Origin of the sequence: Shewanella frigidimarina (assembly GCF_003797125.1) — a bacterium.
Taxonomy (GTDB): Bacteria; Pseudomonadota; Gammaproteobacteria; order Enterobacterales; family Shewanellaceae; genus Shewanella; species Shewanella frigidimarina.
This window is the reverse complement of record NZ_RKKE01000005.1, coordinates 1-57671: the sequence shown is the minus strand read 5'-3', so window position 1 is coordinate 57671 and position 57671 is coordinate 1. Positions and strand designations below refer to the sequence as shown.

45 protein-coding genes, 2 tRNA genes and 1 rRNA gene (1 of these 48 running past the window's edge) are annotated in these 57671 nt (G+C 43.2%); 33 read left to right on the top strand and 15 right to left on the bottom strand.

The annotated features are described in order from the left end of the window. From EGC86_RS15220 to EGC86_RS15205, 4 genes are all read right to left on the bottom strand, one after another. On the bottom strand, positions 1-631 hold the 5' portion of the coding sequence (locus EGC86_RS15220; protein ID WP_123778107.1) for a winged helix-turn-helix domain-containing protein. The gene continues 578 nt to the left of window position 1, outside the view; only the first 631 of its 1209 coding nucleotides appear in the window; the start codon lies at positions 629-631; the stop codon falls past the left edge of the window. Between the two features lie 386 nt (positions 632-1017). Next, positions 1018-3030 (bottom strand): CocE/NonD family hydrolase, encoded by a 2013-nt coding sequence (locus EGC86_RS15215; protein ID WP_123778106.1) that lies wholly within the window; start codon positions 3028-3030, stop codon positions 1018-1020. 31 nt (positions 3031-3061) lie between these two features. Further along, positions 3062-4348, bottom strand: coding sequence for an ATP-grasp domain-containing protein (locus EGC86_RS15210; RefSeq protein ID WP_123778105.1), 1287 nt, complete (start codon positions 4346-4348; stop codon positions 3062-3064). Positions 4349-4733: 385 nt separating this feature from the next. Further along, a complete protein-coding gene (locus tag EGC86_RS15205) occupies positions 4734-5597 on the bottom strand; it encodes a YicC/YloC family endoribonuclease (protein ID WP_123778104.1) in 864 nt (287 codons plus the stop codon). 177 nt (positions 5598-5774) lie between these two features. Here EGC86_RS15205 and rph point away from each other — a divergent pair, with 177 nt between their 5' ends. Then, positions 5775-6488: a ribonuclease PH gene (gene rph / locus EGC86_RS15200; protein WP_011639245.1), complete on the top strand. Its 714-nt coding sequence runs from the start codon at positions 5775-5777 to the stop codon at positions 6486-6488. Between the two features lie 72 nt (positions 6489-6560). Continuing rightward, positions 6561-7202: an orotate phosphoribosyltransferase gene (gene pyrE / locus EGC86_RS15195; protein ID WP_123778103.1), complete on the top strand. Its 642-nt coding sequence runs from the start codon at positions 6561-6563 to the stop codon at positions 7200-7202. Between the two features lie 83 nt (positions 7203-7285). Here the strand turns inward: pyrE and folE are convergent, their stop codons facing one another. The 6 genes from folE to coaBC form a co-directional block, all read right to left on the bottom strand. Beyond that, on the bottom strand, positions 7286-7936 hold the full coding sequence (gene folE / locus EGC86_RS15190; protein WP_011639243.1) for a GTP cyclohydrolase I FolE: 651 nt from the start codon (positions 7934-7936) through the stop codon (positions 7286-7288). Between the two features lie 178 nt (positions 7937-8114). Continuing rightward, on the bottom strand, positions 8115-10040 hold the full coding sequence (locus tag EGC86_RS15185) for an alpha/beta hydrolase family protein (protein WP_123778102.1): 1926 nt from the start codon (positions 10038-10040) through the stop codon (positions 8115-8117). 280 nt (positions 10041-10320) lie between these two features. Then, on the bottom strand, positions 10321-12273 hold the full coding sequence (locus EGC86_RS15180) for an alpha/beta hydrolase family protein (protein WP_244262889.1): 1953 nt from the start codon (positions 12271-12273) through the stop codon (positions 10321-10323). A gap of 168 nt (positions 12274-12441) precedes the next feature. Beyond that, complete coding sequence (gene slmA, locus EGC86_RS15175) at positions 12442-13035, bottom strand: nucleoid occlusion factor SlmA (protein ID WP_011639240.1); 594 nt, start codon at positions 13033-13035, stop codon at positions 12442-12444. Positions 13036-13070: 35 nt separating this feature from the next. Then, positions 13071-13529 (bottom strand): dUTP diphosphatase, encoded by a 459-nt coding sequence (gene dut / locus EGC86_RS15170; protein ID WP_011639239.1) that lies wholly within the window; start codon positions 13527-13529, stop codon positions 13071-13073. Further along, positions 13526-14728, bottom strand: a complete 1203-nt coding sequence (gene coaBC, locus EGC86_RS15165; protein ID WP_207893049.1) for a bifunctional phosphopantothenoylcysteine decarboxylase/phosphopantothenate--cysteine ligase CoaBC — start codon at positions 14726-14728, stop codon at positions 13526-13528. Before coaBC ends, dut begins: the two co-directional genes overlap by 4 nt. 229 nt (positions 14729-14957) lie before the next feature. Here coaBC and radC point away from each other — a divergent pair, with 229 nt between their 5' ends. From radC to argA, 4 genes are all read left to right on the top strand, one after another. Continuing rightward, positions 14958-15635, top strand: coding sequence for a RadC family protein (radC, locus tag EGC86_RS15160; protein ID WP_059746834.1), 678 nt, complete (start codon positions 14958-14960; stop codon positions 15633-15635). Between the two features lie 121 nt (positions 15636-15756). Further along, a complete protein-coding gene (gene rpmB / locus EGC86_RS15155) occupies positions 15757-15993 on the top strand; it encodes a 50S ribosomal protein L28 (protein ID WP_011639236.1) in 237 nt (78 codons plus the stop codon). A gap of 6 nt (positions 15994-15999) precedes the next feature. Next, a complete protein-coding gene (gene rpmG, locus EGC86_RS15150; RefSeq protein ID WP_011494790.1) occupies positions 16000-16173 on the top strand; it encodes a 50S ribosomal protein L33 in 174 nt (57 codons plus the stop codon). A 476-nt stretch (positions 16174-16649) separates the two neighbouring features. Beyond that, positions 16650-17969, top strand: a complete 1320-nt coding sequence (gene argA / locus EGC86_RS15145) for an amino-acid N-acetyltransferase (RefSeq protein WP_123778100.1) — start codon at positions 16650-16652, stop codon at positions 17967-17969. 116 nt (positions 17970-18085) lie between these two features. Here the strand turns inward: argA and rarD are convergent, their stop codons facing one another. After that, positions 18086-18994: an EamA family transporter RarD gene (gene rarD, locus EGC86_RS15140; protein ID WP_123778099.1), complete on the bottom strand. Its 909-nt coding sequence runs from the start codon at positions 18992-18994 to the stop codon at positions 18086-18088. A gap of 124 nt (positions 18995-19118) precedes the next feature. Then, entirely contained in the window at positions 19119-19583 is a 465-nt protein-coding gene (locus EGC86_RS15135; protein ID WP_011639233.1) for a thioesterase family protein, read from the bottom strand. Between the two features lie 201 nt (positions 19584-19784). Between EGC86_RS15135 and recQ the strand changes: the two genes are divergently transcribed. Continuing rightward, the gene (recQ, locus tag EGC86_RS15130) at positions 19785-21632 is read left to right on the top strand and encodes a DNA helicase RecQ (RefSeq protein WP_165872436.1); all 1848 of its coding nucleotides are present in this window, start codon (positions 19785-19787) and stop codon (positions 21630-21632) included. 4 nt (positions 21633-21636) lie between these two features. Here recQ and EGC86_RS15125 read toward each other — a convergent pair whose 3' ends face one another. Continuing rightward, complete coding sequence (locus EGC86_RS15125; protein WP_123778098.1) at positions 21637-23484, bottom strand: hypothetical protein; 1848 nt, start codon at positions 23482-23484, stop codon at positions 21637-21639. 520 nt (positions 23485-24004) lie between these two features. On the opposite strand from EGC86_RS15125, the gene leuA reads away from it, so the two are divergent. The 6 genes from leuA (at position 24005) to glpK (ending at position 32224) form a co-directional block, all read left to right on the top strand. Then, positions 24005-25573 (top strand): 2-isopropylmalate synthase, encoded by a 1569-nt coding sequence (leuA, locus tag EGC86_RS15120; RefSeq protein ID WP_123778097.1) that lies wholly within the window; start codon positions 24005-24007, stop codon positions 25571-25573. Continuing rightward, positions 25570-26664 (top strand): 3-isopropylmalate dehydrogenase, encoded by a 1095-nt coding sequence (gene leuB / locus EGC86_RS15115; protein ID WP_059746829.1) that lies wholly within the window; start codon positions 25570-25572, stop codon positions 26662-26664. Before leuA ends, leuB begins: the two co-directional genes overlap by 4 nt. Beyond that, a complete protein-coding gene (gene leuC, locus EGC86_RS15110; protein WP_123778096.1) occupies positions 26664-28076 on the top strand; it encodes a 3-isopropylmalate dehydratase large subunit in 1413 nt (470 codons plus the stop codon). Before leuB ends, leuC begins: the two co-directional genes overlap by 1 nt. Before the next feature lie 19 nt (positions 28077-28095). Further along, complete coding sequence (gene leuD, locus EGC86_RS15105; protein WP_123778095.1) at positions 28096-28701, top strand: 3-isopropylmalate dehydratase small subunit; 606 nt, start codon at positions 28096-28098, stop codon at positions 28699-28701. Positions 28702-29179: 478 nt separating this feature from the next. Continuing rightward, on the top strand, positions 29180-30532 hold the full coding sequence (locus EGC86_RS15100) for an outer membrane protein transport protein (protein ID WP_123778094.1): 1353 nt from the start codon (positions 29180-29182) through the stop codon (positions 30530-30532). 198 nt (positions 30533-30730) lie between these two features. Beyond that, positions 30731-32224, top strand: a complete 1494-nt coding sequence (glpK, locus tag EGC86_RS15095) for a glycerol kinase GlpK (RefSeq protein WP_123778221.1) — start codon at positions 30731-30733, stop codon at positions 32222-32224. A 12-nt stretch (positions 32225-32236) separates the two neighbouring features. On the opposite strand, the gene EGC86_RS15090 is transcribed toward glpK, so the two are convergent. Further along, positions 32237-32557 carry a hypothetical protein gene (locus tag EGC86_RS15090; protein WP_123778093.1) on the bottom strand — a complete coding sequence of 107 codons (321 nt, stop codon included), beginning with the start codon at positions 32555-32557 and terminating at the stop codon, positions 32237-32239. A gap of 1141 nt (positions 32558-33698) precedes the next feature. On the opposite strand from EGC86_RS15090, the gene mraZ reads away from it, so the two are divergent. The 15 genes from mraZ (at position 33699) to lpxC (ending at position 50717) form a co-directional block, all read left to right on the top strand. Continuing rightward, entirely contained in the window at positions 33699-34157 is a 459-nt protein-coding gene (gene mraZ, locus EGC86_RS15085) for a division/cell wall cluster transcriptional repressor MraZ (protein WP_123778092.1), read from the top strand. 25 nt (positions 34158-34182) lie between these two features. Beyond that, positions 34183-35124, top strand: coding sequence for a 16S rRNA (cytosine(1402)-N(4))-methyltransferase RsmH (gene rsmH / locus EGC86_RS15080; RefSeq protein WP_011639222.1), 942 nt, complete (start codon positions 34183-34185; stop codon positions 35122-35124). A 14-nt stretch (positions 35125-35138) separates the two neighbouring features. After that, a complete protein-coding gene (ftsL, locus tag EGC86_RS15075) occupies positions 35139-35453 on the top strand; it encodes a cell division protein FtsL (RefSeq protein ID WP_059746824.1) in 315 nt (104 codons plus the stop codon). 11 nt (positions 35454-35464) lie between these two features. After that, positions 35465-37213, top strand: a complete 1749-nt coding sequence (locus EGC86_RS15070) for a penicillin-binding transpeptidase domain-containing protein (protein WP_102037112.1) — start codon at positions 35465-35467, stop codon at positions 37211-37213. Continuing rightward, positions 37197-38690, top strand: a complete 1494-nt coding sequence (gene murE / locus EGC86_RS15065) for a UDP-N-acetylmuramoyl-L-alanyl-D-glutamate--2,6-diaminopimelate ligase (RefSeq protein ID WP_165872435.1) — start codon at positions 37197-37199, stop codon at positions 38688-38690. The genes EGC86_RS15070 and murE overlap by 17 nt, the downstream gene beginning before the upstream one ends. Further along, the gene (locus EGC86_RS15060) at positions 38687-40075 is read left to right on the top strand and encodes a UDP-N-acetylmuramoyl-tripeptide--D-alanyl-D-alanine ligase (protein WP_123778091.1); all 1389 of its coding nucleotides are present in this window, start codon (positions 38687-38689) and stop codon (positions 40073-40075) included. The genes murE and EGC86_RS15060 overlap by 4 nt, the downstream gene beginning before the upstream one ends. Next, the gene (gene mraY, locus EGC86_RS15055) at positions 40076-41158 is read left to right on the top strand and encodes a phospho-N-acetylmuramoyl-pentapeptide-transferase (protein ID WP_011639217.1); all 1083 of its coding nucleotides are present in this window, start codon (positions 40076-40078) and stop codon (positions 41156-41158) included. Between the two features lie 22 nt (positions 41159-41180). Then, on the top strand, positions 41181-42503 hold the full coding sequence (murD, locus tag EGC86_RS15050; protein WP_059746819.1) for a UDP-N-acetylmuramoyl-L-alanine--D-glutamate ligase: 1323 nt from the start codon (positions 41181-41183) through the stop codon (positions 42501-42503). Further along, a complete protein-coding gene (ftsW, locus tag EGC86_RS15045) occupies positions 42493-43707 on the top strand; it encodes a cell division protein FtsW (RefSeq protein ID WP_011639215.1) in 1215 nt (404 codons plus the stop codon). The genes murD and ftsW overlap by 11 nt, the downstream gene beginning before the upstream one ends. Further along, complete coding sequence (murG, locus tag EGC86_RS15040; RefSeq protein WP_011639214.1) at positions 43707-44810, top strand: undecaprenyldiphospho-muramoylpentapeptide beta-N-acetylglucosaminyltransferase; 1104 nt, start codon at positions 43707-43709, stop codon at positions 44808-44810. The genes ftsW and murG overlap by 1 nt, the downstream gene beginning before the upstream one ends. Position 44811: 1 nt before the next feature. Next, positions 44812-46269, top strand: coding sequence for a UDP-N-acetylmuramate--L-alanine ligase (murC, locus tag EGC86_RS15035; RefSeq protein ID WP_011639213.1), 1458 nt, complete (start codon positions 44812-44814; stop codon positions 46267-46269). Between the two features lie 121 nt (positions 46270-46390). After that, positions 46391-47161, top strand: coding sequence for a cell division protein FtsQ/DivIB (locus EGC86_RS15030; RefSeq protein WP_123778090.1), 771 nt, complete (start codon positions 46391-46393; stop codon positions 47159-47161). After that, positions 47158-48393, top strand: a complete 1236-nt coding sequence (ftsA, locus tag EGC86_RS15025; protein WP_011639211.1) for a cell division protein FtsA — start codon at positions 47158-47160, stop codon at positions 48391-48393. Before EGC86_RS15030 ends, ftsA begins: the two co-directional genes overlap by 4 nt. 26 nt (positions 48394-48419) lie before the next feature. Continuing rightward, positions 48420-49586, top strand: coding sequence for a cell division protein FtsZ (gene ftsZ / locus EGC86_RS15020; RefSeq protein ID WP_011639210.1), 1167 nt, complete (start codon positions 48420-48422; stop codon positions 49584-49586). Positions 49587-49796: 210 nt separating this feature from the next. After that, positions 49797-50717: a UDP-3-O-acyl-N-acetylglucosamine deacetylase gene (gene lpxC, locus EGC86_RS15015; protein WP_011639209.1), complete on the top strand. Its 921-nt coding sequence runs from the start codon at positions 49797-49799 to the stop codon at positions 50715-50717. A 4-nt stretch (positions 50718-50721) separates the two neighbouring features. Here lpxC and EGC86_RS15010 read toward each other — a convergent pair whose 3' ends face one another. Then, positions 50722-51174 carry a DUF721 domain-containing protein gene (locus tag EGC86_RS15010; RefSeq protein WP_123778089.1) on the bottom strand — a complete coding sequence of 151 codons (453 nt, stop codon included), beginning with the start codon at positions 51172-51174 and terminating at the stop codon, positions 50722-50724. 27 nt (positions 51175-51201) lie between these two features. Here EGC86_RS15010 and EGC86_RS15005 point away from each other — a divergent pair, with 27 nt between their 5' ends. From EGC86_RS15005 to EGC86_RS14985, 5 genes are all read left to right on the top strand, one after another. Further along, positions 51202-52101: a M23 family metallopeptidase gene (locus EGC86_RS15005; RefSeq protein WP_101088496.1), complete on the top strand. Its 900-nt coding sequence runs from the start codon at positions 51202-51204 to the stop codon at positions 52099-52101. Positions 52102-52159: 58 nt separating this feature from the next. Beyond that, positions 52160-54880 carry a preprotein translocase subunit SecA gene (gene secA, locus EGC86_RS15000; protein ID WP_123778088.1) on the top strand — a complete coding sequence of 907 codons (2721 nt, stop codon included), beginning with the start codon at positions 52160-52162 and terminating at the stop codon, positions 54878-54880. Between the two features lie 603 nt (positions 54881-55483). Continuing rightward, positions 55484-57026, top strand: a 16S ribosomal RNA gene (locus EGC86_RS14995). An 88-nt stretch (positions 57027-57114) separates the two neighbouring features. Beyond that, a tRNA-Ile gene (locus EGC86_RS14990) sits at positions 57115-57191 on the top strand. Between the two features lie 145 nt (positions 57192-57336). Then, positions 57337-57412 (top strand) — tRNA-Ala (locus EGC86_RS14985). Positions 57413-57671 lie beyond the last annotated feature (259 nt).

Here is a 57671-nt window from a genome sequence, read left to right as displayed (position 1 = left end):
CAAAACCATGCGCCGATAAATAACGCTGAATCAAGTGTTGGGCAAATTCTGTATCGCTAGGTGCTGTGGTGTCGATGTGCTTTGGGAGTACTCGCTCTGTTAAGTCGTACACCTTTTGAAACTTGTCGCGCTTAGCAACCATTAACTCGCCTTGCATAAACAACTGCTCAAGCGCTTTTTTAGCTGGTGTCCAATCCCACCAAGTGCCATTTTTAGTGTCTGACTCATGGGTGAACTGACTGGCTTTTAATGGACCTTCGGCGCGAATACGGGCTTTAACTTCACGCATGACTTTATGTTCTGGTTCAAACCAATGCTTACCACCTTGTTGTAATTGCTGTTTGCGATACAGGCTAAAACGGTAATCTTCAATAGGTAGATAAGCAGCCGCATGGGACCAGTACTCAAACACGGTTTTATCGCCCATTGCTGAATCTAGCATGGTGGCAGAATATTCGGGCAGGCGACTGTGTAATACATGATGATGCGCGCGTTCAACCACATTAATAGAGTCAATTTGCACATAACTTAATTGCTGGATAAGCTTTGGCAATGACGTCAAAGGCTGTAATAAACCTTGCTGCTGCATATTGAGTTGGAGCCACTGTTTAGCTGAGTAGGGATTGGTCATTAAAGGCCTTTGCTGTAAGTGCTAATGCGTATAGATGCACAAGTGATGCATGGCATTGTAGACTGAAATTTACCACAGAGTACACAAGCAGTTGGTGATAAGGCTGGTTGATGCTGGCGCGGATAGATAAAAATTTTTTTAGTCTGTTTTAGCATTTTCAAACGGCTTAATTTGGTATTCCCTGTCTTTAATCATTTCCCCGCAGTTGGTTGCATATCGGTGTACTGATATGCAGCCCAAATAGGTTAAGTTTGTTTCTGTACTTGTTTTGTCCTTAATGCCTTTAGTACATCGTTCTGGGTTGTGTGTAGTGGCAACGTGATGGTGAATAATACGAGGATCTATTGAGGCGATACAGAATACCGGCCTAAATACCCACTTCAGTATCAAACCAAGTTACGATGAATACGAAGGTTCCAGTTTTGCGAATAAACGCGCTTGTCTCCTTCATAAGCGTCTAGTTCTGCATCCAGATAAAAATAAAACTCATCGCAGTGCAGTAAGGTTCGAGTGACGGTCTCTACAGCCCAGTCACCTCGCTTAAATCCCCATCGCCAGAGAGTTTTACCCTGTGCTGATTGAAAGTCATCACGCTGGTAGGAGTACCACTCATTCGCTTCGCGATTCACAATCAAGTCGATATCTTCGAGGAGGTAAGTACCGTTGTCGTTAATGACTTCTAAAGTAGACAAATCCTTGTCCAGTTCGCGGATTACTCGCCAGTTATGATGTCCTTCTATAAGTTGCTGCTTGGCACCACTTACGGAAGCCTCAGGATCAAGGAAAGTTATCGTTTCTTCTCGTGGGATTCGACTCGGCAATATCACCCGACTGCAACCAGTGTAAATCTTGAGTTGTGTCGACTCTGCTGGAGGCCAAGCTAGCGGAAAATAAGAGGAGGAAATTGCAATTCGGATCCGGTGGCCCTTAGGGAAGGTCTGTGCGATACCGTTAAGCTGAAGCTTTACCCAATAGCGCTTATTTGGTTGCAGTGGAGTCGGATTTTCATGGCTATCTCTATGGGTCAGGTTCAGCAGGCCGTATGTTACCCTCGAGCTTTTGTTGTCTGGATGCACATCAGATAGACGCACAGCGATCATTGCCATTGGCTTACTGGCCGATATTTCTAGCTCGATTACCACCGCGCCCATGATCTCAAGCGTGGTGTCCAGAGCCTCACTTGTGAAAACTAACGCGCCGCCTTCTTCTTCACGCTGATCATGGGGAAGATCTGGTGTTGTGCTATATGAACACCATTTACCCGCAAACAGACCGTTACTTAATGGCGACTGCAAGCACAGCTCTTCCTCCGCAACTTCTGCAAATTCATCTACCAATCGATATTTATCAAGCTTGAAGGCAAGTGTACCAATATTGGATGATGGCCAAGATGGTTCGCTGACCCAGCGGCCAAAGCGTTGATGGTAAGACGTTGACGGAGGCATACTGTCCAGCATCCATGCCCGCAGCATGGGCTCGTCCATAATGCCGGTCTCAATACCTTTCAACCATTTATCCCACCACCGCAGACATTCCTGCAAAAAACCAATTGCAGGGCCGGGCACGCCAATATGCGGGTATTTATGGCTCCAGGGGCCAATTAATCCTTGTCTCGGACCAGGCAAGTTGGTGAGCAGCCGAAAAACTGCATTACTGTAGCCATCGGCCCAGCCGCTGACAGCCATGACCGGGATCTGTACTTTAGAAAAATCTTCGCAAATTGAGCCATGTTGCCAATATTTGTCACGGTGTTGATGATTAAGCCAAGTATCGAGCCATAAGCCACTGCCTTTAAGGCGTTCAAACCACATGTCGCGCCACTTGTTACCGACAATTTGTGGATCCGGTGGTAAAGAGTTGTAAGCAAACATCGTCGAGGCCCAAGAAAGATTATCACCGAGCAGGCAGCCTCCCATATAGTGCACATCATCGGCGTAGCGATCATCAGTAGAGCAAACGCTGACGATAGCTTTAAGTTGCGGTGGTTGCATTGCCGCAATTTGCAAGCCATTGAATCCCCCCCATGAGATCCCATACATGCCAATATTGCCGTCGCACCATGGTTGCTTCTCAAGCCACTCAATAACAGTGATACCATCGTCGAGTTCCTGCTGCAGATATTCGTCCGTCAGCACACCTTCAGAGTCGCCACTACCACGGATATCCACACGGATACAGGCATAGCCGTGTCCGGCAAAATATGGATGCATGGTTTCGTCACGTAATCTGACGCCATCACGTTTACGATAAGGAATAAACTCGAAAATAGCCGGCACAGGCTTAGCTTCAGCATTTTCTGGCATCCAGATGCGGGCTGAAAGACGAATGCCATCGGCCATCGGGATCCAGCAATGTTCGATATGGCGGATTTTGTATGCGCAGTGCTTGGCAGCCGTCATATTTCCTCCTTATGATTATCGCACAAGTCATTTAAAGCAGTGGTACAAGTTCCAGCGGTAATGCCTGTTGTACATCATGATATTTCTGCAACAGTTCCTGTTCGCTACCACCACCGATAAATACCGTCGCGATCTCATAGCTGTAACTGTCTTGATAATTAAGATCACACAGGCGCATTCCCTCACGGACATGCAGCTGAATATCAGTGCCCGCGATACGCTGGGTAATGGCCTGTATTTCTTGCTCTGTGGGTATCCGTTTTACCAGTGCATCAGCATGTGTACGCCACATAAACTTGGCCGAATATTTATATAAACCTTTACGATGGGGAAATACAGGTTGTTTACCTAAGGCCAAATCCAGCATTACTTGGTGATGTGACTTACCATCGACGTTGCGAAATAATGGCGAATGGGACTTGGAAATACGGGTATTAATTTCCAGCAACCAGATATGGTCACTCTCCTTGTCCCAGTAATACTCGATATTGAATGGACCATTATCAAAATCGATAGCGGTAAGGAAGCCGTCGGTGACGGCGATCATTTTGTCCTGAACCGTCTGTGGGATTGATGATGGATATTGATAGCGAGAAAAGCTGGAACCATGCTCACCTTCACGTATTGAGTCAACTGCTCCATAGACGCACAGTTTGCCATCAAAAACATAGCCTTCAAGCGTACATTGCTGACCATGGGAGATTATTCCTTCGGCGATGCAGTGATAGCCATCAACAGCGGCAATTTCATCTGGCAGGTCAGCAAATTGAAGTAAGTAGTTGAACGGCTTGGCAAAGCAGTAGATTTTTTTGCGGGTCTCCATAATCGCCATTTCGAGTTCACTATCATTACGCACCATAAACCCAAGGTGTGATAAAACCGCTTTTACCGGCTTAAGCCAGAAAGGATAATCGAGGGTGATTTGCTGCTTATAATCATCTTTAAAAGGATCAACCGAGCAAAAGTTTGGGATGTATTCTGGGATGACTCGGCGCTGTTCCAACCGGCTCCAGTATTTATGCTCGCATTTGAGTACTGCTTCAAAGCTGGGAGAGGGTAAGCCTAAAGATTGGCACAATAGAGGGAGCATGGTGCTAACGGGGAAATCCAAATAGCCAACAATGGCATCTACGGAGCCAGGATAGCTATTCAATCGCGCTAAAGCGCCTTCATACAAGGTTTCGACCGGAAATTCTTTTCCTGTCTTTACCTCTGAATATTGATAAAGCTCATGAAAACAATATTCATGGGCAGAATCGAGCGAACGCATTAGGGAAAGGTTGAATTCGTCCGCACCAAAAACAAAAATATTTTTCATTTTTCGGCCCCCAGCTTTGTTATCCCTTCATTGCCATTAATAACTGTTCTTAACGAGATACTGTTTATTTTAACGGCATATATGAGGGTAGTTGATGGCGATCTGCTTGTCTATTAAATGGGGCGGAATTGGCCTGACTTAATTGCTCAATGCCTTATGTGCTTTGGGCTCTAGCACATTGATGCATAATTGACATTGATATGTATTAGCTTAAGTTCAAATGAATAACTAGATTTTTTAACCGTTATGACGAATCAAATTAGTCACCATTTTAGTCCTACTTTTTCACTCAATAGGAAACCGTCACACAAAGCGCTAAAAACAAAAAATCCGTAATAACATTTGTCATTACGGATTTTTTAGCATTTGAGAGCAGGGAGAAACGTTATTCAACGTTTTGGATCTGCTCGCGCATTTGCTCAATCAATACTTTTAGCTCAACTGCAGCTGAAGTGATTTCTGCGCTGATTGATTTTGAGGCTAGGGTATTTGATTCGCGGTTAAATTCTTGCATCATAAAGTCTAGACGGCGGCCTTCGCTGCCACCTTTTTTTAGAATGCGGCGAGCTTCAGCTACGTGAGCTTCAAGGCGGTCCATTTCTTCGGCGACATCTTGCTTTTGCGCCAATAACACCATTTCTTGTTCGATACGGGCAGGGTCTAATTCACCAGCAATATCGGCTAAGCGGTTAGTTAATTTGTCGCGTTGATACTGCATTACAGTTGGCATGTGTTCACGCACAACGTTGACTTGTTCCATTACACCATCTAAACGGGTAAGTAGCATGTCTTTAATAGCCTCACCTTCACGGCCGCGAGCTTCGATAAACTGATCGATAGCACTGTCGAACGCGATCATTAAATCGGCACCTACGTTATCCATATCTTGCTCTGCTGCCGATAGCACGCCAGGCCAACGCAGTACATCTGTCAGGCTGAGTTCGCCTTGTCCGGCTTCTTGTTTTAACCAGTTTGCTGCACTGAGTAACTGCTTGGCTAAATCTTGATTTAGTTGTAATTCATTACTGCTGTTGTCGGCGAGTTCATAACGTAAATTAACTTCGATTTTTCCGCGATTAAGGCGTTTACGTAAGCGGTCGCGTAAGACAGGTTCAAAGCTGCGAAACTGCTCAGGTAGGCGCAGGTAGGTTTCTAAGTAGCGCTGGTTGACTGAACGGATTTCCCATGAGGCAGTGCCCCATTGTGCTTTGTGCTCGATACGAGCGTAGGCTGTCATGCTTTGGATCATGAAGTGTCCTGTTATGTTATTTACGCGAATGTGAGTTGATTATAGCCGTTTTCGCGGATGGGATTAAAGGATTAGTCGATAGATTTGTGGCTTATCGCTGCTTACCATGGCATCTAACGGCGTGAAGCTCTATAATATGGGCTCAAATATGATATGAATTCGACTACAGGACTTTTCATGCGCCCAAGTAACCGTACACCAGCTCAAACTCGCCCTATCACTATTACGCGTTCTTTTACTGCACATGCTGAAGGCTCTGTTTTAGTTGAGTTTGGCGACACAAAAGTATTATGTACAGCAAGTTTCACTGAAGGCGTGCCGCGCTTTCTTAAAGGCCAAGGCCAAGGTTGGGTAACCGCTGAATACGGTATGTTACCGCGTTCAACTCACAGCCGCATGGACCGTGAAGCGGCTCGTGGTAAGCAGTCTGGCCGTACCCAAGAAATTCAACGTTTAATTGGTCGTGCATTACGTGCAGCTGTAGACATGAAGTTGTTAGGTGAAAACACTATCGTTATCGATTGTGATGTTATTCAAGCTGATGGCGGTACGCGTACTGCGGCTATTACTGGTGCTTGTGTGGCGTTAGTTGATGCGCTTAACTGGGCTCGTGGTAAAGGCATTATTAAAGCTAACCCACTTAAGTTTTTAATTGCAGCTGTTAGTGTTGGTATTTACAAAGGCGAAGCGATCAGTGATTTAGAATACATTGAAGACAGTGCTGCTGAAACTGACATGAACGTTGTGATGACAGAAACCGGTAAGATTATTGAAATTCAAGGTACTGCAGAAGGCGAGCCATTTAGCCATGAAGAGTTACTTGAGTTGTTAGTGTTAGCTAAAAACAGTATTCGCGAAATTGTCGATGTGCAAAAAGCCGCATTAAGTTAATATGCTGTTGAAAAATGAGGACCGATTACGGTCCTTTTTTTTAATCTAAAATTTGATGAAAGAGGAATAACCGTGAAAGCCTATCAGCGCGAATTTATTGAGTTTGCTTTAGCCCGCCAAGTATTACGTTTTGGTGAGTTTACCCTTAAATCTGGCCGTACGAGTCCGTACTTTTTTAATGCAGGATTGTTTAATACGGGTAAAGACTTAGCGCGTTTAGGTCGCTTTTATGCTGCGGCGTTAATGGACTCGGGTATTGAGTTCGATTTGTTATTTGGCCCAGCGTATAAAGGTATTCCGATAGCGACAACCACAGCTGTAGCGTTATGCGATCATCACAATGTGGATATTCCTTACTGCTTTAACCGTAAAGAAGCCAAAAAACACGGCGAAGGTGGCAGTTTGGTGGGCAGCGAGTTAAAAGGTAAAGTAATGCTGGTGGACGATGTGATCACCGCCGGTACGGCTATTCGCGAATCGATGGAAATTATTCATGCCCACAATGCCCAACTTGCTGGTGTGTTGATTGCACTTGATCGTCAAGAAAAAGGTAAGGGCGAGCTGTCGGCGATTCAAGAAGTTGAACGCGATTTTGGTTGTCAGATTGTGTCGATTATTAAGCTTGTTGATTTAATCTGTTACTTGTCTGAAAAGCCGGGTATGGAAGCAGAACTTGCTTCAGTTAGCGCGTATCGTGAGCAATACGGCATTTAATCTTATTCAAATTTAAAACAAAAACGCAGCTCCTAGATGACAACATCGGTGGCTGCGTTTTTATTTGCGTGTTATTTACCACATTATTTTACTTGGTGTAAAAACTCGGCACGGGTCGCCGGATTTGATTTAAAAATACCGCCAAGCGCTGTAGTGGTAGTAGAGCTAGTTGAGTCCATGACGCCGCGAGATTTAACGCAGTAATGTACCGCATCCATTTTTACCGCAACGTCTTTGGTTTCAAGTAGGGTTTGCAATGCCACTAACACTTGTTGGGTTAGGCGCTCTTGTACTTGTGGGCGTTGGGAAAAGAAGCGCACGATACGATTGATTTTAGACAAGCCAATAATTTTTGTGCGTGGCAAATAGGCCACCGTTGCGAAGCCATCTATGGTCACTAAATGGTGTTCGCAGGTGCTGGTAAGACTGATGTCTTGTACACGCACCATTTCATCAACACCCATTTTGTTTTCGATAACAGTGATCTTAGGGAAGTTTTCGTAATCAAGCCCAGAGAATATTTCGTCGACATACATTTTTGCTATACGACGAGGAGTATCAACTAAGCTGTCGTCGGTTAGGTCGAGTGACATTAAGGTCAAGATTTCACGCATATGGTGTTCAATTTTGACTTTACGTTCTTCAGGCGTGGAAGTTTTTGGCAGCATTGGGGTTTCTAACCCACGGTCTTTTAGCGCTGCTTGTACTTTTATTGCGGCTTCACTGAGTGCCATATATCCTCCAACGACTCGATATCACTGTTTGTATGAGTGTAGATTAACACCCACTTGGCTGCCCCATAGGGGAAAAGGAGAATAGCGCGATTTGCTGTAAATTAATACTGTAGGTAACAAAAAAGCCGACCCCGTTAGTCGGGTATCGGCTTTTGGTTGTTATACGCTTAAGCGATATCTACTTTACATTTAAGTTCTCTTTGATGAACTTAAGCATGATTTCATAATATTTTGTACGGTTTTCGGCATTAAAGAAGCCATGACCTTCTTTTCTCCAAATCTCTTTCTGAAATGGATAGTTAGCTTGTTCTAAGGCTTTTTCCATTGCTTCAAACTGTTCGATTGGCGCGCGTTCGTCTTCTTCGCCATGAATTAATAGCACTTTAGATTTAAGTTTGTTGACGTTATGTGTTGGTGACATCGCACGTAGTTGTTGGATATCTGTACCCAATACGTCTTTTAAGTATGCCTCACCACCATAAGAGTCTGGTACATCGCCCGTTTTATACATTTGCTCTAAATCATAAACACCGGCAACACCAACGGCACATTTAAACATGTCTGGCGCTAACATCGGGCTCATCAATGCTGAGTATCCGCCAAAGCTGCCACCAGAAATACACACTCTATCTTTGTCGGCATAACCTTGATCGATGACATATTGAGTTGCGTCGATAATATCGTATTGAATTTTGCTGCCCCAAGCGAGGTAACCAGACTCTTCAAACGCTTTACCATATCCACCAGAACCACGGAAGTTAACTTGTAACACGGCGATGCCATTTTGCGCTAATAGTTGGTTTTCTGGGTTAAATACCCATAAGTCGCGCGGGCCATGTGGTCCACCATGTGGATTAACCACGAGAGGCATATTTTTATGCTCTTTAAGGCCGCTAGGTAGGGTTAAATAGCCATGAATAGTGACGCCATCACGGTTAGTAAAACTGATTGGACGCACTTCTGACATTTCACTAGGATCTAGCGCAGCATTTTCAGCAAACAAGAATTTTAATTTGAGCTTTTTACGGTCAAATAAATAGTAGTCACCAGAGTTTTTGTCATTCATTGCAACAACGATAAGTGTATTGCCGTCGATGGTTTCACTGACAATACGAATACGATGGTCTGGAATAGCAGTCATTAGCTGTTGTAATGCTTTGGCTTTAGCACTTTCAGTATCGACAAAGCGATACTCAGGATAACCATTTTCAAACTCTACTGCGTAGAGGGTATTTGTTTGGTCACTCACCCATGTCATGAATGGATCGACAACATCATGTTGGATGATTTTTTTATGTTTAGCCGTTGCGAGTTCGACTTCGTAAATAGCGCGAGTAGCGCCTTCACCATTGGCGATAGCATAAATTGATTTGTTGTCTTCTGTGAACGAAATAGGGTAGAAATCGGTTAGTCCGCCTTTAATTCTTTCTGCATCAACCCATTCACCATTCTCATAGTAGAACAGTTGATCATCGTTTTTCTTATCTCTTGCAAAGCTAAAGCGAACGTCTTCTTTATTATCAACAAGGAAACCTGCATTTGCGATAGGTGAAGTGGTAAGGCGTTTGCGTTTACCTGAGTAGACGTTAACGCGATATACAAGGGTATATGCGTAGTTCATCCCATTCCAAGGATAGGCCATAACGTAAATGTATTTGTCATCATCTTTTAAAGTATCTAAAACAAATGCACTTGCGCGGATAGCTTCATTATTTGAAATACTCGTTCCTGTCGAGCCGCCGCCATTATAACCAAACAGGTATTTAGATTTGCTGCCATCATAATTTACAGCGAGTAACTCACCATAATAATCTGACACTTCACGCTGGGCATGCTTATAGAGTTTTTGTAATACAATCCGCTCGTCATTGACCCAATAATAACGGCCCACTTCTTCATCACCATTGAATTTGACCGCGTAAGTCGGCTTCATGGATTCAAGGTTGAGGATGAGCAAGGTGCGCTTTTCATCTTCAATGAGAATAACCGCGAGGTGCTCACCATCGGGAGATATTTTGACTTCAGAAAACTCTGAATCGGCACTGAAGTCTTTAATTTGAGGAGCCGCAAAGTGTGGGTGGTAAATAGAACGAGCAAACAACATGTGAGGTATAAAATGCGCAGCATAAATACAGTCCGTGTAATTAATGTTAAAAATGTAACGTTATTGTATTTAATTCAAGTGGTCGGAGCAATACGTACTCACTATTTATTCATTGAGATGAGGTGGAATATGAACATATATTACGACTTTTAATTGATGTTAATACCTGTTTTCTTGGCCTATTTGCGCGATAGAATTTGCTTAGAAGCATAACGCAGGTACAAAAAAGCCGACCCCGTTTGCCGGGTATCGGCCTGTTGATATAATGCTTATTAGCTCATTACGATTTAATGTCTAGGTTCTTTTTAAGGAATAGGAGCATTTTTTCATAATATTGGGCACGATTGTCATCATTGTAGAAACCATGGCCTTCATCATCCATCACCAGTTTTTCATAGGGATAATCACGTGCTTTAAGGGCTTTTTCTAATGATTCTAGTTGTTCAATGGGCGCTCGTTCATCGTCACCGCCATGTACTAGAAGCAAGTTTGCTTTAAGCTTATCTACATTTTCTGAGGGAGACATAGCCCTTAGTACTTCACTATTTTGACCTAAAACATTTTTAAGGTAACTAGTACCCGAAGCACTATTTGCAATATCTCCTTCATCGAACATCAGTTCTAAATTATAAATCCCTGCAAAACCGATAGCGCATTTGAACAGATCGGGTTCAAGTATTGCGCTTTGCAATGCACTATAGCCACCAAAACTACCACCAGAAATACAGATGCGGTTTTTATCTACATAACCTTGATCAATGACGTAATGAGTGGCGTCGAGAATGTCATATTGTACTTCTGAACCCCATTTTTGGAATCCAGCTTGTTCAAAATTTTGTCCAAAACCACCTGAACCACGGAAATTGACTTGTAATACTGCCATCCCTTGATTTGCTAGCATTTGGTTTTGAGTATTAAACCCCCATTCATCTCTTATTCCATGTGGACCACCATGGGGATTGACTACAAGAGGGAGGTTTTTCGCTTCTTTACCATAAGGTAATGTTAAATAACCGCTAATTATTTTACCGTCTCGGCTGGTAAAGCTAATTGGCTTCACTTCTGACATTTGCGCTGGGTCGAGCCATTTCTTGGCAGAGGCTAAGTGTTGGAGTGTGAGCGCCTTGGTGTCAAATATATAATAATCACCAGGATTTCGATCGTTAAATGCCACCACGATGAGTTTTTCTGAATGACGAGTTTCGCTAACAATACGAACTTGATGGCCAGGTAATGATGCGAGCAACTGCTTTAGCAATTTTGAATGACTGTCTTCTGGATTGACGAAAGCGTAAGACGGATAACCATTTTCAAATTCAACTGCATAGAGTTTTTTGGTCGTTTGGTTTATCCAGTAATTACTGGGATCACTTTTGTCATCTTTAATAATTTGCGTTTTTTCACCTGTTTCTAGATTGATTTCATAAATCCCTAAGGTTTCGCCTTTTACCCGAGCCGCAGCATAAATACTATTTTTATTTTCGGCAAAAGATATTGGGTAGAAATCATCCAAATTGAGTTTGAGGTTATCGGTGTTAAGCCATTCGCGGTCTTGACGATAAAATACTTTTGTTATGTTGTTTTCGTCTTCGCCTGCAACAAAGCGTACTTCACCATCGTGATCGGTTAGAAATCGAGAGTAACCTATAGGCGAAGTGGTGACTTTTCTGCGGAACCCTTTGTATAAATCTACACGGTATACAGTTTGTGATAATTCATAGTTTAAAGAATTAGACTCATTCCATGGGATTGCATTGACGAGCATATAGCGGTCGTCATCGGGAAGGGGATCTAAAATAAATGCCGTTGCTCTTATGGGGGTATTTTTCTTCAGATGTGAACCAGTTTGTTGCTCGCCGCTATTAAAACCAAAAAGGTAAGTTGCTCTTGACCCATCGGCATTAACAGCCATTAGCTCACCATAATACAGCGGTACGTCACTCCAACCTTTTAAGTATTCTTTTTGCAAGACGATTCGTTCATTATTTACCCAAGCGTAATCACCCACTTGGGCATTGCTAGGGAAAAATATCGCATGATGTATTTGTTTTGTTTTTGCATTTAATATTAGTAGCTTGTCTTTACCATTATGTTTGGTTATTGCACTAATATAATCGCCTGTTGGAGATATTTTTACATTGCTAAATTCAGCCCCTCGGCTAAATAGTCGTGCAGTAGAAAGGCTTTCTGCTGCAAATGCATGGGTGAATAGGCCACCACAGACAAGTAACATAATGGTTAGGTATTTGGTGAAAATCATGAGACATCCTTGTTTAATCGTTCGTTCTTACTTCGTTTTTATGTGGTATAAATATTCGATCTGATACGGTTTAAGGGTAAAGGAAGAGTAAGTAGCATTGGCAGCAAAAGGACCGAACTAGCATCCTTTATTTATGCGATATTAACTTCTTAGCAATTGCTGTTGAATAAACGTCCACTGTTCATCAAAGTGTTGTGTTGGCTTTTGTTTAAACTCACTGCGGACAAACTGTGAAATACGTCCTTCTGCAAAAGCTAACAGCAAGTTGGCGAGAATGGCTTCATCGATATTAAAGCCTACTCCTTCACGCAAAGTTTTTTCACGTAGAATTTGTTTGATGTGTGTTTCTATTTTGGCAAATAGCACGTCGATCCTACTGCGTAGACGTTCATTTTCACCTAGCAGAGCATCACCATTAAGTACCCTTGAAATACCTGGATTACGTTCAGAAAATACTAATAGCAGGTGTAGTACCAACTGGCAGCGGGTCATGGTGTCTTTTTCTTCGTCCATGATGATGTTTAAGCGTGATAAAATCGCATCTTCAATAAATTCGATTAAGCCTTCAAACATCCGCGCTTTACTGGGGAAGTGTCTATATAGTGCGGCTTCTGACACGCCAACTTCGGCGGCGAGCTTTGCTGTTGTTATACGTTGACCTGGGCTGGTTTCGAGCATTTGCGCCAAGCATTGTAAAATATGCTCACGACGATTTATTTTAGGGCTTTCAGCCATTATCTGTTCCTTGGCTCAGTGACTACTTGAAAAGGTTATTTGGTGCCTGAATGACCAAAGCCGCCTTCTCCACGATCTGAGCTATTAAACTCATCCACTACGGCAAATGTTGCCTGTATAACGGGTACAAACATCAATTGTGCTAATCGATCGCCTATTTCGAGTGTGAATGGTTTATCACTTCTGTTCCAACATGACACCATTAACTGTCCTTGGTAATCGGAGTCAATTAAGCCCACTAAATTACCCAAAACAATGCCATGTTTATGACCCATGCCTGAGCGCGGTAAAATCACCGCTGCAAGGCTTGGGTCTGCCACATGAATGGCGATACCTGTTGGAATTAATACGGTTTGACTTGGCTCAATGACCATCGCGGTGTCGATCATTGCACGTAAATCCATGCCTGCGCTACCGGGTGTCGCATAAGCTGGCAAAGGAAATTCATTGCCGATGCGTGAGTCGATAATTTTTAGTTCAATGGGTGTTTTCATGATTTTTTTAATTGTTGTTCTATCAATGTAAGTAATTGGCGCGCCAGTGTCAGTTTGTCTGTGGCGGGCAGTTGTTGGCTGCCGTCTTGCCAAAATACCTGTAGTGCATTGCTATCGGCATTAAAGCCTAAGCCTTGAATAGAGACATCATTGGCGGCAATCATATCAAGCTTTTTGCGTTGCAGTTTACCTCGGGCGTATTGCTCTACATCGTTGGTTTCTGCTGCAAAACCTACTGTGAATGGACGAGTCGTGTGCTGAGCTACCGTGGCTAAGATATCAGGATTCCGCACTAGCGCAAGTTGCATTTGTTCAGTCGATTTTTTGATTTTTTGATCCGCAACGTCAGCTATTCGATAATCGGCTACTGCGGCGCAGCCAATAAAAATATCATGTTGTTCAACCTGCCCCATCACTGCATCAAGCATTTGTTGTGCTGAGCTCACATCAATACGTGTGACACCTGCTGGTGTGGCTAGATTAACCGGACCTGAGATTAATGTGACGGTTGCGCCCATTTCTGCGGCTGCTTGGGCTAAAGAGAAACCCATTTTTCCTGAGCTGTGGTTGGAGATATAGCGAACGGGGTCAATTGCTTCACGCGTTGGCCCTGCGGTAATGAGCAGCTGATGGCCTTGTAATATTTTAGGGCCAAAAAATTGTATCAGTTGTTCTGCCATAACAACGGGTTCTTGCATTCTGCCAGGGCCGACTTCACCGCATGCTTGATTACCTGAGGCGGGTTGCCAAATGGTAAAACCTTTACGGGCTAAATTAGCCATGTTTTCTTGGGTAGCGATATTTTGGTACATTTGCTGGTTCATTGCAGGGCAGACAATGACGGGAGCGCTGGTCGCTAAACAGGTTGTTGTTAATAAGTCGTCTGCCATGCCGGCATTAATACGTGCGATTAAATTTGCCGTAGCAGGTGCAAGCAATACAACATCAGCCCAACGAGCGAGTTCGATATGACCCATAGCCGCCTCTGCTGCGGGATCGAGCAAATCTGAGGCTACAGGATGGCCTGAAAGCGCTTGTATGGTTAATGGAGTGATAAACTCCATCGCGCTCTGAGTCATGATGACACGCACGTCTGCGCCACGCTCTTTTAATCGACGGATTAAGTCCGCACTTTTATATGCGGCAATACCGCCACCAATTCCAAGTAATACTTTTTTATTTGTCAGCATGATGCACATTATCCGACTCAAACCTAATTGCGGCTAACAATATCACAAACCTATGACAATTTGCGCAGATCCAATCTCAAAAATATCGACCATACTGTGTAATCAATTTGAACTCTATGTTTTAAAAAGACAACAATTCGTTACTCGTTCTGTGGTTGCTCATTATGTGTTGTTTTCGTTATGTGAGTCGACTTAATGCGTGTAATGAAATCGCAAATATTGAATATAAGGGACATTCATGGGAATTAAAGATTGGCCACAAGGAGAAGGGCCGCGAGAAAAGTTATTGCTCAAAGGTGCAGGACATCTTTCGGATGCAGAATTGCTCGCGGTGATATTACGTAATGGTCTGGCAGGGCAAAATGCAGTGGATTTAGCCCGAAACATGATTAATCAGTTTGGTGGTTTGCGCAGTTTACTGAGTGCATCTAAAAGCCAAGTATGTAAATTAGCCGGTGTTGGGCCGGTAAAATACGCTCAATTACAGGCTGCAGCGGAAATTTCTAAGCGAATTGCCCATGAAAATCTACAAAGAGGGCAAATTTTGACAAATCCTGATTTAACTCGGGACTATTTAATGAGACAATTGGCAGACCGATCCTATGAAGTGTTCGCCTTACTATTGTTGGATACCCAACATAGAGTCATTCAATTTGTAGAATTATTTCGTGGCACTATCGATTCTGCTTCTGTTTATCCTCGCGAGGTTGTAAGCCTTGTTTTGGAGAAAAAAGCGGCAGCGGTAATTGTGTGTCACAATCACCCGTCTGGCATTGCAGAGCCAAGTCAGGCTGATCGGCGAATAACTGAGCGAATAAAAAATGCATTGGCAACCATCGATGTTTCTTTGTTAGATCATATGGTTGTAGGTGATCAGGAGATAGTCTCCTTTGCCGAGCGTGGGTGGATTGTATAAACACTGCTTGATCTTCTATGGTCAATCGTGTATAAAATGCGCCCTCTTTGTGCCTCGGGCGACGGCCATACGAGGCACATTAATGCTCGAGCGTTAAAAATTTGTTTTGGAGAAGATTGACATGTCAAGAGTATGCCAAGTAACTGGCAAGAAGCCAATGGTTGGTAACAACCGTTCGCACGCAAAAAATTCGACTCGTCGTCGTTTTTTACCTAACCTACAAAACCACCGTTTTTGGTTAGAAGAAGAAAAGCGTTTCGTGCAATTACGTGTATCTACTAAAGGTATCCGTATTATCGACAAGAAAGGTATTGAAGTGATTGTTAAAGAACTTCGTGCCCGTGGCGAGAAGGTATAATAGAAAATGGCTAAATCTAAAGGTAATCGTGAGAAGATCAAATTAGTATCTAGTGCTAAAACTGGTCACTTCTACACTACTGAAAAGAACAAGCGTAACATGCCTGAAAAAATGGAAATCAAGAAATTTGATCCAGTCATTCGTCAGCACGTTATGTACAAAGAAGCTAAAATCAAGTAATTGATTTTTGATTCTTAAAAAAGCCCCTTAATTGGGGCTTTTTTTATGCCTGTTTGAAAATAGTCTATACTGAATCGAACGATTAACGGATGAGTTATGACGTGTATTTAATTGCTCAATTTAGGTTATGCAGTAGCTGTTTACGTCATGAAGTACATCGCTAGTGTGATGATATTTTATTGAGGTCCCTACATTGTTATAGCGCAATTATGTTGAAATTTTGCTAAACAGATGTGATGCAAATATCATAATTAAATGCGTAAAGTATTATTAACAGCTAAAACAAGCTAACTTTTTGGCTGTAATGCTTTTTTCATAAAATATTGAGACACTGTGTTTTACTTAAAGTGAAATAAAATGCTTTAAAAGTGAATTAAAATGCAATACCATTCTTTTTTGATACAGCAAACTGTTATGTGGCATTTATTGTCATCGTCATTAATGAACATCAAACTTATACCGAGGTGAATTTGCCCGTGAGAACCACTGAATTAGTTGATGGATTTCGTCATTCTGCGCCCTATGTTAATGCTCATAGAGGTAAAACTTTTGTCGTTATGTTGGGTGGAGAAGCATTAGCGCACCCACAATTCCGCGGTATTTTAAATGATGTGGCTTTGTTGCACTCACTTGGGATTGAGGTGGTGTTAGTTTATGGAGCAAGACCACAGATTGATGAAGGTTTAAAGGCTGCTGGAATTGAACCGGCATATCATAATGGCATTCGTATCACCGATGAAGACACTCTGAAGATCATCAAGCAGGTTGCTGGTGCGACTCAGTTTGATATTACGGCTAGGTTGTCGATGAGCTTAGGCAATACGCCGATGCAAAATGCGCAAATTAACCTAGTGAGTGGTAATTTTGTTATTGCTCAACCTTTAGGTGTGGATGACGGTGTCGACTTTTGTTTAAGTGGCAAGGTGCGCCGTATCGATGCGCAAGGCTTACGCCGTCAATTAGACAATAACGGTATTGTATTGATGGGGCCAATTGCCGCTTCTGTCACAGGTGAAAGCTTTAACCTGACAGCTGAAGAAGTCGCGACCCAAGTAGCAATTAAGTTAAAGGCCGATAAAATTATTGGTTTTAGCGATACGAATGGCCTTATCGGTAAGAATGGTGAGGTAATTGCCGAGCTAATGCCGGACGATATTGAAGAAATGCTCAAGACAATGTCTGTAGATGACCATACTTCAGTTGGAACCGTTGCTTTCTTAAAAGCGAGTATTGAAGCATGTCGCCGTGGTGTACCTCGTTGTCATTTAGTGAGTTATTTAGAAGATGGTGCACTATTACAAGAGTTATTCTCACGCGAAGGAATTGGTACCCAAATTGTTACCCAAAGCGCTGAGCGCTTACGCCGAGCAACGATTAGCGACATAGGCGGTATTTTAAATCTTATTCGCCCATTGGAAGAGCAAGGCATTTTGGTGCGTCGCTCACGCGAGCAACTCGAGATGGAAATTGAACAGTTTATGTTGGTTGAGCGCGACAACTTAGTGATTGGTTGTGCGGCTTTGTATCCGTTTGAAGAAGACAATGCGGGTGAGTTTGCGTGTTTAGTGGTTCATCCGGATTATCGCGATGCTGATCGTGGTAGCATTTTGCTTAATAACATTATTGGTCAAGCTCGTGTGCGTGGTTATTCACGTCTATTTGCGTTAACTACCCGCAGTATCCATTGGTTTTTAGAGCATGGCTTTAATATTGTTGATGTTGAAGAACTGCCGAATAAGAAAAAACAGCTGTATAACTACCAGCGCCGCTCAAAAATTCTTGCGTTAGATTTGTAGCAATAACAAGACAGTTAATACATAAAAAAAGCCGGGTGAGTATAAAATCATCCGGCTTTTTTTGTGGGTGAAGCATCAGTGCTTTAAGTGACTTCATCTTCCCATTGTAGAGTTTATTATGCTGACGCTTTGGCTAAGGCGTTACGTCGTTGGCGTTGCAATGTCATGTCGCCAACAAAGATAACTAACGCGCCCCAAATAAATCCAAAGGTAATGCCTTTTTCGATATCAAACGGCTCATTAAACAGTTTTACCGCTAAGATGAACATGATGCTAGGGCCAATGTATTGGAAAAAACCTAAAATCGAAAAGGGAATTCTGACCGCAGAACCTGCAAAACACAGTAACGGGATTGTTGTGACAATACCGGCAGCGACTAACAGTAAATTGAGGTCGAGAGTGTTGGTCAGCATGCTCGTTGTCGAACTGTCTAAGGTGATGAATAGATAACCCAGAGCGATTGGTAACAAGATTGCTGTTTCGACTAATAAACCTGATTTGGCGTCAATATTGACTTTTTTGCGCAGTAAACCATAAAAACCAAAGCTGGCGGCCAGCGCTAATGATACTAGCGGAATAGAACCAAAAGAGATCAACTGCACTAGTACTCCTATGCTGGCCAACGCCACCGCAACCCATTGTAATTTTCGCAAGCGCTCACCCAGAAATACCATTCCAAGTAACACGTTAAACAGCGGATTGATAAAATAGCCTAGGCTAGCATCGAGCATGTGGTCGTTGTTAACAGCCCAGATAAAAAGTAACCAGTTAGCGGCAATTAATACAGAAGTGATCAGTAATATTAGTAGTTGCTTAGGCTGTTTTAAAATAAGACGTAAACGACTAAATCCACCAATGAATTGCATCAAAATAACCATGAATATGAATGACCAAATGACACGGTGCATTAATATTTCGGTGGCAGGCACATGATGTAATAATTTGAAATAAAGCGGGGCAACACCCCAGATGGTGTAGGCGCAAATGGCGAGAAGCACCCCTTTACGGTATTCTAAATCAGGCATAGTGAGTCAACAGTGGGAAGAACTAAAAGAGAGGGCGATTGTAGGTCGCCCCCCTGCATGACACAAGTGCTTAAGCGATTTCTTTTATCGCTCCAGTGTCAGCTTTATATTGCGCTAATGGAACTTAGCCCACCATATAAGTGCCAGTACCAAATGCGATATGAACTCCTTGCTCATTATGTAACTCCATCCGGCAAACGGATACACGATTACCAGAGCGGATAACGGTGCCAGTGCCTGTGAAGATTTCACCACGGCCTGGACGTAAAAAGTCGACCCGCATATCGATAGTGCCTAAGGTGGTTAAACGTTGTTGTAGTTCTTCAAGGGTCCAATCTTCTCTACTGGCAACTAGCCCAGCAAATACCGTGAGTCCGCCGACAACATCAAGTAATGTCGCAGTAACACCACCATGAAGAATGTTTTGATGAATATTGCCGATAAGCTCGGGTTTCATTTTTATTACCACTTCAACGCCATTGATGTCGTAGTGTTTGATGTCTAAACCGAGCAGATTATGGAATGGAACATGCTGATCAAAAATATTAGCAACTTGCTGTAAAGCTTGGGTTTGAATAGATGTGGTCATGAGCAATCCTTGTCGTTTTATTATTATTATCGTTGTTGTATATAGGTCGGGCTTACTGGCATAGAGTATTTAATCTAACCCTAAAGTGGCTTCGACTCAATCTTCTATCTTGGATGAAAACATAGCAAAGGCGTTTTGGTTCAAGACATCTGTGGCTCAGTGCTTTAAAATGAATGCCCTTTGAATGATGATGTAGTGTTAATGGATACTCCGATTTCGACCAATATTGCGTCCTCAGATGTGTTGACGACAGAGCAAGATGTACTTGCCGCGAGCCTGCAGCAAGTTTTTGGTTATCGCGCCTTTCGTGAAGGGCAGCGAGAAGTCATTGAGCAAAGTTTACAGGGCCAAGATACCTTAGTGATTATGCCTACCGGTGGCGGCAAAAGTATGTGCTATCAATTGCCTGCTATTGTGTTGCCTGGTGTGACCGTGGTGGTGTCGCCATTAATTTCGTTAATGAAAGACCAAGTCGACAGTTTACTGCAAAGTGGTGTGTCAGCTGCTTATCTCAATTCATCTTTACCGCGTGAGCAAAGTGCAGAGGTGTTACGCAAATTACATTCTGGTGAGATTAAATTGTTGTATGTCTCTCCTGAAAGACTTCTGCGTCCTGATTTTATTGAGCGCCTGCAATCAGTCGATGTTTCGATGTTTGCCGTTGATGAAGCGCATTGTATTAGTCAATGGGGTCATGATTTTAGACCTGAATATGCGGCTTTGGGTCAGTTAAAAGAATATTTCCCTTACTTACCTTTAATGGCCTTAACTGCGACTGCAGACCACGCCACGCGTTTAAGCATTTGCGAACGCTTAGGGGTGACCCCTTATACTTTATTGTCCAGTTTTGACCGACCAAATATTCGGTATACCGTGGCTGAAAAGCTTAATGCGGCTAATCAATTGCGTCAGTTTTTAACTATCCAAAATGGCACCAGTGGTATTGTGTATTGCAGCAGTCGTCGACGAGTTGATGAGGTGGCTGAGCGTTTACGTTTACAAGGATTTAATGCTCAAGCATATCATGCCGGTTTGAGCCAGGAAGATCGTGGTAACGTTCAAGATAAATTTCTAAAAGATCAAGTTGATATTGTGGTGGCTACGGTGGCCTTTGGAATGGGGATTAACAAATCTAACGTACGCTTTGTTGTGCATTACGATATTCCTAAAAGCATTGAAGCTTATTACCAAGAAACAGGCCGTGCAGGCCGCGACGGTTTAGATGCTGAAGCTTATATGTTGTTTGACCCTGCCGATATAGGCCGGGTTAGGCATTTGATTGAGCAATCTGAACCTGGGGCCCAACAACAAGTCGAATTTCATAAATTGCATACCATGGCAGCATTCGCTGAAGCGCAAACTTGTCGTCGACAAGTGTTGTTAAACTACTTTGATGAAGTGGCTTCAAAACCTTGTGGTAACTGTGATATCTGCCTTGACCCACCTAAGCGATATGATGGTACTGAAGATGCTCAAAAAGTGCTGTCTTGTATTTATCGTTTACAGCAACGTTTCGGTATCCACCATGTAATTGAAGTATTACGTGGTTCAAAAGCGGCCAACATCGTAGATAGAGGCCATGATAAGTTATCGACATGGGGCATTGGTAAAGATAAATCAACTGAGTTTTGGCTCAGTGTTATCCGCCAATTAATTCATTTAGGTTTGATGAGTCAGGATATTACCCGCGGCTCTGCAATTAAGCTTAACCCTGCCGCAAGACCAATCCTTAAAGCAGAGTTGTCGCTAATGTTAGCGGAACCTCGGATTCAATTGATTGATGTGAAGCGCAAACCCAATGGGCGTGCGCCGCAACAGTATGATCGTAAGTTATTTGCTCGGTTAAAATTACTGCGTCGCGAACTGGCGGAAAAAAATGACATTCCACCCTATTTAGTCTTTAACGATGCAACGCTCGCTGAGATGTGTGCGATGTTGCCCACAAGCCCTGGCGAGATGCTCGCAGTAAATGGTGTCGGGCAGATTAAGCTTGACCGATTTGGTGGCGAATTTTTAGATGAAATTTCTGATTATCTGACCAAAGGTTGATGGTTTAGTTTTCATCAGGAGAATTACTTTTTTCTTGAGATTTTATTTTATTCAATTGATTCAGAACCGCTTTTTTTACGAGCACTTCAAAAGTGTCAAGTTGTTGTAAACTCGCCATACCAATATTTACTTTGATCTCTGATTTCCATTCGCCAAGTACTTGCTCTATTTGGGTTATGACTCTTGCCGCCCCCACTGACGATGCGTGTGGCAAGAGAATAATGAGCTCATTGGTATTATGCCGAAACAATTGGTCTTGCTCTCTAAGTGTGTTTTTGAGCCGCGGAATGATAAAGGGTATATCCGCAATATTATTATGATTGATATTAATCAACAGCATGCTTAGTTGATAGTGTCCTTGTTTGGCATTATCTAGCATATTATCGATACGTTGCTGCTGGTCTTCTTCTTGAGCATTCACACTATTGAGGCGTTGTGGTTTGCGGGCCAAAAATAGGACTAATCCAACGGACAATAACAAAATAATTAAGGCGGTAATGGTTAAGTTTTGATTGATGTTACTGACAGGTTTCTCTGGTGGTGTACTGGCTTCACTTTGTGCTGTTATTCTGGCCTTATACTGCATAAAGTGAGCATTGTTTAACTTGGCTGCGGCTTGCTTAGCGGCATCAAAACGCTGCACCTGAAATTGATAAGCCGATTCAAATTGATTTTGTTCGGCGTAGTATTGGCTGATTATCTGGTTAAACTCTTCTAAATCCGAAAATTGTTCAAGTTCAGTGGCTTGCTCAATAATTTCATTCAACAATGACAATGCCTGGTTGTCTTTGTTTTGTGCAAAATACACTTTGGCTAATGTACGTTTGATGCGCATGACATAAATAGGCTCTTGGTATTTAGTAAACAGTTCTATGCTTGATAATGCGAGTTTTTCGGCGATGTTGTAATCACCAACATACAAATGAATTATCGCAAGCAAAGCATATTGGTTGGCCGAATCTCTTTCAGAGTCTATATTTTCACTGACATTTTCTGCCTTGTTTAAAAAATATAGTACTTTGGCTTTATCATTTAGCGCTATGTTTATAAGTGCTAAATTGAGAGTTACTGTAGATTTTATTTTTCCAAAAAAAGAAATATCTTTATAGGCTAATTCGGAAAAATGTAATGCTTCTTCATACTCTCCCATGGAGAAAAAAACATTTGAAATTTCCGATTGGATGTATGAGATAGGTAGCAAATACCAATGCTGAAATTGGTTTTGTGCTTCACCATAAATATCTAACGCAAAACGCAAGTCTTCAATGGCCGAATTATAATTTTCTAGGCTAGTATTTTGCCTACTTCTGGCATAAAGGCTGTTTACAATAGCTTGTGTTTCAGAGTAACGCTTGGCTAAACGTAGCGCTTCTTCGGTGAGTTGTTGTTCTTGTAATGTGTTGCCAAGACTCTGATGTGCAATTGCTTGGCATTGTATGAAGTAAGGGCGAGCTGTGTCATATTTAAACTGTCTTGCATTACTCTCACCTTGCTTTGCCAAGACAATAGCTTGATTAAACTCACCAAACTCCAATAAATTAAAACAATGTAACAATGTTAAGCGCAGAGCATCGATATTGGCTAATGGTTGTTTAGCGTGTTGTTGTTCGAGTGAATCAATGAGTGTTTTGGCGTCTGCAGATCTTTGAGTATTAATATTACTGATCACATCGAGTTGTTTTCGTGCGCTCAGCTGTTGAGTTTCGGCAATGATATCGTCCGAGAGTAATAAGCGTTGCGATGGTTGAGCGAAAATAGCCGTAGTCGCTAAATATAGCGTGAGGCCAAAGATTAAAGCAAAAATGCGACTAAAGTTATATTCAATACTCTTTTTCGACAACATCATCGTCATATATCTACTTAACATGGGGTAATAGCAGTATACGATTATTTATATCCGTATACATAAAAATATAATCGATGCAGCAACTTAGGTTGATGTTTATTTGCACTTTGAGAGGTAAGTTCATTAATTGAAAGTTAATCAATATTGGTTGAGTTCGTCGTTGGTTAACTGTAATGAAGCACTAGTACGCTATCATCTTTTTCACGTTGACCAAATTAGGGTTGACACAGAAGGCTGGTCGCGTTACATATTAGGTACAGACATATTTTGTATGTCGAACATTTAGCATAATTAGTTATTAAAAGTGAATATTAACATCATGAACACACAATCAGTTTTACTCGGACTCCTTCTCCTCTCACGCATATCCTGCGCGGAGTCCTTTGTGTTACATGCAAAATAATTCATTAAGCATACACAAACCCCGCGCTAATAGTCGCGGGGTTTTTTTTAGCCCTTTTGAAATGAACCAGCTGTGTACCTCGCAGCTAATTCAAATAAACATGATGATCGATGGAGAAATTCGATGTCCAATAGAGTCATAATTTTTGATACTACCTTACGTGATGGTGAGCAAGCATTAGCAGCCAGTTTAACCGTTAAAGAAAAGCTACAAATTGCCCTAGCACTTGAGCGTTTAGGCGTGGATGTAATGGAAGTTGGGTTTCCTGTTTCTTCTCCGGGCGATTTTAAATCGGTGCAGACGATTGCTAAAACCATTAAAAACAGCCGTGTGTGTGCGCTATCTCGTGCACTTGAAAAAGACATTGATGCTGCAGCCCAAGCTTTGTCGGTAGCCGATCAATTTCGAATTCATACCTTTATTTCTACCTCGACCATTCATGTTGAAAGTAAATTAAAACGCTCTTTTGATGATGTATTAGAAATGGCCGTTAATGCGGTTAAATACGCCAGACGATTTACTGACGATGTTGAGTTTTCATGTGAAGATGCTGGTCGTACACCAATAGACAATTTGTGTCGTATGGTTGAAGAGGCCATTAAAGCTGGTGCTCGTACCATTAATATTCCTGATACCGTTGGTTATACAGTACCAAGTGAGTTTGGTGGGATTATTCAAACCTTATTTAATCGAGTTCCGAATATCGATCAAGCAGTGATCTCGGTTCATTGTCATGACGATTTAGGTTTGTCGGTCGCTAATTCCATCGCAGCAGTTGAAATGGGCGCCCGCCAAGTTGAATGTACTATTAATGGTATTGGTGAACGTGCCGGTAACTGCTCGTTAGAAGAAATTGCCATGATCCTTGCTACCCGTAAAGGCTTGCTTGATTTGGATTGTGGAATTAACGCCAAAGAAATCCACCGCACCTCATCTCTAGTCAGTCAGTTATGTAACATGCCGATCCAAGCCAATAAGGCGATTGTGGGTACCAATGCATTTTCTCATTCGTCAGGCATTCACCAAGACGGTATGCTTAAAGCAAAAAATACTTACGAGATTATGACACCGGAAAGTATTGGCTTAAACCGTAATAACTTGAACATGACTTCACGCTCTGGTCGCCATGTGATTAAACACCGCATGGAAGAAATGGGCTACAAGACAACTGACTATGACATGGACAGCCTTTACGAGCAGTTTTTAACCCTAGCGGATAAAAAAGGCCAAGTGTTCGATTACGATTTAGAAGCATTGGTATTTATGGAGTCGCAAGCGCAAGATGACGATAAGTACCAGCTTCAGCACATGATGGTGCATTCTGATTCAACTGAAGGTGTAGCAACTGCTACGGTACGCATTGCTGTAGATGGTAAAGATATTACTGAGGCTGCTACAGGTAATGGTCCTGTGGATGCTGCTTATAATGCTATTGCCCGAGCGACAGATCGCAAAATCAATATTACTAATTACAAGTTGAGTGCAAAAGGCGAAGGCCAAAATGCGCTTGGACAAGTTGATATTACCGCAAAATATAATGAACAAATGTTCCACGGCGTAGGCTTAGCAACAGACGTCGTTGAAGCATCCGCTCAAGCATTAGTGCATGTGATGAACTTAGTGTACCGCGCAGATAAAGTGGCTGACTTTAAACAACAGATCCATAAAGAAAGGGAGTTAGGTGGCGTATGAGTTATCAAATAGCAGTTTTGTCGGGTGATGGTATTGGTCCTGAAGTGATGGCTGAAGCGCGTAAAGTGCTTAATGCTGTAGAAACACGTTTTGGACTGGATATTCAATACACCGAATTTGATGTCGGCGGTATTGCCATTGATAACCATGGTTGTCCTTTACCTGACGCGACCTTAAAAGGCTGCGAAGCAGCTGATGCGATTTTATTTGGTAGTGTGGGTGGCCCTAAGTGGGAAAATTTACCACCAAACGATCAACCTGAACGCGGCGCATTATTGCCATTGCGTGGACACTTTGAGCTATTTTGTAATTTACGCCCAGCCAAATTACATGACGGCTTAGAACACATGTCACCGCTTCGTAGTGATATATCAGCCCGTGGTTTTGACGTGTTATGTGTGCGTGAATTAACTGGTGGTATTTACTTTGGTAAGCCGAAAGGACGTCAAGGTGAAGGCGACGATGAAGAAGCCTTTGATACCATGCGCTATAGTCGCCGCGAGATTAGCCGTATTGCTCGTATCGCTTTTGAAGCGGCGCGTGGCCGTAAAAATAAGGTCACCTCAGTAGACAAGGCCAACGTATTAGCCTGTTCAGTATTATGGCGCCAAGTGGTTGAAGAAGTCGCAAAAGACTTTCCGGATGTCACTTTAGAACACATCTATATTGATAACGCGACTATGCAGTTACTACGCCGCCCTGATGAGTTTGATGTAATGTTATGTTCAAACTTATTCGGTGATATTTTATCAGACGAAATTGCCATGTTAACCGGCTCTATGGGGTTATTATCGTCGGCAAGTATGAACAGCACCGGTTTTGGTTTATTTGAACCCGCCGGTGGCAGTGCACCAGATATTGCTGGCCAAGGTATCGCTAATCCGGTGGCACAAATTTTATCTGCTGCATTAATGTTACGCCACAGCCTAAAGCAAGAAGAGGCGGCAAGTGCTATTGAACGTGCAGTGACAAAAGCATTGGCAAGTGGTTATCTAACCGGTGAATTATTGGCTGCAGACAAACGCAGCGAAGCTAAGTCTACTGCGCAAATGGGTGATTTTATCGCTCAGGCAATAAAGGAAGGTGTGTAATGGCCCAAGTGACAGGTAAAACCTTATACGAGAAAGTGTGGGACTCACACATTGTTGCCAGCCCAGAAGGCGAAGCGCCAGTTGTGTATGTTGATCGCCATTTGGTCCATGAAGTTACCTCGCCGCAGGCATTTAGTGGTTTAAAAGTGGCAGGTCGTAAGCTACGTGCACCGCAAAAAACCTTTGCCACCATGGATCACAATACCTCAACGCGCAGCGCCAGTTTAGATGCGTTAAGCCCAATGGCACGTACTCAAGTTGAAACACTGGCACAGAATTGTAAAGAATTTGGCGTGCGCTTATACGATATTCACCATCCTAATCAAGGTATTGTTCACGTAATGGGGCCTGAACTGGGTATTACCTTACCCGGTACTGTGATTGTGTGTGGTGATTCTCATACCGCGACCCATGGTGCGTTTGGTGCGTTAGCATTTGGTATTGGCACATCTGAAGTTGAGCATGTGTTGGCAACCCAGACACTACGTCAGTTAAAAGCCAAGAATATGAAAGTTGAAGTGCGTGGCAAAGTAACCGATGGCGTGACGGCTAAAGATATTGTGTTAGCGATTATCGGTAAGCTAGGCATGGATGGTGGTACAGGATACGTGGTTGAGTTTTGTGGTGAAGCCATTGAAGCATTAACCATGGAAGGCCGTATGACCTTATGTAATATGGCCATTGAAATGGGCGCTAAAGCTGGCATGGTTGCGCCTGATGAAACCACATTTAACTATCTTAAAGGTCGTGAATTTTCGCCTAAAGATGCAATGTGGGAACAAGCTGTTGCAGCATGGTCTGAGCTTAAATCTGACGCAGATGCAGTGTTTGATGTCGAAGTGGTATTAGATGCCAACGATATTGCACCGCAGCTAACCTGGGGGACTAACCCTGGTCAAGTCGTTGCGATTGATGGTGTAGTACCTAATCCAGAAACTGAAACCAACAGTACCAATCGCACCAGTATGATTAAAGCATTAGAGTATATCGGCCTGACGCCGGGCACTAAGATGACTGACATTAGCATTAATAAAGTGTTTATTGGTTCTTGTACTAACTCGCGTATTGAAGATTTACGATCCGCTGCTGTGCACGCTAAAAACCGTAAAGTTGCAGAGGGTGTTGTGGCGATTGTAGTACCCGGTTCTGGCCAAGTGAAGTTACAGGCAGAGGCAGAAGGTTTAGATAAAATCTTTATTGAAGCTGGATTTGAATGGCGTTTACCAGGTTGCTCGATGTGTTTAGCGATGAATGATGACCGTTTAGACGCTGGCGATCGTTGTGCATCAACCAGTAATCGTAACTTCGAAGGCCGTCAAGGTCGGGGTAGTCGAACCCATTTGGTCAGCCCTGCTATGGCTGCTGCCGCCGCTGTAGCTGGTCACTTTGTCGATATTCGTAAACCTTACTAAACCGAGATAGGAGATAAACATGCAAGCATTTACTGCCCATACCGGTTTAGCGGTCGCTATTGATAGCGCTAATGTCGATACCGATCAGATTATTCCTAAGCAATTTTTGTCTAAAGTCACCCGTGACGGTTTTGGGGTACATTTATTCCATGACTGGCGTTACTTAGATGATGCAGGCGATAAACCTGATCCTGATTTTGAACTTAATCAGCCACGTTATAAAGGCGCATCTATTTTACTAGCCCAAGAAAACTTTGGTTGTGGATCGTCGCGTGAGCATGCGCCATGGGCACTCGCTGATTTTGGCTTTAGAGTGATCATCGCGCCGACCTTTGCCGATATTTTTTACGGTAATTCGATTAATAACGGTTTGTTACCCGTTAAATTAACATCGGTACAAGTGCAACAATTAATGGATGAAGTGGCAGCAAAAGAGGGGGCGCAAATTACAGTCGATTTACAAGCTCTCACTGTTACGTCACCTTCAGGAAGCGTGTTTGATTTCACAATAGTGGAGTCTGCTCGACATAAGTTATTGAATGGTCTTGATGCTATTGGTTTGACGTTGTCATTTGAACAGCAAATCAGCGATTATGAAACACACATACCAGCTTGGTTCGCATAAACGACACTCTCAAAATGTTTGAAAGTGTCGTTTATTTAGCGTGAACAATAAATTAAAAACCTCTTGATGATGTCATTAAGAGGTTTTTTTGTTTTTAATTGTAAAAATTTTTATGTAACTATTTTGTATATCAGTACTGGGCAGTACTGTTTTAGATGAATGTCGTTAATCATTTAAGCTCACTGTTGTGCCATGCTTATTTATTTAATGTCTTGTTTTTAAATAATAAAAAATAACTTTTTCTCACGTTAGGTTAAATCGGTTTACAGCTATACCGCTTTTGGTTTCTTTTTTATAGCAGAAAACTAAAAGTTTGATCATGATCACAATTTAGAATTCAATCACTCACTTCTTGTTCAGTCCTTTTGCGCAGTTGCAAAGCTTTTTTGGATCAGTACACTGACGGCTTCATTTAAATCGAGTTTTTGCTCTATAAAAATCGATTTATGCAGTTTGAATATAAACACCGAGAATCATAATGAAAAAAACAGTGTTAACACTGGCGATTAGCGCCATTGTATTTGGGGCAACAACTCAAGTGAACGCGGCAGGTTTCCAACTTGCAGAATATTCAGCGACAGGTTTGGGCCGTGCATTTGCTGGTGAAGCAGCTATTGCAGACAATGCGTCAACTCAAGCGCGTAATCCAGCCATGCTAGCTTATCTAGAAGGCCGCCAAGTATCAGCGGGTGGCATTTATGTTATGCCAAATGTTGATGTGGTTGGTGATGTCGGTATTTCTTCACCGTTATTAGGCTCAGAGCCATTAGTGATTGGTGCTGACGCATACGATGTTGCTGACAATGCATTTGTGCCAAACTTTTATTATTCAAACCAGTTGAATGATCAATGGACTTGGGGTCTAGCGGTTAATTCAAATTATGGTTTAGCAACTGATATTCCGGTAGCGGATGCAGCGGCTATTTTTGGCAGTAAAACCTCAATTACCACTGTCGAGTTTAATCCCAATGTTGCTTTCCGTGTTGATGACTCATTCACTGTAGGTGCAGGCTTACGTGTTGTGTACGGTGAAGGTGAAGTTAGTGCAACCGCTCCAGGTTGGATTGATGCGATTAAAGCTAATCCTAACTTACCTTCAAGCATTAATGCACGTTTACCTTCAGGTGGTACCAATCTAAAGTCAATGGAAGGTGATGATGTTGGCTATGGTTGGAAAGCGGGCACGAGCTGGCAAATTAACTCAGCAAACCGCATCGGTTTGGCTTATCACAGTAGTGTCGATCTTAAATTAGACGGTCATGTGTCTGGCGTGGCTTATAACGGTGGTCAAAATATTGAAATTGAGGGCTACTTACCTATTGAGTTACCTGCATTTGCGGAACTGGCTTCTTACCATCAGTTAACTGAAAACTGGGCAATGCATGCAAGTGTTAATTGGACAGAATGGAGTGTGTTTGAACAACTAGTGGCGTACTTCCCTGGTGATGTTAAGCCTGTCGGTGGCCTAGAGTCAGACGTGGTAAAAGAAGAGAACTTTAAAGATAACTGGCGTTATGCGCTTGGTACCACCTATACACTTAATGACCAGTGGACATTACGTGCTGGTATGGCGCTAGATAAAACCGCGGTTGATGACCAACACCGCACCACCACCATTCCAGATTCTGATCGTTTATGGTTCAGTGTGGGTACCGGTTATCAAGTCTCTAAAAATCTGAATGTTGATGTTGGTGTGACTTACATTCGCACTCATGGTGATGCACCCATTACAGAGACTCAGAGCCTGCAAAATATTGCGTCGGTTAGCTTCACTGGTGAAGCAACGGGTGACGTATGGTTAACAGGCGTACAGTTAAGTTATAAGATGTAATCAGCTCTGCTGGTATAGATATTGAAGGCCTCGCAGTTGCGAGGCCTTTTTATTAATTGGCCTATTATAAAACAACGATTTCTCGATAAACAAAAGACAATTACTTGTATGTGTTTTAAATTTCGTTGTTATATTGGTTTGTTAAACAGATAAATCATATAAAAATAATCATGTCAAAATGATATAGGAAATCAGATGGTGGTTAAAAAATACATTGTCGCGTTAGACCAAGGCACTACAAGTTCTCGTGCCATTGTGTTTGATCATCAAGCGAATATTGTCGCTGTGGCGCAACGTGAATTTACTCAACATTATCCACAAGCGGGTTGGGTTGAGCATGATCCGATGGAGATATGGTCTTCGCAAAGTTCAGCGCTTGTGGAAGTGCTGACACGTGCTGGGATCAGCCGTCATGATGTCGCCGCAATTGGCATAACAAATCAGCGCGAGACCACGATAGTCTGGAACAAGCATACAGGTAAGACGGTATGTAATGCGATTGTTTGGCAATGTCGTCGCAGCCAAGCTATTTGTTTGGATCTAAAAGCTCAAGGTGTTGAAGACTTAGTACGCCAAAAAACCGGATTAGTATTAGATCCGTATTTTTCTGCGTCAAAAATCAAATGGATTTTAGACAACGTGGAAGGGGCTCGTGAACAAGCCGAAGCTGGGGATTTATTGTTTGGCACAGTTGATACCTGGTTAGTGTGGAAACTCACGCAAGGTGAAGTCCATGTGACCGAACCAACCAACGCATCTCGGACAATGTTATTTAATATTCACACCCAAGAGTGGGATGAAGAGTTGCTTGATCTGTTCAATATACCGCGGGCAATGTTACCTGAAGTGAAACCGTCTTGCGCAATATACGGTTATACCGAACTGGCTGGTAATCACATTCCAGTAGCGGGTATGGCTGGCGATCAACAATCGGCGTTGTTTGGCCAGTTGTGTATTGAGCCCGGGATGGCAAAAAATACTTATGGTACCGGGTGTTTTTTATTAATGAACACGGGTGATAAAGCGGTAGAGTCAACCCATGGGTTATTAACAACCATTGCTATTGGTGCTGACACAAAGGTGAATTATGCCCTTGAAGGCTCGGTATTTATGGGCGGCGCGGTTATTCAATGGTTGCGTGATGAGTTAGGTCTTATTACCGATGCTTGTGACACCCAATATTTTGCCGATAAAGTGGACGACACCAATGGTGTTTACTTAGTGCCTGCATTTGTTGGTTTAGGTGCGCCTTACTGGGATGCTGATGCTCGAGGTGCCATTATTGGCTTAACCCGTGGAGCTAATCGGAATCATATTATTCGCGCGGCATTAGAAGCAATAGCTTACCAGTCTCGTGATGTGCTTGATGCTATGAGCAAAGATTCTAATGTACCGTTAACACAAATTCGAGTGGATGGTGGTGCGGTAGCAAATGACTTTTTAATGCAATTTCAAGCCGATATTACTGGGGTCACGGTTATTCGTCCGCAAGTAACAGAAACCACAGCAATGGGAGCAGCATTTCTAGCTGGCTTGGCCGTTGGCGTATGGAAATCGACGGATGAATTGAAAACCATGCTGTCTACCGAACGGGAGTTTACTTCAACAATGGATATAACGACACGTGCGACGCTGTACAAGGGCTGGCAGAAAGCCGTTTCTCAAGTAAGCCCTAATGGAGACGTTGGGTAAACCAAGTCAGTATTACACCTCAATATCAATAAGCTGACTGGCGGTTTCTCCACGAGTGGAGAATCGCTTATCCGTTTTCATTCGCCTCGTTCTGCTACCGAGAGTTTTTTTTTCATCAACGGTTCTTGGTTTGGCTCGTCTTTCTTGGCGCGGAGCTTCCTGCCGTTGAATTGGCATTTTATGGGTAATGCCGGGAGGTAATTGTGACTGAGGCGCCTCGTGACTGTCTGCACTTATAGCACGAACCTGTTTGACTTGTTCAACAATTCTCTTACGCTCACTCACAGCCTGTACAGGTCTAGCTAGCATGGCATAAATGCTGTCGATACTCATGTTGCTCTCCTGTGGTGGTGAAATGAAGCTGAATGTTTATTCATCATAACTGTTTATCGGCTCAGTTTGATTAAATTTTAATCTTTTTTAAGTAATAGATAGTTTAGCGGTCACTTTCATACTCTTGATTGATAAAGTCACACCAGCTCCTAATTGGCATGGATATTATTAACTATGCTCATTTCATTATTTCTATCGGTTATTCAACCATGTCCCAAGGGCAATTGGATAATGGTAACGTCGCGATGTATACCCATATAAGACCTCCAACAACACATATATACGCCAATAGATTATCTATTAATGCTAAGCAGGTAGCAGGACAACACTTGAAACAGCGACACCGCTGTCGTGTAGTCCTCTTGCGTGATAGCACCTCTTTATACCGTTTTATGATTAAGTCATCATCACCGTATGCCCTTGAGGCATTAAGAATAATTAACTGTGATTGCAAGGTGAATTGATAAAATGCTTGCCCTCAACATCGAAGGCTAATGATATACACAGTGATGTTTGGTAATCGATTTTTGGTAGTCAATCCTTAGATATTGATGCTTAGTAATCGATATTTAACCGTTGATATATAGCAATTGATGTTTAGCAGTAATCTAATGAGCAAAAGTTGTTTTAGCGTGTATTTACTTAAGCAATTTACCTGAGCAATACGATACAACAAGGTGAGTAGAGAGGTGTTTTTGCCTCAATAATGCTGATATTGAAGATGCTCGACAGAAATAAACATAAAATAAAGAGCGTTTTTAAACGTAGAAAATCGACTCAGTCGACTATTTGTTGATTTTTAATGTGCTTAAAATTGAGCTGTTGAGCAATATTACGAGGTAAAGATGGAACATTCGAACGATTAAAGAACATTAATTAAAAAGATCGCGAGTCTATTTTAGCCGATAAAGTGACCGTTATGTCTCTGGTTTAACTCATTTACCCTGATTTTTAGCTGTTTTCCTCCAACAGCTCTGTCATTCATCCCGCTTGATATTAATTTGCTGCTAACCCGCTTGGGGTCTGGATTTAATATATCTGTCCATTGCTTGACAACACTTGCATAGAGTCCCTAAACTTAGCATTTGTGGGAAGAAGTGGATCATTGTGGATCAAATGACAACATTAAGGGCTAAATAACGTGTTTCGTGGTGCCAGTGCAATCAACATGGATGCTAAAGGGCGGATCGCTATTCCAGCGAGATACCGTGATGCGTTGCGTGTGGAACATGCCGGTACTGTGATTATGACCGTTGATATTGACGCTGCTTGTTTGTTGATTTATCCGTTACATGAATGGGAACAGATTGAAGCAAAGCTAAAATCGCTTTCTGATACCGATCCACTTGAGCGTTCCTTTAAACGAAAATTACTAGGTCACGCACAAGATTGTGAACTAGACAGCCACGGACGTATTGTTATTCCGCCGGCATTACGAAGTTTCGCCAGTTTAGAAAAGAAAACCATGCTGGTGGGCTTACTGAATAAATTTGAATTATGGGAAGAGAATGCTTGGCAGCAACAAATGGATGATGGCAATGCGCTTATTCAAAGCCAAGATTTAGCCAGCAATGAACGCTTGGCACACTTTTCACTGTAATGACCAAAAAGGTTAGAAGAACCCAATGAGCCAAGAGTTTGCCCATTTATCAGTATTATTGAATGAGACCGTTGATGGTCTCAATATCCAAAGTGATGGCATCTACATTGATGGCACTTTTGGCCGAGGTGGGCATTCGCGTCATGTATTAAGTCATTTAGGCGAAAATGGTCGTTTAATTGCAATTGATCGTGATCCACAAGCTATTGAAGCGGCAAAACAGTTTGCTGATGATCCACGTTTTCAAATCGTACACGGTGGCTTTGGTCAATTAGCTGAGTATGTCGAGGAACTTGGGTTAACCGGCAAGATCAATGGCGTATTACTTGATCTTGGCGTGTCGTCACCACAATTAGACGATGCTGAACGTGGCTTTAGTTTTTTACGTGATGGCCCGCTCGATATGCGCATGGACAATAGCCAAGGTCAAACTGCGGCGCAGTGGATAGCACGTGCAGAAATTGAAGATATGGCATGGGTATTTAAAACCTACGGCGAAGAAAAAAATTCGCGCCACATTGCCCGTTGCATTGCTGCTGACCGTGAAAAAACACCTTTTTTACGCACTAAAGATTTAGCTGATTTAATCGCGCGTATTACTAAAAACAAAGAGCGCAATAAGCACCCTGCAACACGGGTTTTTCAGGCTATTCGTATTTATATTAACAGTGAATTAGAACAAATCGATCAAGCACTTGAAGGCGCACTAGCAGTGTTAGCACCACAAGGGCGTTTATCGGTGATCAGTTTTCATTCGTTGGAAGATCGTATGGTTAAGCGTTTTATTCGCCGCCATAGTCAAGGTGAAAGCGTGCCACATGGATTGCCTATCATGGAAGCAGAGCTTAATAAATCGCGTAAATTAAAGGCGGTTAGTAAGGCATTAAAGCCTTCTGATGCTGAATTAGAGCTTAATCCACGTGCGCGTAGCTCAGTATTACGAGTTGCCGAGCGTCTGGATTATTAACCACTGAGGGTAATGTGAGCCAATCACCATTAAATTTGCCTCGGATTGTGTTACATGACATTTGGCACCATAAGTGGGTATTGCTGCTGAGTGTACTGGTTGTTTTGAATGGTGTCGCCGTCGTTTATACCAGCCATGTAACACGTAAGTTGATTACTCAATGGGATCAACTTCTGCAAGAGCAAGATCGCTTAGATATTGAGTGGCGAAACTTATTATTAGAAGAACAATCGCAATCAGAGCACAGTCGTGTGACTCGGATGGCAACCAAAGAATTAAATATGTCTCGGCCGCTTCCTAAGGAGGAAGTTATCATTCGAGTCCAGTGAGCATAGGGAATATGGCTAGACAAGCAAAGCAAAAATTAGGTCACGAACTTATTCCATGGCGTTTATACGTTGTGGTGGGGTTCGTTTTGTTGTTATTTTGCAGTCTAGTTGCGCGTGCGGCCTATATTCAAATTATTGAGCCCGATAAACTGCGTCACGAAAGTGATATGCGCACACTGCGCACAACTAGTAATCAAGTTCAGCGAGGCTTAATCACCGATCGTAATGGCGATATGCTCGCGGTTAGTGTACCTGTGCGTGCTGTGTGGGCTGATCCTAAACATGCCCATGATCAAGATGCATTTAAAGACATGCGACGTTGGCAAGCCCTTGCAGATGTTCTGCAAGAACCTGTCGACGAATTGGTCAGAAAAGTCAAAAACAATCCTAAAAAACGCTTTGTATATCTTAAACGTCAAGTGACCTCTGCTGTTGCTGACTATATTGAGCAGCTTAAAATTGGTGGTATTTACCTTAAATCAGAATCCCGTCGTTACTATCCTGCTGGTGAAACGGCTGCACAGTTAATTGGTATCACTAATATCGATGATGTGGGCATTGAAGGCATTGAAAATACTTATAATACCTGGTTAACAGGAACGCCCTCAAAGCAAAAAGTACGTAAAGCTCGCGATGGCAGTGTGGTTGAACGTTTGGATATCGTGCAAGAAGGCGAAAGTTCTAACGATTTAGTGCTCAGTATCGATCAACGTATTCAGCAGTTGGCATATCGTGAATTGAAACGTGCGACAGAAGTATACCAAGCGACGTCTGGGTCTGTGGTGGTTATCGATGTGACTACGGGCGAAGTATTAGCGATGGTGAATACTCCTTCATATAATCCCAATGCCCGAGATAATTTACAGCCTCATCGTATGCGTAATCGTGCCTTAACTGACACATTCGAACCAGGGTCTACGATTAAGCCTTTTGTTGTTGCCGCGGCTCTTGATTCCGGCACTGTGAAAGTAAATGAATTGATATCGACATCGCCAGGGTGGATGCGAATTGGTGGGCGTCAAGTTCGCGATTCGAGTAACTATGGTGACATGACATTAGCCAAAATTTTGGTTAAATCGAGTAATGTGGGAATTAGTAAGCTGTCCTTGTCTATGCCCGTTGAACAATTACTCGGTACATACCAATCCATGGGATTAGGCAATTATACGGGAATTAATTTAACCGGTGAAAGTGCTGGGTTAATTCATAATCGTCATCGTTGGTCTGACTTTGAACGCGCCACTTTATCTTTTGGTTATGGTCTTACTGCGACACCGTTACAAATAGCACGTATGTACGCCACGTTAGGCAGTGGTGGAATACTCTATCCTGTGTCAATTTTAAAACTGAGACAGCCGCCAAAAGGCGAGCAAGTCATTTCGAATAAAGTTGCCTATGACGTAATGGAAATGCTCGTTGGGGTAACTGAAACGGGAGGCACAGGAACCAAAGCACACATTGATGGCTACCCCGTTGCTGGTAAGTCAGGTACAAGTCGTAAAGCCGTTGCCGGTGGTTATGGCGATGATTACGTTGCTTTATTTGCTGGGGTAGCTCCCGTTCATAATCCTCGTTTGGCTATTTCAGTTGTGATTAACGAACCCAAAGGCGACAAATATTACGGTGGTGATGTTTCCGGCCCTGCTTTTGCCAAAATTATGTCTGGTGCCTTGCAAATGCTTAATGTAGAACCAATTTCAGAGCAGGAGGCTGTTAATTTGGCCACTGCGCGAGGAGCGCAAAATAATGTTATTAAATGATTTATTAGCGCCGTGGTTCCATTACTCTGGTCGCGAATCCGTTAATGGATTAACGCTAGACAGCCGTGACGTTGAACGTGGTGGTTTATTTGTGGCATTACCAGGTCATAAAGTCGATGGTCGAGCATTTATTCCTCAAGCGATTGATGCTGGAGCAACGGCGATACTGATCCATACCGATAATCCAGATGAACATGGCATAGTCGATCGTCTTCAATATACTGTGCCATTAGTGTTTTTTTGCCAACTAGGCCGCCAATTATCGGCCGTAGCCGCACAGTTTTACTTATCCAATAGCCAATCGTTATCTTTAATTGGAATCACCGGTACCAATGGCAAAACATCTGTAAGCCAAATTATTGCTCAAATTGTCTATTTACTCGGACATCAAGCCGCTGTAATGGGCACATTAGGAAATGGTTTGTGGGGCCAACTTGTGGATAGCGGCAATACGACTGCTGATGCCATAACGGTTATGCGCCAGCTTAGTGAGTTTGCTGCTAAAGGCGCTGAATTGTGTGCTATGGAAGTGTCTAGCCATGGTTTAGTACAAGGACGAGTAGAAGCGGCACCATTTGAGATAGCAGTGTTTACTAATTTAAGCCGCGATCATCTAGATTATCACGGTGATATGGATTCTTACGCTGCGGCTAAAAAACGCTTATTTCAATTTCCTAGTGTAAAACATGGTGTGATTAATATTGATGATGCCGTGGGCGAGAAATGGTTGACCCAACTTGCGAATGAAAAGAATAAATCATTCAGCATTAAAGGGAATTCTGCTGCCGACTTTTACTGTGATGCCATTGAATATCATGATGCAGGTGTCACCGCGACATTGCATTTTGTCGAAATTGATAGTGAAAAGTCAGTAAGTGTGCAGCTTAACTCGCCGCTATTAGGTGCATTTAACTTGTCTAACCTCGTGGCAGCAATAGCTGTTTTGTATTTACAGGGCAAGCCAATGGCATCTATTTTGGCGGTGCTGCCGTTGTTGGTTCCTGTTGCGGGTCGTATGGAGCGTTTTTCATCTACTAAAAGCGCGACTTTGGTTGTTGACTATGCCCATACTCCAGATGCAATTGAGCAAGCGTTAAAAGCATTAAAATTGCACTGCAAAGGAACACTGTGGTGTGTATTCGGCTGCGGTGGCGATCGTGACAAAGGCAAACGTCCTTTGATGGCACAAGCCGCTGAGCAATATGCAGATAAAGTGATGATCACAAGTGACAATGCCCGTAGTGAAGATCCACAAACCATTATCAACGATATTTTACAGGGTATTAGTCAACCTCAAAAGGTGCTTACCCAGGTAGACCGGATTGAAGCCATTACCCATGTTGTTTCATTAGCACAAGTTAACGATATTGTACTGCTTGCTGGTAAAGGTCATGAAACCTATCAAGAAGTGGCAGGTGAACGTATTGATTATGATGAACGCGCTTTGGCATTTAAGTTGTCTCAGGAGGCATCATGATTAGCGTCACTATGTCGGTATTAGCTCAGCATCTTAATGGCACCTTACATGGCCAAGATGGCGTAATTACGAATGTTAGTACTGACAGTCGTAACATTCCGGCTCAATGTTTATTTATCGCGTTAAAAGGCGAGCGTTTTGATGGCCATGACTTTGTTGATACTGCGATTAAAAATGGTGCAGTAGCACTGTTGGTCGATCATATATTAGTCGATCATCCTTTTGCCGCCGATATTGCGCAAATTGTAGTTGCCGATACCCAAAAGGCCATGGGCAAGATGGGCGCGTTTGTGCGCCAAACAGTGGCGCCTATTTGCGTCGCGTTAACGGGGTCAAACGGCAAAACCAGCGTTAAAGAAATGCTGGCCACTATTTTATCTCAACATCACCAAGTGTTATTTACCGCAGGCAATTTTAACAACGAAATTGGTGTGCCGTTAACTTTGCTACGGTTAAGTGAAGGTGATGAATATGGGGTGTTTGAACTTGGCGCAAACCATCGTGGAGAGATCGATTACACCTCATCATTAGTGCTGCCTCAAGTCGCGTTAGTTAATAATGTTGGCAATGCTCATCTTGAAGGATTTGGGTCACTGGAAGGTGTTGCTCAGGCTAAATCTGAAATTTTTAATCATCTGACACCAGATGGCACCGCAATTATTAATGCTGACGATAAGTTTGCAGACTTTATGCTGCAACAGTCGCAGGGGCGCAAACATCTGCGTTTTAGCCGTGAAATGAATGTCGATGCAGATGTGACTGCAACAGACATAGTGGCAGATGCCAATGGTTGTTATCGGTTTACATTAACTTTTGATGGACAGCAAGAAGTGGTGCAATTGCCATTAGCGGGTCTGCATCAAGTGAGCAATGCTCTGGCTGCGGCATCTATGTGTATTGCCTTGGACATATCGCTTTACGACATCGCACAAGGCTTTGCATTGCTCAAACCTGTAAAGGGTCGTATGCAGCCCCATGATCTTGGCCGAGTGTTATTAATTGATGATAGTTATAACGCTAATCCAACGTCAGTAAGTGCTGCGATTAATTGGTTGCAACAACGTGATGGATATCGTTGTTTAGTGCTGGGAGATTTAGGCGAATTAGGCGACAATGCTGGCCCTTTGCACGCCAGCATTGGATTGCAGGTTAAACATGCAGCCATAGAGTCGCTATTTTGTTGCGGCCAATTGTCGGCAAATACCAGTGAAGCATTTGGCAGCGAACACTTTTGTGCTCAAGAGCCATTAATAGTGGTATTGCAAAAACAGTTAGCAAGTACCACAGGTAATATTACAGTTTTAGTTAAAGGTTCCCGCAGCGCCGCTATGGAGCGAGTTGTGGACAGTTTATTAGATGCCTATGGGCGTGGGGAGTTAGTGTAGATGCTGGTTTATCTAGCCGAGTATTTAACCCAATTTTATAGCGGGTTTAACGTTTTTTCATATGTAACGTTCCGGGCTATTTTAGGCTTGTTAACTGCATTGGTGTTTAGTTTGTGGTGGGGGCCGATTTTAATTAAGCACCTGCAAACGCTGCAAATTGGTCAAGTCGTTCGTGATGACGGTCCAGAATCGCATTTCAGTAAGCGTGGAACACCGACAATGGGCGGTATTCTTATCCTTGCGGGCATTTTTATTAGTGTTCTGCTTTGGGGCGACTTATCTAATCGTTATGTGCTTGTCACTTTATTTGTACTCGCAAGTTTTGGTGTCATTGGCTTTATTGATGATTATCGTAAAGTGGTAAAGAAAGATTCTAAAGGCCTAATTGCACGTTGGAAATATGCGTTGCAGTCAATTGCCGCTTTAGTTGTTGCTGTGTATTTGTATAGCTCATCAACCATGGTTGGCGAAACACAGTTAGTTGTGCCGTTTTTTAAAGATATCATGCCGCAACTGGGCTTTATGTTTATTTTATTAGCTTACTTCACCATTGTAGGTGCCAGTAATGCAGTGAACCTAACCGACGGCTTAGATGGCTTAGCGATTATGCCAACCGTGATGGTTGCGGCTGCGTTTGCCTTAATCGCTTACTTATCTGGTCATGCTCAATTTGCCAGTTATTTGCACCTGCCTCATTTACCGTTAGCCGGTGAATTAGTGATTGTGTGTACGGCTATGGTCGGTGCAGGTTTAGGGTTTTTATGGTTTAACACCTATCCAGCACAAGTGTTTATGGGCGATGTAGGCTCATTAGCGTTGGGTGCCGCATTGGGGGTGATTGCTATCCTGGTTCGCCAAGAAATTTTATTGGTGATCATGGGCGGCGTGTTTGTTATGGAAACGGTATCGGTGATCTTGCAGGTGGGCTCGTATAAGTTACGTGGTCAGCGAATTTTCCGTATGGCGCCTATTCATCATCACTATGAGTTAAAAGGGTGGCCAGAGCCGCGCGTTATTGTGCGCTTTTGGATTATCTCGTTGTTTTTAGTGTTACTGGGTCTAGCGACTCTAAAATTACGCTAAGTAATTAATCAAGGTCAGTATTATGCAAACTCAATATACGCACATTGTTTTAGGCTTAGGGGCAACAGGGCTCTCGGTCGTGCGTTTTTTAGCGACTAAAGGCATTAAGCCTTTAGTGATGGACAGTCGTCGTCATCCGCCTGGTGCAGATACGCTGGCACAAGAGTTTGCCGATATTGAATTATTGGCCGGTGGGTTTGATTGCCGTTATTTAGTTCAAGCCAGCCAAATTATCATCAGCCCTGGTGTTCCAATCGATACGCCTGAAGTACGCGCTGCGTTGGACATGGGAATTGAAGTGATTGGTGATGTTGAGTTATTTGCTCGAGAAATCGCAGATAAGAAACCTTGCGTTGTAGGTATCACTGGATCAAACGGTAAATCTACGGTAACGACATTAGTGTACGAAATGTTGTTAGCTGCCGGAAAGTCGGTGGCGATTGGCGGTAACATTGGTACGCCAGCGCTGGATTTATTACCTCAAGATGCAGACTTTTACGTACTTGAGCTATCGAGTTTTCAACTTGAAACCACTCATTCATTAAATTGTATTGCGGCAACGTGTCTCAATGTTAGCGAAGACCATATGGATCGCTATAGTGACTTGAATACTTACCGTGAAGCCAAATTACGCTTATACCCACAAAGCCGCTTTGTGATGTACAACCGTGACGACGAATTAACTTATCCGCTAGAGCCAATGAATCAAAATAATTTTGGTTTGGGCGTGCCAGAAGGTGATGCATGGGGATTAAGTGATGGCAAGATTTTCCATGGTGACAGTGAAATTATTAATTTAATTGATGTGACCTTAATTGGTAGCCATAACCATGCAAACTTATTAGCCGCAATGGCACTAGCCGATGCTTGTGGTGTGGGTAAAGAAGCCATGATTGAAGTGGCTAAATCCTTTGTTGGCTTAAGTCATCGTTGCGAATTGATTGCCGTTAAGCAAGGTGTGTCGTATATCAATGACTCTAAAGCAACCAATGTCGGCGCGACAGTTGCCGCACTAGAGGGGCTTAATTCTCATTTAGGTGATTTGTACTTGATCGCCGGTGGCGATGGTAAAGGCAGTGATTTTCGTCCACTAACAGAACCGTTGAGCAATATTACCCAGCTTATTACCTTGGGGCGAGATGGCCGAAAAATTGCCAAATTAAAAGCAGGCACTATTGAAGTGGCAACGATGGCTGAAGCCGTCGCCAAAGCCGCTGAATTAGCATCGTCTGGTGACATAGTTTTATTGTCGCCAGCATGTGCCAGTTTAGATATGTATAAAAACTTTATGGCTCGCGGTGATGATTTTAGACAGTGTGTGGAGTCGTTAGCCGATGGCGAATAACGAGCAGCAACTTAGCTTGTTTAAACGGGGCCTTAATTGGACTTTGCCCTCGTTATTATCAGATGACCATACACCGGGTATGCCGTTATACGACCGTAGCTTTCTAGTCGCGATAGTCGGCTTAATGTGTTTTGGCTTTGTTATGGTGATGTCGGCTTCAATGCCTGAAGCGACCAAACTGACTGGCGACCCGTTTTATTTTATGTATCGCCATGTGCTTTACCTTGTTGGCTGCGTAGTGATTGCTTTCGTGGTACTGAAGTTCGAAGTCAGCTATTGGGAAAAAAACAGCGGCATGCTGATGCTAGCGGTGTTGGTATTATTGATAGCAGTACTGTTTATCGGTACTTCGGTTAACGGTGCTCGTCGTTGGTTGTCTATCGGTCCTATTAGGATCCAAGTCGCCGAAATGGCCAAGTTTGTGTTTATTGTCTACATGGCAGGTTACCTAGTACGTCGTCATGGTGAATTACGCGAAAACCGTAAGGGCTTCTATAAACCTATTGGGGTTTACGGTTTGTTTGCAGTATTGATTTTGTTACAGCCAGACCTCGGCACCGTGGTGGTGTTGTTTGTGTGTACGGTAAGCTTGTTGTTTTTGGCTGGCGCACGCATTACAGACTTTATGGTATTGGTATTACTTGGCGTGGCGACCTTCGTATTGCTGGTGCTATTCGAGCCCTACCGTATGCGACGTGTGACCTCGTTTATGGATCCGTGGGAAGACCCATTTGGCAGTGGTTATCAGTTGACGCAATCCTTAATGGCTTATGGCAGAGGTGATTGGTTTGGTCAGGGGTTAGGCAACAGTATTCAGAAATTGGCTTATTTACCAGAGGCACATACGGATTTTATCTTTGCTGTTATTGGTGAGGAGTTGGGGTTTACCGGTATTATTATAGTGTTATGCACGCTATTTTTTATTGCTATTCGCGCGATTAGATTGGGCAATTTATGTTTAAAAATGCAGCGTCCTTTTGAAAGTTATGTCGCCTATGGTGTCGGTATTTGGATTTGTTTTCAGACCGTAGTTAACGTGGGAGCCAGTATTGGTATGTTACCAACCAAAGGGTTAACCCTGCCGTTTATCAGCTATGGTGGCAGTAGCTTGTGGATTATGACTGCTGCGGTGATGTTGCTTGTTAGGATAGATCATGAACGTCGAGTTAGTTTGGTGCAAGCCGTACAAGGGAGAACCAGTTAATGAACAGTAATATTAGTAGTTCTCCTAAGATATTAATTATGGCTGGCGGCACTGGCGGTCATGTTTTTCCTGCACTTGCAGTGGCGAAGTATTTAGCTGAAAAAGGTTGGCAAATACGTTGGTTAGGTACTGCCGACCGGATGGAAGCCCGTTTAGTGCCTCAGCACGGATTTGATATTGAATTTATCGATATTAAAGGTGTGCGTGGTAATGGGCTTATGCGTAAGTTAGCGGCACCATTTAAAATTATCCGTTCAATTATTCAAGCCAAAGCGGTGATTGATGATTTTCAACCCGATGTGATTCTAGGCATGGGCGGATTTGCTAGCGGACCGGGCGGCGTGGCCGGAAAATTATCAGGTATTCCTGTCGTGTTGCATGAGCAAAATGCGATTCCAGGATTAACCAATAAGTTGTTATCTAAGATTGCCAAAAAGGTATTGTGTGCATTCCCCAATACCTTTGCCAGTAACGTCGCTAATGTTGAAGTTGTGGGCAACCCTATTCGCCAAGAGCTGATTGAGTTAGGCGCACAAATTAAAACTCCGCAAGCCGATGCGTTAAGAGTACTGGTGGTCGGTGGCAGTTTAGGTGCCAAAGTATTGAATGATGTAATGCCTGCAGTAGTGGCTCATCTGAGCAAATATCATTCTCTGACAGTTTGGCATCAAGTGGGCAAAAATAATCAGGCAACAGTGAAAGCGAGTTATCAACAACTTGGTCAATCAGACAGTGTCAATGTTGCAGAATTTATTGATGATATGGAAGCCGCTTATCGTTGGGCTGATGTAGTGGTATGCCGCTCCGGTGCTCTTACTGTATCAGAGCTAGCAGCCGTGGGGTTACCGAGTATTTTAGTACCGTATCCTCATGCCGTGGATGATCATCAAACTGTAAATGCATCAGTACTTGTTGATGCTGGTGCAGGATTTTTATTACCACAAACCATTTTAAATGCAGATAACCTTGCTGAAAAATTGCAGTTATTTGCTGAAAATAGACAAGAACTAGCCCAAATGGGTCATAAGGCAAGAGGCGTAGCGGTATTAGATGCGACTCAACGAGTAGCAGATATTTGTGCCTCATTTGCGAGAAAGGGTTGAAATGACTAAGACAGAAAGATACGCACAGCTTCGTAGCATGATCCCTGAAATGAGACGGATCAAGCGCATTCATTTTGTTGGCATCGGTGGTGCCGGCATGGGTGGTATTGCGGAAGTGCTTGTGAACGAAGGCTATCAAATAAGCGGCTCAGATATCGCTATCAATAGCGTGACTGAACGTTTGGCGAGTCTTGGCGCAAAAATTATTATTGGCCATCAGGCCCAAAGTGTTGAGCAGGTAGATGTTGTTGTGGTTTCTACAGCCATTAACCCGCAAAATCCTGAGATTATTGCCGCTAAAGAATTACGTATTCCGATCGTGCGCCGTGCAGAGATGCTGGCTGAGTTAATGCGCTATCGTCATGGTGTTGCGATTGCCGGTACTCATGGTAAAACCACCACGACGAGCTTAATTGCCAGCGTATATGGTCAAGCCGACCGTGATCCAACATTTGTGATTGGTGGTTTACTTAATAGTGCAGGTACTAATGCTCGCTTAGGCACCAGCCGTTACCTTATTGCTGAAGCAGATGAAAGCGATGCAAGCTTTTTGCATTTGCAGCCGATGGTCAGTGTGATCACCAATATTGAAGCCGATCACATGGACACTTATGGTGGCGACTTTGAGAAATTGAAAACCACCTTTGTCGACTTTTTACATAATCTGCCATTTTATGGTGTGGCAGTGATGTGTATTGATGATGAAGTGATCCGCGAAATTATGCCACGTATTGGCCGCCAAGTTGTCACCTATGGTTTCAGTGAAGAGGCTGATGTTCAGGCAATTAATTTTGCACAAAATGGTCATCAGTCAAGCTTTACGGTTAAACGTCACGGCAAAGATAATGTCGACATTGTGCTTAATTTGCCAGGTGAACATAACGTTCTTAACGCTTTAGCCGCAATTGCTGTCGCCAGTGAAGATGACATTGATGATAGTGCGATTGTACAAGCACTTGCAGAGTTTGAAGGTATAGGTCGTCGTTTCCAGCATTTAGGTGAATTTGAAACACCTAATGGCAGTGTAATGCTCGTGGACGACTACGGTCATCATCCAAGTGAAGTATTAGCAACGATTAAAGCAGCGAGAGCAGGTTGGCCAGACAAGCGTTTAGTGATGGCATACCAACCGCATCGTTATAGCCGTACGCGTGACTTATATGAAGACTTTGTCGATGTATTGTCACAGGTCGATTGTTTATTATTATTAGATGTTTATGCCGCGGGTGAAGCTCCGATCCCGGGTGCTGATGGGCGCGCTTTATGCCGTTCAATTAGATTACGAGGTCAAATTGACCCTATTTTTATCGCCAGTCCAGATCAACTAGCGGCAGTATTACCTGATGTGTTGCAGCATGGGGATTTATTTATGACTCAAGGTGCAGGCAATATTGGGGCTTTATCGAAAGAATTAGCCCAGAGTAATTTGGGTTGTAAAGTGCTTGTAGAAGAGCAATAAAGTGATTGATTTTTCACCAATTGTTGTGTGTGAAAATCGAGCTTTAAACCTTATGAATTGGTCTATATAATGACCGATCTTTTGGAGTTAACTCCGGAACAACGTCAGAGGCGGATTTAAGGTGTCGTGGAGCGATAAAGGGCGGCAACTAAAACATAAATTAGCTCGTGTTAATTGGTATTTTTGCACTGGTGTAGTGTTTTTATCCTGTGTGCTTGGCACCGTAGTTTGGGGTTGTGTGCAACTACACGAGTTGTTAAATGATGCTGATGCATTACCTATTGAAGCGGTTGCTATTAAAGGTGAGCGAATTTATACCACCGATGACGAAATTAAAAATGCATTACAGTCATTAATGCAAAGTAGCTTTTTTAGCGCTGATGTGGTGGATGTACAAAAAGCATTAGAAGCATTGCCGTGGGTTTATCATGCATCAGTAAGACGAGAATGGCCGGCAAAGTTCAAGATCACCTTGCAAGAGCAACAAGCTGTAGCGCATTGGAACGAAGTGTCTTGGCTTAATATTAATGGTGAAGTTTTTGATGCGTTAGCGCATTCAGAGCATGATGCATTGCCTAAATTATTTGGCCCAGAAGGGACAGAAATAGAAGTATTGACCAGTTACCAGCAGTTAGATGATTTATTGACAATAAACGAGTTTAAGTTGGCCAGTTTACGCTTAAGTCCACGCCATGCATGGCATGCCGTACTGGCTAACGGAATTGAAATTGAGCTTGGACGAGAAGATAAAATGTCACGGATACAACGCTTTATTAATGTGTATCCAACTTTGAAGCAAAGTGAAAAACCAGTTGCGACCGTTGATTTACGTTACGATACCGGGTTCGCCGTAGGTTGGGATGATTCAAAAAAGAGAGTCGACAATAAATGACCAAAAATCAGGAAAGAAACCTCATCGTGGGGTTAGATATAGGGACATCCAAGGTCGCAGTGATCATTGGTGAAGTATTACCTGATGGTGAGATTAGTGTCATTGGTTTAGGTAATCATCCTTCTCGCGGTATGGATAAAGGCGGCGTGAATGATCTCGACTCTATAGTGCGCAGCGTGCAACGGGCGTTAGATCAAGCAGAGTTAATGGCTGATTGTCAGGTTTCATCGGTGTACTTAAGTATTTCGGGTAAACATATTGCCTGCCAAAATGAAAATGGCATGGTGTCGATTAACGACGAAGAAGTAACTCAAGAAGATGTTGATAATGTAATCCATACCGCTCGCTCGGTTAAAATCCCGACAGAGCGTCGTATCTTGCATGTATTACCGCAAGAGTATTCAATCGACGTTCAAGACGGGATTAAGAGCCCAATTGGTATGTCTGGTATGCGTATGGAAGCCAAGGCTCATATTGTTACCTGTGCCAATGATATGGCAAAAAATATCACAAAGAGCGTGGAGCGTTGTGGTTTAAAAGTTGATGACTTAGTGTTTTCAGGTATCGCTTCTGCAGACTCAGTGCTCACAAATGATGAGAAAGATTTAGGCGTGTGTATTGTTGATATTGGTGGTGGCACAACCGATATTGCTGTATATACCAACGGCGCATTACGTCATTGTGCAGTTATTCCGGTAGCGGGTAACCAAGTCACAAGTGACATCGCCAAGATATTCAGAACACCGTTAACGCATGCTGAACAAATAAAAGTGCAGTTTGCCAGTGCCAGAAGTTCAACGGTAAGCCGTGAAGACAGTATTGAAGTGCCATCCGTTGGTGGCCGTCCTTCACGAAGTATGTCACGCCATACTCTGGCAGAAGTGGTAGAGCCAAGATATCAAGAATTGTTTGAGCTTGTTCTCAAGCAGTTACAAGATAGCGGTCTAGAAGATCAAATTGCAGCAGGGATTGTGCTTACTGGAGGAACGTCCTCGATATCGGGTGCCGTTGAAATTGCTGAAGCAACCTTTGGTATGCCTGTTCGTGTCGCATCACCGCTACCAGTAAAAGGATTATACGAATATGTGGATCAACCTATTTATTCAACAGGAATAGGGTTGCTTCATTATGGCGCAAGACGAGTCATCGAACGACAGTTCGAACGACCTGAGCGCCAAGGGGTTACCAGCTTTTTGAATCGGGTCAAAAGTTGGTTTAAGGGTGAATTTTAATAACGCAGACAAATGGAGATCAGACAATGTTTGAGATCATGGATACACATTCAGACGAAGCGGTGATTAAAGTCATCGGCGTCGGTGGCGGCGGCGGAAACGCGGTCGAACATATGGTAAAACACAGCATCGAAGGTGTTGAATTTATCGTTACCAATACAGATGCACAAGCACTACGTAAATCAAGTGCTGGTTCAACTATTCAGCTTGGCCGCGACGTGACTAAAGGTCTCGGTGCGGGCGCAAACCCAGATGTGGGTCGTCAAGCCGCTGAAGAAGACCGCGAGAATATTCGTGCTGCAATTAAAGGGTCTGACATGATCTTTATCGCTGCCGGCATGGGTGGTGGTACCGGTACTGGTGCTGCTCCTGTTGTGGCAGAAATTGCCCGTGAAGAAGGTATTCTAACCGTTGCAGTTGTGACCAAGCCTTTTCCTTTTGAAGGTAAAAAGCGCATGGCCTATGCAGAACTTGGTATTGCCGAGTTAGCTAAACATGTGGATTCGTTGATTACGATCCCCAATGAAAAGCTATTAAAAGTATTGGGTCGTGGTACTTCATTGCTTGATGCTTTTGCTGCAGCTAACAATGTATTACTTGGTGCAGTTCAAGGTATTGCTGAGCTAATTACTCGTCCTGGTCTAATCAACGTCGATTTCGCCGATGTGAAAACTGTTATGTCTGAAATGGGTAATGCCATGATGGGTACCGGTGTTGCTCGTGGTGATGATCGTGCTGAAGAAGCTGCAGAAGCTGCTGTGGCTAGCCCATTACTTGAAGATATCGACTTAGCCGGTGCGCGCGGTGTGTTAGTTAACATCACAGCAGGTATGGATATCACTATCGAAGAGCTTGAAACTGTGGGTAACCACGTTAAAGCTTATGCATCAGACAATGCCACTGTTGTAGTTGGTGCTGTCATTGATCCAGAAATGAGTGATGAGTTACGTGTAACTGTTGTTGCTACAGGTATCGGTGCAGAGAAAAAGCCAGACATTCAATTAGTGTCTAAGCCTGTTGCTCGTCCAGAACCCGTTGTAATAGAGCCACGTCCAGAACCTGTTGAAGATGTTATGACACAACAAAGTTACGCAGCACCTAAAGGCAATGCTGTTCCGCAGCCTCAACCTGTACAACGTACTGATGCTGACTATCTTGATATTCCAGCATTCTTGCGTAAGCAGGCTGATTAATACACGAATAAAACGTTATGTTTTTGCGTGACTAATGAGCGAAGTGTGCGAAAAAGGTTATTTTGCAAGCAGGTTTATACATTTACTCTGTGTTTGGCGTTTTTTTTGTGAAAAACCAAATTTATGGTAGCATGTTGTACCAGTTATGCATGATAGCCTAGGGCTATTTTTGCAACTATTTGTTTAATATTGATATTTATGGGCGACTGAATGATTTTTCAAAGAACTGTTCAAAAAATGGTGAAGAGCACTGGAGTCGGATTGCATTCCGGCAACAAAGTGACTCTATGCATTATGCCCGCACCAGTGAATACAGGGATTGTACTAAAGCGTACCGACCTTAGCCCAGCTGTGTCTATTCCAGCAAAAGCTGATATGGTTCGTGAAACCACAATGTGTACTGCCCTTGTAAACGATGCTGGTATTAGGATATCAACAATTGAGCATTTGTTTGCGGCACTTGCCGGCTTAGGCATCGATAATGCAATTATTGAAGTTGACGCACCAGAAATCCCGATTATGGATGGCAGTGCAAGCCCATTTGTGTTCTTACTGCAAAGTGCAGGAATTAAAGAACAAGCGGCAGCTAAAAAATACCTAAAAATCATCAAACCTGTGCGTGTTGAAGATGGCGATAAATGGGCTGAGTTAAAGCCTTTTAAAGGGTTTAGAGTTGATTTCAGAATTGACTTTGATCATCCAGAAATTGCTCGTAGTCAACAACACATGGTGATGGACTTTTCGACCTCAGCGTTTGTGAAAGACATTAGTCGTGCCAGAACATTTGGTTTTATGCGAGATATTGAATACCTACGTGCGAATAATCTAGCACTAGGTGGCAGCATGGAAAATGCCGTTGTACTTGACGAATATCGTGTATTAAACCCTGATGGTCTGCGTTATGAAGACGAATTCGTTAAGCATAAAATCCTCGATGCATTCGGTGACTTATATGTTGCTGGTCATGCAATCGTCGGCGAGTTTTCAGCTTATAAAACTGGTCATGCGTTGAACAATCAACTTGTACGTGCATTACTTGCTCAGCAAGATGCCTGGGAGTTGGTAAGCTTTGATAAAGAGGCTGATGTGCCTGTCAGTTTCATGGTTCCGGGTGCGTTAGCGCACGTTTAACCAGTTAAGATTGCCTATTACGGCTGGCTAATGCAGCCAGCCGTTTTAGTTTTTCACCTAAAGAACCATCAACATGTGCAGCTAATGCTTCAATATGTTGTGCTGCAGTGGTGCTGATCACATTTTGATTAGGTTGTGATTGTGGTTTTGCTAAGGCAAGTCCAGGATTGACTTTCACCTCAATAGCCGTAAGCATCGGAAGCGTGTCAGTTTGAAGCTGTTTTAATAGCTTCTGCTTTTGAAAGTTTATTCTCGCAGCCCATGCTGCAGATGTCGTTTCAATAACAAGAACACCCTGGCGGAGATTAGCGACTTTGAGCTGCTCTGCCACAGGACCATTTAACGTCTGTTTTACATAACTATTCAGATTATTAAGTAGTTCTGCTTTCTCGGCCAGTTCAGGCAGTCTCCCAGACAAATGAACTAAATTGCTGAGATCTTGAGGGGGCTTTTTCATATGATAATAAGATGGCTGAATTAGGCTATGAGTGTAACAGTTTTTATCCAAGGTCGAAATGGTGTAACGCGCTGGCAACCAAGTAAGCGTTGGTTACTCCTACCTATTATTCTGATGGCCACCGGCACAGGAATATATCAATATAGCACTGAGCGTTTTGCTAACCAACAAGCGAAAGTTGATGAAAATAAACAGCTTCGCCAACAGCAAAAGCAACAAGTGGTAGAACTCAAAACTGCAACAGAAACCCAGTTAGCAACTTTGGTTGCTCATGTGGCAAAAATGCAGGCCAAAATCACCCGACTTGAAGCCTTAGGGCAGCAAGTAGCGCAAAATAACCTCCTTGATGACCAATTTGATTTCTCAACAGAAGTCGGTATTGGCGGGTTAAGCGAAATCGGCAATGGTGTCGAATTAAGTCAGCTTATCGATGAAATGAATAAGTTGGCATCTAGAATTGATAATAATAATGTTCAGCTATCACTACTTGAAACAGTAGCATCTAATCTCCATATAGATGAAGAGCGTTATATATCAGGGCGGCCAATCGATAAAGGTTGGTTATCTTCGCCCTATGGTTTACGAAATGACCCTTTTAGTGGCCGACGAACAATGCATAAAGGTATTGATTTTGCCGGCAAAGAAGGGGCAGATGTTACAACTACTGCTGCAGGCGTTGTAACATGGTCAGGAAGCATGCTTGGATATGGTGAGTTAGTCGAAATAGATCATGGTAATGGTCTTCGCACTCGCTATGGACATAATAAATCTCTGTCAGTAAACGTAGGTGACGTCGTTGCCAAAGGCGATAAAATTGCCAGTATGGGAAGCACAGGCCGTTCAACTGGCCCCCATGTGCATTACGAAGTGCTGCGTGGTAAACAACAAATAGATCCACAGAAATACGTTTACCGCAAAGCAAGTTAATAATATTAACGGTTAATGCGCTCAAATGAGCCAAACCTACAACAGATAAGTGATTAAGATGTTAGGCAAACTACTGACAAAAGTATTCGGAAGTCGCAACGACCGCACCCTGAAAAACCTTGGAAAAATTGTTATTCAAATTAATGCATTAGAAGCTGATTACGAAAAGCTTTCTGATGAAGAACTCAAAGCAAAAACGGCAGAGTTCCGCACACGTTTAGAAAATGGTGAAACCTTAGATAACATCATGGCAGAAGCCTTTGCTGTTGTACGTGAAGCATCAAAGCGTGTATTTGAGATGCGTCCGTTTGATGTTCAATTACTCGGCGGTATGGTTTTAGACAGCAATCGTATTGCGGAAATGCGAACCGGTGAAGGTAAAACCCTAACGGCAACTTTGCCAGCGTACCTTAACGGCATAACAGGAAAAGGTGTTCACATTATTACTGTGAACGATTACTTAGCAACACGTGATGCTGAGAATAACCGTCCACTGTTTGAGTTTTTAGGCTTAAGTGTCGGAATTAACATTGCTGGCTTAGGTTCATTCGAAAAGAAAGAAGCCTACAACGCAGATATTACTTACGGTACCAATAATGAATTCGGTTTTGACTACCTACGTGACAACATGGCGTTTTCTCCACAAGAGCGCGTTCAGCGACCATTACACTATGCTCTTATTGATGAAGTCGATTCAATTCTAATTGATGAAGCCCGTACACCATTGATTATTTCTGGTGCGGCAGAAGACAGCTCTGAACTATACGCCAAAATTAATTTATTGATCCCAAGCCTAATCGCTCAAGACAAAGAAGACACCGAAGACTATGTTGGTGAAGGTGACTATAGTATTGACGAAAAGGGCAAACAGGTTCATTTAACTGAACGTGGCCAAGAGAAAGTTGAACAGCTTTTAATTGAAAAAGGCATGTTAGCAGAAGGTGACTCGCTCTATTCTGCTACGAACATTTCGTTATTGCATCATGTTCATGCGGCACTTCGCGCACATACCTTGTTTGAAAAAGATATCGACTATATCGTACAAGACGATGAAGTGATTATTGTCGACGAACATACAGGCCGTACTATGCCTGGTCGTCGATGGTCAGAAGGCTTGCATCAAGCTGTCGAAGCCAAAGAGGGCGCTAAAATCCAGAATGAAAACCAAACTCTGGCTTCTATTACTTTCCAAAATTATTTCAGACAGTATGAAAAGCTTGCCGGTATGACAGGTACAGCAGATACCGAAGCATTCGAATTCCAACATATCTATGGTTTAGATACGGTTGTTGTTCCTACAAATCGCCCAATGGTTCGTAAAGATATGGCTGACTTGGTCTATCTTACTGCGCCAGAAAAATACGCTGCGATTATCAAAGATATTGAAGGTTGTCGTGAACGTGGCCAACCGGTATTAGTGGGTACTGTCTCTATTGAGCAATCAGAGCTACTTAACTCATTATTGAAAAAAGCAAATATTCCGCATAGCGTGCTCAATGCTAAGTTCCATGAAAAAGAAGCTGAGATTGTTGCGCAAGCCGGTAGTTTAGGTGCAGTAACGATTGCCACTAACATGGCTGGCCGTGGTACAGATATCGTATTAGGCGGTAACTGGAACATGGAAATTGAAGCTCTAGAAAATCCAACGGCAGAACAGAAAGCTAAGATTAAAGCTGACTGGAAAATACGTCATGATGAAGTACTTGCTGCAGGTGGTTTGCACATCCTAGGTACAGAACGTCACGAATCTCGTCGTATCGATAATCAGTTACGCGGTCGTGCTGGTCGTCAAGGTGATGCAGGTTCTTCACGCTTTTACTTGTCGATGGAAGATAGTTTAATGCGTATCTTCGCTTCAGATCGAGTATCTGGCATGATGAAAAAGCTCGGTATGGAAGAGGGTGAGGCTATTGAGCATCCTTGGGTATCACGTGCTATTGAAAATGCTCAACGTAAAGTCGAAGCTCGTAACTTTGATATCCGTAAGCAATTGCTCGAATACGATGATGTCGCTAACGATCAACGCCAAGTTGTCTATGCACAGCGTAACGAGTTAATGGATGCTGAAAGCATTCAAGACACTATTCAGAATATAGAACAAGATGTGATCAGTGGAATAGTCGATCAATATATCCCACCGCAATCACTTGAAGAACTTTGGGATGTACCGGGGCTTGAACAACGCCTTGGTAATGAATTTGGCCTAAAGCTAACCATTCAAGAATGGTTAGATCAAGATGATAATCTGCATGAAGAAACGTTGCGCGAACGGATTCTAACGTCATGGAGTGAATTATATAAAGCTAAAGAAGAAATGGTCGGTGCACAAGTATTACGTCAATTTGAAAAAGCGGTAATGCTACAAACACTCGATGGACTCTGGAAAGAGCATTTAGCTGCCATGGATCATTTACGCCAAGGTATTCATTTACGTGGTTATGCACAAAAAAATCCAAAGCAAGAATATAAGCGTGAATCGTTTGAATTATTCCAGCAATTACTTGAAACACTGAAAAATGACGTGATAAGTGTACTGTCTAAAGTGCAAGTTCAAGCGCAGTCAGATGTTGACGAGATGGAACAACGTCGCCGTGATGAAGAAGCAAAAATTAAATTGGCTTATCAACACGCATCAGTAGAAGCATTAAGCGATACTGGTGAGCAACAAATAGAAGCACCTAAAACAGTGATCCGTGAAGGTGAGAAGATAGGACGTAACGATCCATGTCCATGTGGTTCAGGTCAAAAGTACAAACAATGTCACGGTAAACTCAGTTAACCCTTCGTTTATTATTGATGTTAAATAACAAAGGTAGCGATTATTCGCTACCTTTTTTATTTCTGGGATCATAAAACTTACAGCTAAATTAAACAATTGTGGATAACTTTGGGGGTAAATAGTGGGTATCATGTAGTTAAGTAGCCAAATGGATAAAAGATCATAAAAAGATCATTTTTTTGCACAAAAGCGCTTGCACTAAATCTTAAGCTGCCTATAATGCGCATCCACTGACACGGCATACAGCGAAAGCGAAAACCAGTTAGCGTTATTAACAGTCACTTAGTGGTGTTGATAACAGGCAAAAAGAAGTTTGAAAAAACACTTGACGCCATAAAGGGAATGCGTAGAATACGCAGCCCTGACCTACTGAAACGGTCAACGCTCTTTAACAATTTATCAAGTAATCTGTGTGGACATTCACAGGTATTGAGTTATTCGAAATTGTCTTCTGTTCTTCGGAATGTTGGCAATCAAAAAATTTAAACTCAATGCAACGATGAGTGTTCATAGTAATATGTACAAACATTTAATTGATTCTTCAGAGTCTTTTAAATGAAATCAGAATTCATTGAGCCGAAACCTTTTGGTTTCAAAAAACTTTAATTGAAGAGTTTGATCATGGCTCAGATTGAACGCTGGCGGCAGGCCTAACACATGCAAGTCGAGCGGTAACACAAGGGAGCTTGCTCCTGAGGTGACGAGCGGCGGACGGGTGAGTAATGCCTAGGGATCTGCCCAGTCGAGGGGGATAACAGTTGGAAACGACTGCTAATACCGCATACGCCCTACGGGGGAAAGGAGGGGACCTTCGGGCCTTCCGCGATTGGATGAACCTAGGTGGGATTAGCTAGTTGGTGAGGTAATGGCTCACCAAGGCGACGATCCCTAGCTGTTCTGAGAGGATGATCAGCCACACTGGGACTGAGACACGGCCCAGACTCCTACGGGAGGCAGCAGTGGGGAATATTGCACAATGGGGGAAACCCTGATGCAGCCATGCCGCGTGTGTGAAGAAGGCCTTCGGGTTGTAAAGCACTTTCAGTAGGGAGGAAAGGTAATAGTTTAATAAACTATTACTGTGACGTTACCTACAGAAGAAGGACCGGCTAACTCCGTGCCAGCAGCCGCGGTAATACGGAGGGTCCGAGCGTTAATCGGAATTACTGGGCGTAAAGCGTGCGCAGGCGGTTTGTTAAGCCAGATGTGAAATCCCCGGGCTCAACCTGGGAATTGCATTTGGAACTGGCGAACTAGAGTCTTGTAGAGGGGGGTAGAATTCCAGGTGTAGCGGTGAAATGCGTAGATATCTGGAGGAATACCGGTGGCGAAGGCGGCCCCCTGGACAAAGACTGACGCTCATGCACGAAAGCGTGGGGAGCAAACAGGATTAGATACCCTGGTAGTCCACGCCGTAAACGATGTCTACTCGGAGTTTGGTGACTTAGTCACTGGGCTCCCAAGCTAACGCATTAAGTAGACCGCCTGGGGAGTACGGCCGCAAGGTTAAAACTCAAATGAATTGACGGGGGCCCGCACAAGCGGTGGAGCATGTGGTTTAATTCGATGCAACGCGAAGAACCTTACCTACTCTTGACATCCACAGAAGAGACCAGAGATGGACTTGTGCCTTCGGGAACTGTGAGACAGGTGCTGCATGGCTGTCGTCAGCTCGTGTTGTGAAATGTTGGGTTAAGTCCCGCAACGAGCGCAACCCCTATCCTTATTTGCCAGCACGTAATGGTGGGAACTCTAGGGAGACTGCCGGTGATAAACCGGAGGAAGGTGGGGACGACGTCAAGTCATCATGGCCCTTACGAGTAGGGCTACACACGTGCTACAATGGCGTATACAGAGGGTTGCAAAGCCGCGAGGTGGAGCTAATCTCACAAAGTACGTCGTAGTCCGGATCGGAGTCTGCAACTCGACTCCGTGAAGTCGGAATCGCTAGTAATCGTGGATCAGAATGCCACGGTGAATACGTTCCCGGGCCTTGTACACACCGCCCGTCACACCATGGGAGTGGGCTGCAAAAGAAGTGGGTAGTTTAACCTTCGGGAGAACGCTCACCACTTTGTGGTTCATGACTGGGGTGAAGTCGTAACAAGGTAGCCCTAGGGGAACCTGGGGCTGGATCACCTCCTTACCTATACGACTAACTCAATACCTAAAGTGCAGAGATGCATGTGAGTGTTCACACAGATTACTTGATAGAAAGAAAGAGAAATTACGTTGGGTCTGTAGCTCAGCTGGTTAGAGCGCACCCCTGATAAGGGTGAGGTCGGTGGTTCAAGTCCACTCTGACCCACCAATCTTTCCTACTCTGCGTTGGATGATAACTCGTTTAGTAAACTAAACGTCGCTATCAACCGCCTTGATTAGAAACGATTGGCAAGCCAAAATTTTTGGTAAGACCTTCATTGAAGGTGAACGTAAAATCTCAAACTGTATGTAAAGGGGTTATAGCTCAGCTGGGAGAGCGCCTGCCTTGCACGCAGGAGGTCTGCGGTTCGATCCCGCATAGCTCCACCATTACATACAATTGGTAAGAGATGCCAAAGATAAACGAAATTTTATCTTTGGCTTTTTTAAGCCCGCTCTTTAACAATTTGGAAAGCTGATAGTACTAACTAAAGGCGCATAAATGATGATCCGTTGTCGTTTGTGTGATCACGTTAGTGCGAAAAACGTTAATGCGAAAGCATTAACACTTGAGTTCTCAAAACACTGTTTAAGTGTCTTGAATATTCTAAAAAACTAAGGCGAGTCCACTTCCTACCCTGGAGGTGAG

Coding starts and splice junctions, on each gene's coding strand:
- rarD (WP_123778099.1), bottom strand. CDS start 18,994: ATGCCTGATTTAGAATACCGTAAAGGGGTGCTTCTCGCCATTTGCGCC.
- EGC86_RS15100 (WP_123778094.1), top strand. CDS start 29,180: ATGAAAAAAACAGTGTTAACACTGGCGATTAGCGCCATTGTATTTGGG.
- EGC86_RS15135 (WP_011639233.1), bottom strand. CDS start 19,583: ATGACCACATCTATTCAAACCCAAGCTTTACAGCAAGTTGCTAATATT.
- EGC86_RS15005 (WP_101088496.1), top strand. CDS start 51,202: ATGAGTGTAACAGTTTTTATCCAAGGTCGAAATGGTGTAACGCGCTGG.
- rsmH (WP_011639222.1), top strand. CDS start 34,183: ATGAGCCAAGAGTTTGCCCATTTATCAGTATTATTGAATGAGACCGTT.
- EGC86_RS15180 (WP_244262889.1), bottom strand. CDS start 12,273: ATGTTACTTGTCTGTGGTGGCCTATTCACCCATGCATTTGCAGCAGAA.
- EGC86_RS15125 (WP_123778098.1), bottom strand. CDS start 23,484: ATGACGATGATGTTGTCGAAAAAGAGTATTGAATATAACTTTAGTCGC.
- ftsZ (WP_011639210.1), top strand. CDS start 48,420: ATGTTTGAGATCATGGATACACATTCAGACGAAGCGGTGATTAAAGTC.
- EGC86_RS15070 (WP_102037112.1), top strand. CDS start 35,465: ATGGCTAGACAAGCAAAGCAAAAATTAGGTCACGAACTTATTCCATGG.
- folE (WP_011639243.1), bottom strand. CDS start 7,936: ATGGCACTCAGTGAAGCCGCAATAAAAGTACAAGCAGCGCTAAAAGAC.
- leuC (WP_123778096.1), top strand. CDS start 26,664: ATGGCCCAAGTGACAGGTAAAACCTTATACGAGAAAGTGTGGGACTCA.
- leuA (WP_123778097.1), top strand. CDS start 24,005: ATGTCCAATAGAGTCATAATTTTTGATACTACCTTACGTGATGGTGAG.
- murD (WP_059746819.1), top strand. CDS start 41,181: ATGCAAACTCAATATACGCACATTGTTTTAGGCTTAGGGGCAACAGGG.
- secA (WP_123778088.1), top strand. CDS start 52,160: ATGTTAGGCAAACTACTGACAAAAGTATTCGGAAGTCGCAACGACCGC.
- radC (WP_059746834.1), top strand. CDS start 14,958: ATGGGAATTAAAGATTGGCCACAAGGAGAAGGGCCGCGAGAAAAGTTA.
- mraY (WP_011639217.1), top strand. CDS start 40,076: ATGCTGGTTTATCTAGCCGAGTATTTAACCCAATTTTATAGCGGGTTT.
- dut (WP_011639239.1), bottom strand. CDS start 13,529: ATGAAAACACCCATTGAACTAAAAATTATCGACTCACGCATCGGCAAT.
- EGC86_RS15205 (WP_123778104.1), bottom strand. CDS start 5,597: ATGATCCAAAGCATGACAGCCTACGCTCGTATCGAGCACAAAGCACAA.
- EGC86_RS15090 (WP_123778093.1), bottom strand. CDS start 32,557: ATGAGTATCGACAGCATTTATGCCATGCTAGCTAGACCTGTACAGGCT.
- lpxC (WP_011639209.1), top strand. CDS start 49,797: ATGATTTTTCAAAGAACTGTTCAAAAAATGGTGAAGAGCACTGGAGTC.
- recQ (WP_165872436.1), top strand. CDS start 19,785: ATGGATACTCCGATTTCGACCAATATTGCGTCCTCAGATGTGTTGACG.
- ftsA (WP_011639211.1), top strand. CDS start 47,158: ATGACCAAAAATCAGGAAAGAAACCTCATCGTGGGGTTAGATATAGGG.
- EGC86_RS15060 (WP_123778091.1), top strand. CDS start 38,687: ATGATTAGCGTCACTATGTCGGTATTAGCTCAGCATCTTAATGGCACC.
- rpmB (WP_011639236.1), top strand. CDS start 15,757: ATGTCAAGAGTATGCCAAGTAACTGGCAAGAAGCCAATGGTTGGTAAC.
- ftsW (WP_011639215.1), top strand. CDS start 42,493: ATGGCGAATAACGAGCAGCAACTTAGCTTGTTTAAACGGGGCCTTAAT.
- EGC86_RS15185 (WP_123778102.1), bottom strand. CDS start 10,040: ATGTTGTTTGCTCGTTCTATTTACCACCCACACTTTGCGGCTCCTCAA.
- EGC86_RS15210 (WP_123778105.1), bottom strand. CDS start 4,348: ATGAAAAATATTTTTGTTTTTGGTGCGGACGAATTCAACCTTTCCCTA.
- rpmG (WP_011494790.1), top strand. CDS start 16,000: ATGGCTAAATCTAAAGGTAATCGTGAGAAGATCAAATTAGTATCTAGT.
- murC (WP_011639213.1), top strand. CDS start 44,812: ATGACTAAGACAGAAAGATACGCACAGCTTCGTAGCATGATCCCTGAA.
- coaBC (WP_207893049.1), bottom strand. CDS start 14,728: ATGTGCATCATGCTGACAAATAAAAAAGTATTACTTGGAATTGGTGGC.
- leuD (WP_123778095.1), top strand. CDS start 28,096: ATGCAAGCATTTACTGCCCATACCGGTTTAGCGGTCGCTATTGATAGC.
- slmA (WP_011639240.1), bottom strand. CDS start 13,035: ATGGCTGAAAGCCCTAAAATAAATCGTCGTGAGCATATTTTACAATGC.
- rph (WP_011639245.1), top strand. CDS start 5,775: ATGCGCCCAAGTAACCGTACACCAGCTCAAACTCGCCCTATCACTATT.
- EGC86_RS15215 (WP_123778106.1), bottom strand. CDS start 3,030: ATGACGGCTGCCAAGCACTGCGCATACAAAATCCGCCATATCGAACAT.
- murG (WP_011639214.1), top strand. CDS start 43,707: ATGAACAGTAATATTAGTAGTTCTCCTAAGATATTAATTATGGCTGGC.
- EGC86_RS15010 (WP_123778089.1), bottom strand. CDS start 51,174: ATGAAAAAGCCCCCTCAAGATCTCAGCAATTTAGTTCATTTGTCTGGG.
- leuB (WP_059746829.1), top strand. CDS start 25,570: ATGAGTTATCAAATAGCAGTTTTGTCGGGTGATGGTATTGGTCCTGAA.